The sequence below is a fragment of the Pseudomonas sp. MBLB4123 genome (genome assembly GCF_051904775.1).
Taxonomy (GTDB): Bacteria; Pseudomonadota; Gammaproteobacteria; order Pseudomonadales; family Pseudomonadaceae; genus Aquipseudomonas; species Aquipseudomonas benzenivorans_B.
The window spans coordinates 847501-903945 of the sequence record NZ_CP196711.1; the positions used below are offsets into that span (position 1 = coordinate 847501).

The following is a 56445-nucleotide window of genomic DNA, read 5'->3' on the forward strand; positions in this document are numbered from 1 at the left end:
GGTCTTAGTGATCCGGTGGTTCTGTATGGAAGGGCCATCGCTCAACGGATAAAAGGTACTCCGGGGATAACAGGCTGATACCGCCCAAGAGTTCATATCGACGGCGGTGTTTGGCACCTCGATGTCGGCTCATCACATCCTGGGGCTGAAGCCGGTCCCAAGGGTATGGCTGTTCGCCATTTAAAGTGGTACGCGAGCTGGGTTTAGAACGTCGTGAGACAGTTCGGTCCCTATCTGCCGTGGACGTTTGAGATTTGAGAGGGGCTGCTCCTAGTACGAGAGGACCGGAGTGGACGAACCTCTGGTGTTCCGGTTGTCACGCCAGTGGCATTGCCGGGTAGCTATGTTCGGAAGAGATAACCGCTGAAAGCATCTAAGCGGGAAACTTGCCTCAAGATGAGATCTCACTGGAGCCTTGAGCTCCCTGAAGGGCCGTCGAAGACTACGACGTTGATAGGTGGGGTGTGTAAGCGCTGTGAGGCGTTGAGCTAACCCATACTAATTGCCCGTGAGGCTTGACCATATAACACCCAAACAATTTGCTGTTTGTGTGCTCGATGGTTGAAGTCGACAACAAACCGAAAATTTGCCAGAACACGCAAAACCAGACATCACATACCCAATATGGAGAGGCGACTCAACACCGACTCTCCAACCGAATTGCTTGACGACCATAGAGCGTTGGAACCACCTGATCCCATCCCGAACTCAGTAGTGAAACGATGCATCGCCGATGGTAGTGTGGGGCTTCCCCATGTGAGAGTAGGTCATCGTCAAGCACCTATCCCAAACCCCCGACCCGCATATGCAGGTCGGGGGTTTGCTTTTGCGCGGCGGAAATTCAGAGCCTGCCCCGAGTGGCCATATTGTCGGCATGCCCTCGCCAGTTCGCCACGGGGCTCGTCTAGAATAAGCATTCTTCACCGAGAGCTCGTTTATGTACGATTCGGGCGACGGATGTCGACGAGAATCGCCTGATCCTCGGCTACACCCTGGCGCTCTGGTAAGGCTCGAAGCTCTGCTGCGGGCTGACTCAGGCGTTCCTAGGCTTTGGGAGTCCTGTTAGCGGGTGTACCGCGGCTGTTCAACGCTAAGGACTAAGCTACAGCCAATGCCATCTGCCGAGGGCATCGCCTTGCGCTCGTTGCTCCTTTGCTGCTTGTCGGTTCTGCTACTGGGGTTGTGGCTGCCGTTGTCCTTGTCGGCCGAAGCGTTGCGTCTGTTTTCCCAGGAATACCCGCCGGTGAACTTCAGTAGCGATGGAGAGCCGGTCGGCATGGCCGTGGACGTGGTGCGCGAACTGGCTCGGCGCAGCAGCCAGCCGATCACCCTGGAGGTGGTACCTTGGGCGCGTGCCTATCGGGAAGCGCGAACTCAGCCCAATGCGGGACTCTTTGTCGCGATGCGCACGGCAGAGCGCGAGCCCTTGTTCCAGTGGGTGGGGCCGATCACCGTGAACATCACCGGCTTCTACGGGTTGACCCGTTCGGCGCCGCGCATCGACAGCCTCGACGATGCGCGGCACCACGGCGAGATCGCGGTCCCGCGCGAGTGGTATAGCCATCAGCTGCTGCTCGCCGAGGGGTTCACCAATCTGCACCCGGTTCCCGGACCGGACATGGTCGTACAGATGCTCAAGCACGGGCGGGTGAGGCTGATGGTGATGGATAACCTTGGACTGTCGGCGTACCTGGCTCGCGGTGGGCTACGCGAAGACGAGGTGAAACTGCTGTTCAGCTTCCTGCGCAGCTACAGCTACATTGCCTTCTCATCCGAGACCGACCCTTCACTGGTCGCCCGTTGGCAGGAGGAGCTGGATGGCATGAAGCGCGACGGCAGCTTTGCGGCGATCCATCACAAATGGCTGCCGGATCAGGAGATGCCCGGCCTGCGGGCACAACCCTGAGCCGCCTGCGGCCGCGTCAGGTCATGGTTGATCTGGGTGTAGGGGCTAACGGTGCGAGTATCGGCGCCGACTGGCCGGTTACATGTCCCGCCAGGGCGCCACGCTTTCTCGGATAATGCCGATAAGTAGTGGCGCGTCCCCGCTCCTGAGCAACATTCGACCAGGGCGGGGGGCGCTCCTACCTGTGCCGGGGCGTGGACCGGCTGGAGGAAATGATTCCGCTTCGTGGGCAGAACCATGCCCAGTCCGTGGCAGGTACCTGACCGTAGCGGTCGCAGACTGGGCGCAGGCAAGGTTATCAGGTGGAACTGCGAGGTCAATTGCGATTATCGAACTATGGTTCGATAATCGCTCCGAGATCAATTGTGTCCGCTATCGGAGACTGTATGAGCGAACCACGACCGCCCCAGCCGCCCTTGGCGCCGCCGCCCTATGTGTCGCCGGCCCAGCGCATCGCCGAGTTCGCCGGCGATCCGAACTTCATGGCCTCCCTGGCCCGGGGCCTGGCGGTGATCAATGCCTTTCAGGAACGCAAGCGCCACCTGACCATCGCCCAGATCAGCCACCGCACGGATATTCCCCGCGCCGCCGTGCGCCGCTGCCTGTACACCCTGATGCAACTGGGTTACGCCACCACCGATGGGCGCACCTATTCGCTGCTGCCCAAGGTGCTGACCCTGGGCCACGCCTACCTGTCGTCCACGCCTCTGGCAGTGTCGGCGCAGTCCTATCTGGACCGCATCAGCGAGCAGCTGCACGAGGCCTGCAACCTGGCCACCCTGGAGGGCGAGCAGGTGCTGTATATCGCTCGCTCGGCGATTCCCCAGCGCTTGATCTCGGTGGACCTCAGCGTCGGCAGTCGCCTGCCGGCCTACTGCACCTCCATGGGCCGCATCCTACTGGCCGCCCTGGACGACGACAGCCTGCACGACTACCTCAACCATGCCGAGCTGCAGCCCAAGACCAGCCGTACCCTGCACACTCCGGAGGACCTCTGGGCCTGCCTGCAGCAGGTCCGCCAGCAGGGTTGGTGCATAGTCGACCAGGAGCTCGAGCAGGGGCTGCGTTCGTTGGCCGTGCCGGTACAGGACTCGGCAGGCCATGTGCTGGCGGCGATGAATGTCAGCACCCATGCCGGGCGGGTGTCGGTGAGCGAGCTGGAAAAGCGCTACCTGCCGATCATGCTCGAGGCCAGTCGCGAGCTGAGCAGCCAGCTGTTTCCGCCGCTCTGAGCGGGGTCTGGGACAGGCGTTAATCGCACGCTTTTCGCGCCGCTCGATTGACGGGGCGCGGGGCCGCTTCTTATGGTGGCGGTCTGCCGATAGCCTGGACGAGCCGTTCGTCCGTTGGCCGAGTCGCCGCCCGGTTGCCGGGTAGACTCGGAGAGACATGAGTCGCTGCAACGTCCGGAATGCCGGGCGCCACCATAAGAACAAAATGGTACTGCGTGCATGCTGCTTCTGAGTGATAAAAGCATGGTGTTCGATCATGCCGACCCCTATGCCGTGTCGGGTTACGTCAACCAGCACGTGGGCCACCATTGCATCAAGCTGCCTAGCAAGGGTGGCCTGTCAGCCAGTCTTAACCACCGCAAGTTCGCCGACCTGGACCTGTGTAGGATCAGCTATGGCGGCAGTGCGCGGGTTACCTCCGAGGCCCTGGAGACCATCTACCACCTGCAGATCTTGCTCAAGGGCCACTGCCTGTGGCGCCAGCGCCACGACGAGCACTTTCTGGCTCCCGGCGAATTGCTGCTGATCAACCCCGACGACCCGGTCGACCTGACGTATTCCGAGGATTGCGAAAAGTTCATCGTCAAGCTGCCAGTCAGTCTGCTGCGGGCTGTGTGCGAGGAGCAGCGCTGGCGAATCCCGGAGCAGGGTATCCACTTCGCCCGCAACCTCTACAGCCTGCAGGAGCTGGAGAGTCTGACCCGTCTGCTCGGTCTGGTGTGTCTGGAGGCCGAGGCGGACGACAACGCCCTGCAGACCCGGGAGCACTACAGCCGTATCATCGCCGGCAAGCTGCTGACCCAACTCGGCAGCAACCTCTGTCGCGAGCAGCCGCTGCCCCAGGCCGCACCCTTCGAACACCTGATCGAGTACATCGAGGCCAACCTCAAGCAGGACATCAGCGCCGAGCACTTGGCGGCCTGTGCGCAGATCAGCCTGCGCTCGCTCTATGCGTTGTTCGAGCGCCACTCCGGCAGCACCCCCAAGCAGTACGTGCGCGAGCGCAAGCTGGCGCGCATCCACAGTTGTCTGAGCGACCCGAGCTGCCACGTGCGCAGCGTCACCGAGATCGCCCTGGACTACGGCTTCACCCACCTCGGGCGCTTCTCCGAGTGCTACAGAAACAGCTTCGGCGAACTGCCTTCGGACACCCTGCGCCGCCGCGGCTGATGCTCGGCCTGGCGCGTGCTCGCGCCATGCCTGTGATCGCCTCCCGAGCCACCTGATACGACCTTGAGCGGCCAGTCGCGTGCGCCGGCGGCGGCTCGCGTGTGGCTGCTCGACTGCGGTTCTAGCCATTTCCTGCAGTCTGCAGAAAATGGATAACGGTCGTGCACAAAGCGGATATTGTCCGACAAGCCGGGCTCGTAGCCTTAACCCCGTTGAAACAATAACAACGGAGCCACGGCCATGACCCTGGGATTCGATTACCTCGATAGCCTGCTTGAAGAAGACAAGGACAAGGGCCTCTACCGCTGCAAGCGGGAGATGTTCACCGATCCCCGGTTGTTCGACCTGGAGATGAAGCACATCTTCGAAGGCAACTGGCTGTATCTGGCCCACGAGAGCCAGATCCCCAACGTCAACGACTACCTCACCACCACCATGGGGCGCCAGTCGATCTTCATCGCGCGCAACAAGGACGGTGAGCTGAACGCCTTCCTCAACGCCTGCAGCCACCGTGGCGCCATGCTCTGCCGGCACAAGACCGGCAACAAGAGTTCCTATACCTGCCCGTTCCACGGCTGGACCTTCAACAACTCCGGCAAGCTGCTCAAGGTCAAGGACCCGAAGGAGGCCGGCTATCCGTCGAGCTTCAATTGCGACGGCTCCCACGACCTGACCAGGGTCGCGCGCTTCGAGTCCTATCGCGGCTTCCTGTTCGGCAGCCTCAACCCCGACGTGCCGCCGCTGGTCGAGCATCTCGGCGAGTCGGCGAAGATCATCGACATGATCGTCGATCAATCGCCGGACGGCCTGGAAGTGCTGCGCGGCTCCTCCAGCTACATCTACGAGGGCAACTGGAAGCTGACCGCCGAGAACGGCGCCGACGGCTACCACGTCAGCTCGGTGCACTGGAACTACGCGGCCACCCAGCAGCAGCGCAAGCAGCGCGAGGCCGGCGAAGAGATCAAGACCATGAGCGCCGGCAGCTGGGCCAAGAACGGCGGCGGCTTCTACTCCTTCGACAAGGGCCACCTGCTGCTCTGGACCCGTTGGGCCAACCCCGAGGATCGCCCGCTGTACGAGCGCCGCGACGAGCTGGCCGGCGAGTTCGGCCAGGCCCGGGCCAACTGGATGATCGAGAACTCGCGCAACCTGTGCCTGTACCCGAACGTCTACCTGATGGACCAGTTCAGCTCGCAGATCCGCATCGCTCGGCCGATCTCCGTGGACAAGACCGAGATCACCATCTACTGCATCGCCCCCAAGGGCGAGAGCGCCGATGCCCGCAGTCGCCGCATCCGCCAGTACGAGGACTTCTTCAACGTCAGCGGCATGGCCACCCCGGACGACCTGGAGGAGTTCCGCTCCTGCCAGCTGGGCTACCAGGGCAGCCGCGGCTGGAACGACATGTCGCGCGGCGCCGAACACTGGATCGAGGGCGCCGATCAGGCCGCCGAGGAGATCCAGCTCAAGCCGCTGCTTTCCGGGGTGCGCACCGAGGACGAGGGCCTGTTCGTGCTGCAGCACCAGTACTGGCAGCGGACCATGATCGAGGCGCTGGGCAAGGAACAAGAGCAACTGATCCATGTGGAGGGTGCGTGATGAGCATTTCCTACGACGTCGTGCGCGACTTCCTCTACCGCGAAGCGCGCTACCTGGACGACAAGGAGTGGGACAGCTGGCTGGAGCTGTATGCGGCCGACGCCAGCTTCTGGATGCCGTCCTGGGATGACAACGACGAGCTGACCGAGGACCCGCAGAGCGAAATCTCGCTGATCTGGTACGGCAACCGCGGCGGTCTGGAGGACCGGGTCTTCCGCATCAAGACCGAGCGCTCCAGCGCCACCATCCCGGACACCCGCACCTCGCACAACATCAGCAACATCGAGATCCTCGAGCAGGCGGACGGGCTGTGCAAGCTGCGCTTCAACTGGCACACCCTGAGCTTCCGCTACAAGACCGTGGACAGCTACTTCGGCACGAGCTTCTACACCCTCGACGTACGCGGCGACAGCCCGCTGATCAAGGCCAAGAAAGTGGTGCTGAAGAACGACTACGTGCGTCAGGTCATCGACGTCTACCACATCTGATTACCCGTTCGGAGCCGGCGCAGGCGCGAATCTGAGGCAGGGAAGCCGGTTGCCTTCCCATCAGGATCAGGGACGCGCTCGCGCCAAAAACGCCCGAAACCGTGTGTAACCACTGCCAAGCGAGGTGTGCCATGAGCCACAAGATCGCACTGAATTTCGAAGACGGGGTCACCCGCTTCATCGATGCCGACGCCAGCGAAACCGTCGCCGACGCCGCCTACCGCCAGGGCATCAATATTCCCCTGGACTGCCGCGACGGTGCCTGTGGCACCTGCAAGTGCTTCGCCGAGGCCGGCCGCTACGAGCTGGGCGAGGACTACGTCGAGGACGCCCTGAGCGAGGAAGAGGCCGAGCAGGGCTACGTGCTGACCTGCCAGATGCGTGCGCAGAGCGACTGCGTCGTTCGCGTTCCGGCGTCGTCGGAGCTGTGCAAGACCCAGCAGGCCAGCTTCTCGGCGGCGATCAGCGCGGTGCGCCAGCTCTCCGACAGCACCATCGCGCTGTCGATCAAGGGCGAGTCGCTGGCCAAGCTGAGCTTCCTGCCGGGCCAGTACGTCAACCTGCAGGTGCCGGGCAGCGAGCAGACCCGCGCCTACTCCTTCAGCACCCTGCAGAAGGATGGCGAGGTCAGCTTCCTGATCCGCAACGTACCGGGTGGTCTGATGAGCAGCTTCCTCACCGGCCTGGCCAAGGCGGGCGACAGCATGACCCTGGCCGGCCCCCTGGGCAGTTTCTACCTGCGCGAGATCAAGCGACCGCTGCTGTTGCTGGCCGGCGGCACGGGCCTGGCGCCCTTCACCGCGATGCTCGAGAAGATCGCCGAGCAGGGCAGCGCCCATCCGCTGCACCTGATCTACGGGGTGACCAACGACTTCGACCTGGTGGAAATGGACAGGCTCGAGGCCTTCGCCGCGCGCATCCCCAACTTCAGCTTCAGCGCCTGTGTGGCCAATCCGGACAGCAGCTACCCCCAGAAGGGCTATGTGACCCAGCACATCGAGCCCAAGCACCTCAACGACGGTGAGGTGGACGTGTACCTGTGCGGTCCGCCGCCGATGGTCGAGGCGGTCAGTCACTACATCCGCGAGCAGGGCATTCAGCCCGCGAACTTCTACTACGAGAAGTTCGCCGCCAGCGCCTGAGAGCTCCTTTGGTCCGCCTACTCCGGTAAGCGGGCCTGTTTTATTCGAGAGGGCGGCCGGCCCGGAGCGCATCCGGGCGAAGCCGCCAGCGCAGTCCCGGATTTCATCCGGGCTACGGGACTTGAAGCGTCGGGGGGGCAGTCCATTGCCCCGGGGGCTTCGTTGAGTGAGGTCGGGACTATGAGCAAGCGTTTTCAAGACAAGGTGGCGGTGATCACCGGCGCCGCCCAGGGCATAGGTCGGCGGGTGGCCGAACGCATGGCCGAGGAGGGCGCGCGCCTGGTGCTGGTCGACCGCTCCGCGCTGGTGGATGAACTGGCCCAGGAGCTCGAAGGCGTCAGCCAGGTGCTGTGCCTGACCGCCGACCTCGAGCAGTTCGCCGATTGCCAGCGGGTCATGAAAGCCGCGCTCGAGCATTTCGGCCGCCTGGACATCCTGGTCAACAACGTCGGCGGCACCATCTGGGCCAAGCCGTTCGAGCACTACCGGGCCGAGGAGATCGAGGCCGAGGTGCGCCGCTCGCTGTTCCCCACCCTGTGGTGCTGCCACGCCGCCCTGCCGCACATGCTCGAGCAGGGTAGCGGCGCCATCGTCAACGTTTCCTCCATCGCCACCCGTGGAGTCAATCGCGTGCCCTACGGCGCGGCGAAGGGCGGCGTCAATGCGCTGACCGCCTGCCTGGCGTTCGAAACCGCCGAGCGTGGCATCCGTGTCAACGCCACCGCGCCGGGCGGCACCGAGGCGCCGCCGCGTCGTATTCCGCGCAACGCCGCCGAACCGAGCGAGCAGGAGAAGCGCTGGTACCAGCAGATCGTCGACCAGACCGTGCAGAGCAGCCTGATGAAGCGCTACGGCACCATCGACGAGCAGGTCGGCGCGATCCTCTTCCTGGCTTCCGACGAAGCCGCCTACATCACCGGTGTGACCCTGCCGGTGGGTGGTGGCGATCTGGGCTGAGCCCGCTCGCCACCGCCGAGGGATAGACCCGCCAGGACGCACTCGTAGTACAACAACAAAAGAGTCCCGAGCCATGAGCAAGATCGACGTCCACGACATCATCGACAACGCAGGATTCAACCCTTTTCACTGGCGGGTCATGGCGCTGTGCGCGCTGCTGCTGATCTTCGACGGATATGACCTGTTCATCTACGGCGTGGTGCTGCCGGCGCTCATGCAGGAGTGGGGCCTGACCCCGCTGGAAGCCGGCGCCCTGGGCAGCTATGCGCTGTTCGGCATGATGTTCGGCGCCCTGGCCTTCGGCACCCTGGCCGACAAGATCGGCCGCAAGATGGGCATCGCCATCTGCTTCGCGCTGTTCTCCACTGCGACCATCATCAACGGCTTCGCCGGCAACCCGACCGAGTTCGGCATCTGCCGCTTTCTCGCCGGCCTCGGCTGCGGCGGCCTGATGCCCAATGCCGTGGCGCTGATGAACGAGTACGCCCCCAAGCGCCTGCGCAGCACCCTGGTGGCGGTGATGTTCAGCGGCTACTCGCTGGGCGGCATGCTTGCGGCGGGTGTGGGGATCTACATGCTGCCGCGTTTCGGCTGGGAATCGATGTTCTTCGCCGCCGCCATTCCGTTACTGCTGCTGCCGCTGATCTTCTGGCTGCTGCCTGAGTCGGTCGGCTTCCTCGTTCGTCAGGGGCGCAGCGCCCAGGCCCGCGCCATCCTCAAGCGAGTCGCGCCGGACAAGTCGCTGGCCGACGGCGCCGAGCTGGTGATGAGTGACAGCAAGGGCAAGGGCGTGGCCGTGTTCGAGCTGTTCCGCGAGGGCCGCGCACTGCGCACCCTGTGCCTGTGGCTGGCGTTCTTCTGCTGCCTGCTGATGGTCTACGCGCTGAGTTCCTGGTTGCCGAAACTGATGGCCAGCGCTGGCTACAGCCTGGGCTCGAGCCTGTCGTTCCTGCTGGCGCTGAACTTCGGCGGCATGGCCGGCGCCATCCTCGGCGGCTGGCTGGGCGACCGCTTCAACCTGGGCAAGGTGATGGTGGCCTTCTTCGTCGCCGCCGCCGTCTCCATCAGCCTGCTCGGCTTCAAGAGCGCGCCCGCGCTGCTCTATCTGCTGATCTTCGTCGCCGGCGCCACCACCATCGGCACGCAGATCCTGCTGTACGCCGGCGCCGCGCAGTTCTATGGCCTGTCGATCCGCTCCACGGGCCTGGGCTGGGCTTCGGGCATCGGCCGCAACGGCGCCATCGTCGGTCCGCTGCTGGGCGGTGCACTGATGGCCATCAACCTGCCGCTGCAGCTCAACTTCATGGCCTTCGCCGTGCCCGGCGCTGTGGCGGCCGTCGCCATGACCCTGTTCGTCCTCAGCAGCCAGCGCAGTCAACGTACCGCGCCGGGTGCTGCGGTGGCGGCTTCCTGATTACTACCCTGCGGAACCTGAAATGAACCCTGTCCTGATCGAAAGCATCGAGGCGATCATCGTCGATCTGCCGACCATCCGCCCGCACAAGCTGGCGATGCACACCATGCAGCAGCAGACCCTGGTGGTGATCCGCCTGCGCTGCGCCGACGGTATCGAAGGCCTGGGCGAGTCCACCACCATCGGTGGCCTGGCCTACGGCAACGAGAGCCCGGAGAGCATCAAGCAGAACATCGACAGCCACCTCGGCCCGCTGCTGCTCGGCCAGGACGCGGCCAACATCAACGCCGCCATGCAGCGGTTGGACAAGGCGGCCAAGGGCAACACCTTCGCCAAGTCCGGCATCGAAAGCGCGCTGCTCGACGCCCAGGGCAAGCGCCTCGGCCTGCCGGTCAGCGAGCTGCTCGGCGGCCGCGTGCGCGACAGCCTGGAAGTGGCCTGGACCCTGGCGTCGGGCGACACCGCCAAGGACATCGCCGAGGCCGAGCAGATGCTCGAGGCGCGCCGCCACCGCATCTTCAAGCTGAAGATCGGCGCCGGCGAGGTCAACCGCGACCTCAAGCATGTGATCGCCATCAAGCAGGCCCTGGGCGACTCGGCCAGCGTGCGGGTCGACGTCAACCAGGCCTGGGACGAATCGGTGGCCCTGCGCGCCTGCCGCATCCTCGGCGACAACGGCATCGACCTGATCGAGCAGCCCATCGCACGGATCAACCGTGGCGGGCAGATCCGCCTGAACCAGCGCAGCCCGGCGCCGATCATGGCCGACGAGTCGATCGAGAGCGTCGAGGACGCCTTCAGCCTGGCGGCCGACGGCGCGGCGAGCATCTTCGCCCTGAAGATCGCCAAGAACGGCGGCCCGCGTGCCGTGCTGCGTACCGCGCAGATCGCCGAAAGCGCCGGCATCGCCCTGTACGGCGGGACCATGCTCGAGGGCGCCATCGGCACCCTGGCCTCGGCCCATGCCTTCCTCACCCTGCGTCAGCTGACCTGGCACACCGAGCTGTTCGGCCCGCTGCTGCTGACCGAGGAGATCGTCACCGAGGCGCCGCAGTACCGCGACTTCCACCTGCAGGTGCCGGCGACCCCGGGCCTGGGTCTGACCCTGGACGAAGAGCGCCTGGCGTTCTTCCGCCGTCCCTAACGAGGAGATCGATCCCATGCTGTTCCACGTGAAGATGACCGTAAGACTGCCGGCGGACATGGACCCGGCCCGCGCCACCCAGCTCAAGGCCGATGAGAAGGAACTGGCCCAGCGGCTGCAGCGCGAGGGCACCTGGCGCCACCTGTGGCGCATCGCCGGGCACTACGCCAACTACAGCGTGTTCGACCTGGAGAGCGTCGAGGCGCTGCACGACACCCTGATGCAGCTGCCGCTGTTTCCCTACATGGATATCGAGATCGACGGCCTGTGCCGCCATCCCTCGTCGATCCATTCCGACGACCGCTAAGCCCGGCGCCATAACAACAACGCGAGGTTAACCGTCATGACTATCAAGATTTCCCACACTGCCGAGATCCAGAAGTTCTTCGAAGAGGCCGCCGGCCTCACTAACGACCAGGGCAGCCCGCGGGTCAAGCAGATCATGCTGCGCATCATCAACGACGCGGCGAAGATCATCGAAGACCTGCAGGTAAGCGACGACGAGTTTTGGACCGCCGTCGACTACCTCAACCGCCTGGGCGCACGCAGCGAGTTCGGCCTGCTGGTGCCGGGCCTGGGCCTGGAGCACTTCCTCGACCTGCTGCAGGATGCCAAGGACGCCGAAGCCGGCCTCACCGGCGGTACCCCGCGGACCATCGAGGGCCCGCTGTACGTGGCCGGCGCGCCGATCTGCGAGGGCGAGGCACGGATGGACGACGGCAGCGAACTGGCCGAGGCCACGGTGATGTTCCTCGAGGGCGTGGTGCGCGACATCGACGGCCAGCCCGTGGCCGGCGCGGTGGTCGACCTGTGGCACGCCAACACCAAGGGCAATTACTCCTTCTTCGACAAGAGCCAGAGCGAGTACAACCTGCGCCGGCGCATCGTCACCGACGCCGAAGGCCGCTATCGCGCGCGCAGCATCGTGCCGAGCGGCTACGGCTGCGCCCCGGACGGCCCGACCCAGGAATGCCTGGACCTGCTCGGCCGCCACGGCCAGCGTCCGGCGCATATCCACTTCTTCGTCTCGGCGCCGGGCCACCGCCACCTGACCACCCAGATCAACCTGGATGGCGATAAGTACCTGTGGGACGACTTCGCCTACGCCACCCGCGAGGGCCTGGTCGGCAAGCTGCGCTTCGTCGAGGACGCCGCCGCGGCCGAGGCCCGTGGCGTGCAGGGTCGCTTCGCCGAACTGGTGTTCGACTTCGAGGTGCAGAAGGCGCCGGCGCCGGCCGCCGAGCTGCGCAGCCAGCGTCCGCGGGCCCTGCAGGACGCCTGAAGGGCAGGGTGGATGACGCGGTTTTCATCTACCCACGCCTATCGCCAAGGTCCGCCGGTGGATGGCTAGCGCGTCATCCACCCGAGGGCTCCCCGCTTCACCCACAACAACAGCGATCCGGGCTTCTGGCCACGGATGGCGAGCTGCACCCTGACGACGAGGTCTTATGAAAACCTTGTTCCACGATTTCTCGCTGTCTGCCCTGGTGGCAGGCTGCATCGCCACGCTGATTTCCTACGCCGGGCCCCTGGTGATCATCTTCCAGGCGGCCGACAGCGCCGGCCTGTCCCATGCCGTGTTGTCGTCCTGGGTCTGGGCCATCTCCATCGGCAGCGCCGTGCTCGGCATCGGCCTGAGCCTGCGCTACCGGGTGCCGCTGGTCATCGCCTGGTCGGCGCCGGGCTCGGCGCTGCTGGTCACACTGCTGCCGCAGATCAGCCTGAACGAGGCGATCGGCGCCTACCTGGTGGCCAACCTGATCATCCTCCTGGTCGGCCTGTCCGGCGCCTTCGACCGCATCATCGGCCGCCTGCCGGCGGCGATCTCCGCGGCCATGCTGGCCGGCATCCTGTTCAGCTTCGGCACCGGCCTGTTCGTCTCGCTGAAGAGCCAGCCCGTGCTGGTGCTGGCGATGTTCGCTACCTACCTGATCTGCAAGCGCCTGCTGCCACGCTACGCGGTGATGGCGGTGCTGCTGGTCGGCGGTCTGGTCGCCTTCGCCAATGGCGAACTGCATGGCGAAGCGCTGGTGATCGGCCTGGCCGTGCCGGTGTGGATCACCCCGGAGTTCAGCCTGGCGGCGACCCTGAATATCGCCTTGCCGCTGGTGATGGTGGCGCTGACCGGGCAGTTCGTGCCCGGCATGGCGGTGCTGCGCAACGCCGGCTACCAGACCCCGGCCAGCCCGATCATCAGCGCCAGCGCCTTGGGCAGTCTGCTGCTGGCGCCATTCGGCTGCCACGGCCTGAACCTGGCGGCCATCACCGCGGCCATCTGCACCGGCCGCGAGGCCCATGAAGACCCGCGCAAACGCTACGTGGCCGGCGTCGTCGGCGGCCTGTGCTACCTGCTGCTGGGCCTGTTCGGCGCGACCCTGGTGTCGCTGTTCAGCGCCTTGCCCAAGGAGCTGATCGCCGCGCTGGCCGGATTGGCGCTGTTCGGCGCCATCGCCGGTGCCCTGGCCGGCGCCATGTCGGTGCCGGAGGACCGCGAAGCGGCGCTGATCACCTTCCTGGTGACGGCCTCGGGCATGTCCCTGCTCGGTCTGTCGGCCGCCTTCTGGGGCCTGATCTTCGGTATCGCCGCCCATCTGCTGCTCGGCGCGCGACGTATCGACCAGGCGCCCCGGGCCGAGGCGCTGGGTGAACGGGAGGTGGCGCGCTAGGCCGGCCGTTCCAGCGGTTATTGCCGCCTTGCCTGGGGGATACCGGGGCAGGGCGGGGTAAGACCACCCGCTTGCGTTGCCGCGCCGCATGGCCGGCAAGGGTGGAAGTCAACACCACGACAACAACTACAAAGAGTGAAACGATGATGCAATCGATCCGTGCACCCCGCGTATTGCGGGCCCCCTTGTCCCTGGCCGTCGCCCTGGCCTTGCCCGCTAGTCTGATGGCGGCCGAAGACGGCTTCGTCGCCGGCAGCAGCGCCACCCTCACGGCGCGCAACTACTACTTCAGTCGCGACTACTCCGATATCGTCGGGCCTAACCAGCAGTCCAAGGCCGAGGAGTGGGCCCAGGGCTTCATCCTCAACTTCAAGTCCGGCTATACCCAGGGCACCGTCGGTTTTGGCGTCGATGCCGTGGGCCTGCTCGGCCTCAAGCTCGACAGCAGCCCGGACCGGGTCAATACCGGCCTGCTGCCGGTGACTGACGAGGGCAGGGCGGCCGACGAGTACAGCCGCCTGGGCGCGGCGCTGAAGGTCAAGGTATCGAAGACCGAGCTGAAGGTCGGCGAGCAGCAGTTGATGCTGCCGGTGCTCTACTTCGGCGATATCCGCCTGCTGCCGCCGACCTACCAGGGCGCCAGCCTGGTCTCCAACGAGATCGCCGGGCTGACCCTGCAGGCCGGCCAGCTGCGTTCCACCAGCCTGCGCAACGAAGCGGGTGACGGCGAGCTCGGCGCCATGGTGGGTTTCGTCCCGCGGCGCCAGGCCGGTCAGTTGATCACCAGCGACCGTTTCAACTACGGCGGCGCCGATTACGCCTTCAACCAAGGCCGCACCGCGGTCGGCGCCTGGTACTCGCAGCTGCAGGACCTCTACAACCAGCGCTACTTCAGCCTCAAGCACAGCGAGCCGGTGGGCGACTGGGTATTGGGTGCCAACCTCGGCTACTTCGACTCGGCCGAGGACGGCGAACAGTTGCTGGGCCAGCTGGACAACCAGGCGGCGTATTCGCTGCTGTCGGCCAAGTACGGCGCCCACACCTTCTACCTGGGCTACCAGGCGATGTTCGGCGACGACGGCCTGCCGCGCGTGTTCGCCAACGTCAGCCCGCTGGGCAACGAGGTACCGACCTACGCCTTCGATTCGGCCGACGAGCGCTCCTGGCAAGTCCGCTACGACTACGACTTCGCCGCCCTGGGCGCGCCGGGCCTGGTGGCCGGGGTGCGCTACATCCAAGGCGACAACGTCGACACCGGCCGCGGCTTCGAGGGCAGGGAGTGGGAGCGCGACCTGGACATCGGCTACGTGGTGCAGAGCGGTTCGCTCAAGGGCCTGAACGTCAAGGTGCGCAACGTCACCGCGCGCTCCAACTACCGCACCGACGTCGACGAGAACCGGCTGATTTTCAATTACACCTGGAACCTGCTCTAAGCCCCTGGCCGCTCTGGCCCGGGGGGCAGAGCGGCGCGGCGGAGATAGGCGACACCTCCCATAAACTCGCGTCAATGGATAACCACGATGAACAACTATAAGAAAATCGGTATCACCCTCAGCTCCGCCGCCCTCACGCTGGCCCTGTTCGGCAATGCGCAGGCCGCCGACCCGGTCAAGGTCGGCTTGTTGCTGCCCTATACCGGCACCTACGCGGCCCTCGGCGAGGCCATCACCAACGGCATGAAGATGGCCATCGAAGAGCAGGGCGGGTCGCTCGGCGGGCGTACCGTGGAATATGTCAGCGTCGACAGCGAGGCCGACCCGGGCAAGGCCGTGCCGAACATGCAGAAACTGGTCGATGGCGCCAAGGTCGACGTGGTGGTGGGCCCGGTGCATTCGGGGGTCGGCATGGGCGCGGTCAAGGTGGCCCGCGACAGCGGCGTGCCGCTGATCATCCCCAACGCCGGCTTCAACGCCGCCACCGGTCCGCTGTGTGCGCCGAACATCTTCCGCACCTCCTTCAGCTCCTGGCAGACCGCCTACCCGATGGGCCACGTAGCCGCCGACAAGGGCTACAAGAACATCGTCACAGTGGCCTGGCGCTACGGCTTCGGCACCGAGTCGGTGGACGGCTTCAAGGAGGGCTTCGAGAAGGCCGGCGGCCGTGTCAGCAAGGAGATCTACGTGCCCTTCCCGGATGTGGAATTCCAGTCGCAGCTGACCGAGATCGCCGCGCTGAAGCCGGATGCGGTATTCGTCTTCTTCGCCGGCGGCGGCGCCGCCAAGTTCGTCCAGGACTACGCCGCCGCCGGGCTGCAGGGCAAGATCCCGCTGCTGGGCTCGGGCTTCCTCACCGAGGGCACCCTGGCGGCCCAGGGCCAGGCGGCCGAAGGCCTGCTGACCACGCTGCACTATGCCGACAGCCTGGACACCGAGCGCAACCGCGGCTTCCGCGACCAGTACCGCCAGCGGTTCGGCAAGGAGGCGGACGTCTACGCGGTGCAGGGCTACGACAGCGGCTTGCTGCTGGTCCAGTCGCTGCAGAAGGTCGCCGGTAACACCACCGATCGTGCGGCCTGGATCGGCGCGATGGGCCAGGCGCGCATCGACAGCCCGCGCGGCGCGTGGACCTTCTCCAAGGCCCACAACCCGGTGCAGAACGTCTACCTGCGCGAGGTGAAGGGCGGCGTCAACCAGGTGGCCGGTATCGCGGCCGCAGACCTGGCCGATCCGGCACCGGGCTGCAAGCTCTAGCCAGCCCTGCGGCACCCGGCCCCGCGCACCCTGGGTGCGCGGGGCCGGCCCACTCGTCTACGCCAGGTATTCCCGATGGATTTTCCTACAGTTCTGATCCAGACCATGAACGGTCTGCAGTACGGCCTGCTGCTGTTTCTCATCGCCAGCGGCCTGACCCTGATCTTCGGCATCATGCACATCATCAATCTGGCCCACGGCGCCCTCTACATGGTCGGCGCCTACCTGGCCTTCTGGTTGACCGCGCTGACCGGCAACCTGTTTCTCGCCATCCTCCTCGGCCTGCCACTGGCGGCCCTGCTCGGGGTGCTGATCGAACGCTTCCTGATCCAGGCGCTGTATAGCCGCGACCACCTCGACCAGGTGCTGATGACCTTCGGCCTGATCCTGGTGATCGACGCGTTGCGCAGCATCGTCTGGGGCAACGATGTCCACAGCGTGGCCATTCCGGCGCTGCTGGAAGGCTCGGTACGGCTCACCGAGACCCTCGAGTACCCGGTATACCGGCTGTTCGTCTCCGTAGTCTGCGGGCTGATCGCCCTGGCCATGTACCTGGTCCTGCAGCGCACCCGCCTGGGCATCGTCATCCGTGGCGGCGCCAGCAATCGCGAGATGGTCCAGGGCCTGGGCATCAATATCCGCGTCGTCTACACCCTGGTATTCGCCGCCGGCACGGCGCTTACCGCGTTCGCCGGGATGATCGCCGCACCGCTGTCCTCGGTGTACCCGGGCATGGGCAACCAGATCCTCATCATCGCCTTCGTGGTGGTGGTGATCGGCGGTCTGGGTTCGATTCGTGGCGCCTTCTTCGCCGCGCTGCTGGTCGGCCTGACCGCCACCTGGGGCGCGGTGCTGGCACCGCAATACGCGGGCATGGCGATCTACCTGCTGATGGCCGTCGTGCTGCTGTTCAAACCTCGCGGGCTGTTCGCCTGACACCTGCCCCTCGGAGGAAACGCCCCATGCGTCCCTTACCCCCAAGCATCCGTTACCTGCTGCTGGTGCTGGTCTTGCTGCTGGCCGGCTTTCCGCTGTTCGGCGAGAGCCTCAGCGGCGAGCAGCATGGCTTCCACCTGCAGCAACTGACCCACATCATGATCCTCGCCCTGGTGGCCCTGAGCCTCGACCTGCTGGTCGGCGTGACCGGCATGGTCAGCCTGGCCCAGGCGGCTTTCTTCGGCATCGCCGGCTACAGCCTGGTGCTGTTCGCCCCGGAGTACGAGGCGGTCAGTTTCTGGCTGGCGCTGCCCCTGTGCCTGGGCGTCAGCGCCGCCGCCGCGCTGCTGATGGGCCTGCTGATCATCCGCACCTCGGGCATCTTCTTCATCATGGCGACCATCGCCTTCTCGCAGATGCTCTATTACCTGTTCCACGATGCCGCCTTCGCCGGCGGCTCGGATGGCATCTACCTGTTCCTCAAGCCCGAAGTGGCGATCGCCGGCGTACAGCTATTGGATCTGGAGAATCCGCGCAGCCTGTTCTACCTAGTGCTGGGTTCGCTGGTGCTGGTCTACCTGCTGCTGCGCACCTTCCTGCGCGCGCCGTTCGGCCGGGTGCTGCTGGGCATCAAGAGCAACGAGGAGCGGGTTCGCTCCATGGGCTACAACCCGCTGTTCTACAAGCTGGTGGCCTTCGTTATCGCCGGCACCATCGCCGGCTACGCCGGCATGCTCTCGGCCACCCAGTACGGCTTCGTCAGCCCCAGCCAGGTCAGCTGGCAGCTCTCGGCCCACGCCCTGGTGATGGTCATCCTCGGCGGCATGGGTAGCCTGTTCGGCCCCATTCTCGGCGCCTTCGCCTTCGAGGGCCTGCATCAGATGTTCGCCGGCCTGACCCCGCACTGGGAGCTGCCCATGGGCCTGGTGATCATCGCCATGGTGCTGTTGCTGCCGCACGGTATCGCCGGTCTGCTGCTGCAGCTCGGCACCCGGCGCCAGGCCGCGGTCGCCCCACCCACCGACGAGACGCTCAAGAAGGAGGCCGGCGTATGACTGTCCCTGTTCTGCAAACCCGCGGACTGAGCAAGGCGTTCGGCGGCCTGCACGCGGTCAACGACATCTCCCTGAGCGTGGCGCCTTGCGAGGTGCACGCGATCATCGGGCCCAACGGCGCCGGCAAGAGCACCATGGTCAACCTGCTGTCCGGCCATCTGCAGCCCAGCGCCGGGCAGATCCTCTTTCACGGTCGCGACATCACGGGCCTGGCGCCCAACCGGGTATCGCACCTGGGCATCGGCCGCAGCTTCCAGCGCACCAATATCTTCCCCGGCTTCACCTGCCTGGAGAACTGCTGGCTGGCGGCGCAGTCGCGGTTGAAGAACTCCTTCCGCTTCTTCCGCCGCTGCGAGGCCTATGCCGAGGTGCGCGAGCGCGCCGAGCGGGCGCTGGAACTGTGCGGCCTGGCCCGGCACCGCGACACCCTGGCCGATGCCCTGAGCTACGGCGAGCAACGCCAGCTGGAGATCGGCATGGTGCTGGCCACCGAACCGAGCTTCCTGCTGCTCGACGAGCCCATGGCCGGCATGGGCAAGGACGAGTCGGCGCGGGTGGTCGAGCTGCTGGCCAGCCTGTCCAAGCAGTACGCCATGGTCCTGGTCGAGCACGACATGGACGCGGTGTTCAGCATCGCCAGCACCCTGACCGTGATGGTCAACGGCGAGATGCTGGCCAGCGGGCCGCTGGAGCAGGTGCGCAACGATCCGGCGGTACAGCAGGCCTATCTGGGCGACGGCGAGGAGCAGTTCTGATGAGCACACAAGCCCTGGTGCAGGCCACCGGCCTGCACACCTACTACGGCAACAGCCATGTCCTGCATGGCGTCGACCTGCATATCCAGCCAGGCGAGACCCTGGCGCTGATGGGGCGCAACGGCATGGGCAAGAGCACCACCATCCGCTCGCTGCTCGGCCTGACCCCGGCACGTCGCGGCGAGGTGCTGATCCGCGGCGAACACTGCAGCGGCCGCCCCACCCACCAGATCATCCGCCGCGGCATCGGCTACGTGCCGGAGGGCAGGGGCATGTTCCCCAACCTGAGCGTGCGCGAGAGCCTGATCATGGCCGCCCGCCCGGGCCTGGACGGGCGCCGCGACTGGGACCTGGAGCGGGTGCTGGAGACCTTCCCGCGTCTGGCCGAGCGCATCAAGCACCTGACCGGCAACCTCTCCGGCGGTGAGCAGCAGATGGTGGCGATCGGTCGCGCGCTGATGACCAACCCCGAGCTGATGATCCTCGACGAGGCCACCGAGGGCCTGGCGCCGCTGATCCGCAAGGAGATCTGGCAGGTCATCCGCCTGATCAAGGCCAGCGGCATCGCCACCCTGGTGGTGGACAAGAACGTCAACGTGCTGCTCGACCTCACCGACCGCAGCATGATCATGGTCAAGGGGCGGGTGGTCTACGACGGCGCCAGCGCCGAGCTGAAGCGCCAGCCGCAGATTCTGCAGGAGCATATCGGCCTATGAGTTCAGTGAATCCATCGATGAGCCGGGTCGACCGCGAGCCCCGCCAGGGGCGGCTCAAGTCCCTGGCGGCGTTGCTGCAGCTGACGGCGGCGCTGGCCGCCGCCGGCCTGTTGCTGGACAGCAACCTGCATGGTCCGCTGGCCGCCTGGGTGCTGGTCAGCCTCGTCTTGGCCGGGCTGCTGTACCACAGGCTGCCGCCGGCCCTGGTCGAAGTGCAGGTGCCGGCGCCACCCGCGCCGGCAGCCGAGCCGCAGGCGCCGCTATTGCCGCCGGCGCCGCTCGCTGCACCGGCGGCCGATCCCGCTCTGTCGTTGCGCCCACCCTTGGCCCAGTTGCTCGACGGCATCCTGCGCACCGAACAGGACATGCAGTACGCCACTGAGCTGGCACGGGCGGGCGGGGAGAAGGTGCAGTTCAGCGCCGCCAGCATCCAGGCGTGCGAGGCGGCGATCCGCGACCTGGCCGGCTACATGGAAAGCATCGACCAGGTGTTCGATGGCCTGTCGCAGCAGTCGCTGCGCATCGGCGCCCTGGTCGGCAGCATCCAGGACATCGCCAAGCAGACCAACCTGCTGGCGCTCAACGCGGCCATCGAGGCGGCGCGGGCCGGCGAACATGGCCGCGGCTTCGCCGTGGTGGCCGACGAGGTGCGCCACCTGGCCCAGCGCGCCAACGAGTCCAGCGAGCAGATCCGCCAGATCGCCGGCGGCCTGCAGCAGTCGGCGCAGGAGGCGCGGGCCGGCGTCGAGCATATCGGCCAGTCCACCCGCACCGGCCTGGAGAAAGCCGCCGCGGCCCTGGGTGCCATGGGCGAGATGCGTGCGGGCGCGACGGCGCGGCTGGAGATAGTCGAGCGCATCGTCCAGCGCCTGCATGAGCAGCGCGCCCTGGCCCAGGGCATGGTCGAAGGGCTGGATCAGACACTGTTCGTTAATCGCACGGATAAGCGATTATCGGATTGTTTGGCCGGCTGACTCGGCTTACCGTTGACTCAGCCGCCACCGCCGCGCGGTGGCACCGTCAACCGAGCGAGAGTAACTCCGATGGCCGAACTCATTTCCCTTGGCGAAGCGGTCAAGCGCTTCGTCAACGACGGCGACACCGTCGCCCTCGAAGGCTTCACCCACCTGATCCCCACCGCCGCCAGCCACGAGCTGATCCGCCAGAACAAGCGCGAGCTGACCCTGGTGCGCATGACCCCTGACCTGGTCTACGACCTGCTGATCGGTGCCGGCTGCGCCAGGAAGCTGGTGTTCTCCTGGGGCGGCAACCCCGGCGTCGGTTCCCTGCACCGTCTGCGCGACGCGGTGGAGAAGGGCTGGCCGCAGCCCCTGGAGATCGAGGAGCACAGCCACGCCGACCTGGCCAACGCCTATGTCGCCGGAGCCTCGGGTCTGCCGTTCGCCGTGCTGCGCGCCTATGCCGGCTCCGACCTGCCCAAGGTCAACCCGCTGATCAAGACGGTCACCTGTCCGTTCACCGGTGAGGTGCTGGCGGCGGTGCCCTCGGTGCGCCCGGACGTCACCGTGATCCACGCGCAGAAGGCCGACCGCAAGGGCAACGTGCTGCTCTGGGGCATCCTCGGCGTGCAGAAGGAAGCGGCCCTGGCGGCCCAGCGCTGCATCGTCACGGTGGAGGAGGTCGTCGACGACCTGAACGCGCCGATGAACGCCTGCGTGCTGCCGAGCTGGGCGCTCAGCGCGGTCTGCCATGTACCGGGCGGCGCCCATCCGTCCTACGCCCTGGGTTACTCCGAGCGCGACAACCGCTTCTACCAGGCCTGGGACCCGATCGCCCGCGATCGCGAGAGCTTCACCGCCTGGATCGACCAGTACATCCGCGGCACCGCCGACTTCTCAGAGTTCCAGGCCAAACTGGCCGCGCAGCAGGAGGCCAAGTAATGAGCGCCTACAGCACCAATGAAATGATGACCGTGGCCGCGGCCCGCCGCCTGAACAACGGCGCGGTATGCTTCGTCGGCATCGGCCTGCCCTCGAAGGCCGCCAACCTGGCGCGCCTGACCTCCTCGCCGGACGTGGTGCTGATCTACGAATCCGGCCCGATCGGCGCCAAGCCCAGCGTGCTGCCGCTGTCGATCGGCGACGGCGAACTGGCCGAGACCGCCGACACCGTGGTGCCGACCGGCGAGATCTTCCGCTACTGGCTGCAGGGCGGGCGCATCGACGTGGGCTTCCTCGGCGCCGCCCAGGTCGACAAGTACGGCAATATCAACACCACCGTCATTGGTGATTACAACTCGCCGAAAGTACGCCTGCCGGGCGCCGGCGGCGCGCCGGAGATCGCCGGATCGGCCAAGCAGGTGCTGATCATCCTCAAGCAGTCGCACCGCACCTTCGTCGACAAGCTGGCCTTCATCACCTCGGTCGGCCATGGCGAGGGCGGCGACCACCGCAAGCAGCTGGGCCTGCCCGGCGCCGGCCCGGTGGGCATCATCACCGACCTGTGCATCATGGAGCCGGAAGCCGGCACCCACGAATTCATCGTCACCTCGCTGCACCCGGGAGTCAGCCGCGAGCAGGTGGTGGCCGCCACCGGTTGGGCCATCCGTTTCGCCGACAGCGTCGCCGAGACCGCGGCGCCGACGGCGCTGGAGCTCGAAGCCCTGCGCGCCCTGGAGGCCCGCACCGCGGCCGCCCACGGCCAGGCCGGAGGTGAGGAATGAGCCGCGACGTCTATATCTGCGATGCCGTGCGCACCCCCATCGGCCGCTTCGGCGGTGGCCTGGCGCCGGTACGTGCGGACGATCTGGCGGCGGTGCCGCTCAAGGCGCTGATCGAGCGCAACCCGCGGCTCGACCCGAGCCAAATCGATGAGGTATTCCTCGGCTGCGCCAATCAGGCCGGCGAGGACAACCGCAACGTCGCGCGCATGGCTTCGCTGCTGGCCGGTCTGCCGGACACGGTGCCGGGGGTGACCCTCAACCGCCTGTGCGCCTCGGGCATGGATGCGATCGGCACGGCGTTCCGCGCCATCGCCAGCGGCGAGATGGAGCTGGCCATCGCCGGCGGCGTCGAGTCCATGTCCCGCGCGCCCTATGTCATGGGCAAGGCCGACAGCGCCTACGGCCGCACCCAGAAGATCGAGGACACCACCATCGGCTGGCGCTTTATCAACCCGCTGATGCAGGCCCAGTACGGCGTGGATGCCATGCCGCAGACCGCCGACAACGTCGCCGACGACTACCGGATCAGTCGCGCCGACCAGGACGCCTTCGCCCTGCGCAGCCAGCAGCGCGCCGCCGCCGCCCAGGCCGCCGGCTTCTTCGCCGAGGAGATAGTCCCGGTGCTGATCAAGGGCCGTAAGGGCGATACCCTCATCGAGCAGGACGAGCACCTGCGCCCCGACACCAGCCTGGAGGTGCTGACCAGGCTCAAGCCGGTCAATGGCCCGGACAAGACGGTCACCGCCGGCAACGCCTCGGGGGTCAACGACGGCGCTGCGGCGCTGATCCTGGCCAGTGCCGAGGCGGTGCAGAAACACGGCCTGACTCCGCGGGCGCGGGTGCTGGGCATGGCCAGTGCCGGGGTGGCGCCACGCATCATGGGCTACGGCCCGGTGCCGGCGGTGCGCAAGCTGTGCGAGCGGCTGGGCGTAGCCGTCGGCGATTTCGACGTGATCGAGCTCAACGAAGCCTTCGCCAGCCAGGGCCTGGCGGTGCTGCGCGACCTCGGCCTGGCCGACGACGCGGCCCAGGTCAACCCGAATGGCGGCGCCATCGCCCTCGGCCATCCCTTGGGCATGAGCGGCGCACGCCTGGTGCTGACCGCCTTGCACCAGCTGGAGAAATCCGCTGGCAAGAAAGGCCTGGCGACCATGTGCGTCGGCGTCGGCCAGGGCCTGGCCCTGGCTATCGAGCGCGTCTGATTCAGCGATACTGAGCACTGCGCCGCCCCGCTGCACAGCCGACAGCAGTCGCGCCTCCGGGGCAGCGTCTTGAAATGAATGATCTAGTGAGGAACTGCGTCATGCCTGTCGTCCGACTCGCCGACGGTGAACTGAATTATCGGCTCGAAGGGCCGGCCGGCGCGCCGGTGCTGGTCCTGTCCAACTCCCTGGGCACCGACCTGCACATGTGGGACGCGCAGATGCCGGCATTCACCGAGCATTTCCGTGTGCTGCGCTACGACACCCGCGGCCATGGCCACTCGCTGGTCAGCGAAGGCTTCTACAGCATCGAGCAGAATGGCCGCGACGTACTGGCGTTGCTCGATGCCCTGGACATCGCCAAGGCGCATTTCTGCGGTCTGTCCATGGGCGGGCTGATCGGCCAATGGCTGGCGATCAACGCCGGCGAGCGCCTGGACAAGCTGGTGCTGTGCAACACCGCGGCGAAGATCGCCGGCCCCGAGGTGTGGAACCCGCGCATCGACACTGTGCTGCGCGACGGCCAGGCCGCCATGCAGGCCTTGCGCGACGCCTCCATCGCGCGCTGGTTCACCGCCGCCTTCGCCGCGGCCGAGCCGGCGAAGGTCGAGCCCGTGGTGGCGATGCTCGCGCAGACCTCGCCCCAGGGCTATGCGGCCAACTGCGCGGCGGTGCGCGATGTCGACTACCGCGAGCGGCTCGGTGCGATCCGCGCGCCAACCCTGATCGTCGCCGGCAGCGCCGATCCGGTGACCACCCTGGCCGATGGCCGCTTCCTGGCCGAGCGCATCGCCGGCGCGCGCCTGATCGAGCTGCCCGCCGCGCACCTGTCCAACGTCGAGGCCGCTGCCGCCTTCACCCGTCAGGTGCTGGACTTCCTGAGCCACTGAAGCGGCTGGCGACCCTCACCGAGTCCGGCTAGCGCCGCTTGCCAAACACGGACTTGGGCGACTTGCCGAAGAAGCTGGAGAACGCGGCGCTGAAGTTGTTCGGATGGCGATAGCCCACCCGGTAAGCCGCCTGGGCGACCTGACAGCCGGTTTCCAGCAGCGCGTAGGCTTTGCGCATGCGCAGCTCGTTGAGCATCTGATGGGGCGTGGTCTTGAAGTGCTGGCGGAAGCCCTGCTTGAACTTGAACTCGTTCAGTCCCACGGTTGCGCTGAGGTAGGGGATCGTCAGCGCCTGGTCCATCTGCTCCAGCATCAGGTCGCGGGCTCGTTCCAGCTTCTCGATATCGGCCAGGCCGAGTTGCGGGCTGTTCCTGGCCGACGGGGCTATGGCGCTCAGCTGCTCGGACAGCAGGGTCAGGGCGTGGATGTGGGCGTCCAGCGTGCCGCTGCCGTTTTGCAGCAGGTGCTGGGCCAGGGCGCCGGCGTGGGCACTGCTGGCTCGGGAGGTCTTGTGAAAGGCCAGCTGGCGGATGCAGTCGGTGGCCAGCAGGGCCGCCGCCCGCTCGGCCCCGAGGTAGCGACAGAGCACGCCTTCGCCGACCAGCAGGCGTAGCTGGGAGACGGTCGCGCCGGCCTCGTAGCATCGTTCGCCATGGCTGCAGCGGAAGGCGGTGATGGTGGTGTAGCCGGCCCGGAAGTCGAGGGAATAGCCATCCGTGCCCGCGTACACCGAGCGCCCCTGGATGCCGTAGGTGATGACCAGCATGCGGCGGTCGTGGGGGTTGACCGTTTCTTCGACCAGATTGCGCGTCGGGTGGTAGCGCGAGCGCACCACCACCAGGCCGTCGTCCAGCGGGAGACGTTCGGAGTAGCACTCGCCATAGACTTCGGGGAGGCGGTGACGCTCCCAGCCGCCCTCTTGGCGTTGGTTCAAGCGGGTCTGGGTCATCTCCAGGCGGTGCGACTGCAGTGCTTTCTGGAATGCGGCCATGCTCTGTTTCCTCCCTTATGGATACAGCTAGATCCTGAAATCATACAAACATACATGATACTCATTCGTATTTATCTCTAAGATTCCCCCTCGTCAATAGCATGAGTCGGATGACAGAAACCCTGCTTGCGGGGTTTCGCATGAGTTCATCTGTGCTTGTTTCTGCGGGGAAACGATGGGTAAGCATGCTTTATCGGGCGTCGGGGTGCTGGTAATCGCCCACATTCTGGCGAGTGCGGCCAGGGCCGAGCAGGTCCTGCCTTCCGTCACGGTGACGGCCAACAAGCTCGCGCAGCGTCAGGAGGAGGTGCCGGGCAGCCTCTCGGTGTTCTATGGCGAGGATCTGCGCGCCGCGGCGGTGGAAGACCTGCAGGGGCTGGCACGGCGCACGCCCAGCTTCGCCTTCCAACCGTTTGGCCAGTCGGGCACCAATCTCCCGGTGATGCGGGGGCTGACCTCCAGCGCCACCGCGTTCTCCTCTTCGATGCTGATGCTGGTCGATGGCGTCCCGACCCTGATGGGGCAAGGGTTCGACAGCAACCTGCTGGGTGTCGAGCGGGTGGAGGTCCTGCGTGGGCCGCAAGCGACGCTGTACGGGCGCAATGCCGAGGCCGGGGTGCTGAGCCTCCATACGCGCCAGCCCGACGACAGTCCCTATGCCCTGGTCGATGCCAGCCTGGGGAGTCGCGACAGGCGTTCGCTGCGTTTCGACCTCAGCCAGGCGCTGGTGGCGGACAGCCTGTATGCCGGGATCGCCGGCGAGTGGCTGGAGCAGGACGGCTTCATCGACAATCGTCATCGCGGCGGCCGTGAGGACGACCGCGCGCGCTACAACGGTCGTGCCGTGCTGCGCTGGACGCCTTCGTCGCGCAGCAGTGCCACCCTGCGTTACAGCCGTCAGGACTACCGGGACGGCGGCTCGCAGTGGGGGGACGTGGCTGCCTCCCGGCGCGAGGTCCGCTCCGGGACCCCGAGCTGGAACCGCTCCAGCGGGCGCACTTTGGCGCTGGATCTGGCCCACGAACTGGGCGCCGGCCTGCGGCTGCGCTCGATCACCGCGAGCAGCGACTTCTACGACCGGGTCCGCCAGGACAGTGATTTTCTCCCCGTCGACCGGCTGCGGCTGGAGCGTGACCATCACCTGAGCAACCTGTCCCAGGAGCTACGCCTCGAGGGGGATGCGGCCAGTGGTCAGTGGCTCTTGGGCTTCTACGCGGATCGTGACGACCACGACCTGGACTTCCGCCAGCACTCACCCATGGGCCAGAGCCGCACCCGGGTGGACCTGGGTGGCAATTCCACCGCGCTGTTCGGCCATTGGACGCTGCCGCTGTCCGCGCGCTGGTCGCTGAGCCTGGGGGCGCGCATGGAGCGGGACAGGGTCAAGCTGTCGGCCCGCAGCGGCACCCGCAAGCGCGACGCCTGGCAACGTCTCACCCCCAAGCTGGCGCTGCAGTACCAGTGGTCGCCGGACGCCCAGCTCTACGCCAGCTACGCCGAAGGCTTTCGCGCCGGGGGCTTCAACGCCTTCGCCGCCGCCTCGAACTTTCCCGGCTACGACCCGGAGCAGGTGCGCGCCTATGAAGTCGGTCTCAAGGGCTGGGGCGCGCAACGCCGCCTGCGCTATGCCGCCGCGCTCTACTGGATGGATATCGACGACATGCAGGTCCAGCAGATCCTCCTGCCAGGCGCCGTCTCCATCAGCAACGCCGCCGAGGCTCGTTCCACCGGTCTGGAGCTGGAGGCCGAGTACCTGTTGGGGCGCGATTGGCGACTACAGGGCGCCCTGGGGATCAATCGCACCCGCTTCGAGCGCTTCCGTGACGGCAGTGCCGATCACCGGGGCAATCACAACCCCTTCGCCCCGGACCTGAACGGCTACCTCGGCCTGCGCTACGACGCCCCCGCCGGCTGGTACGCCCAGGCCGGGCTGAGCGGGGTGGGGCGCACCTATCTGGATTCCGCCAACCGCTTCAGCCGTGGCGGCTACACCCTGCTCGACCTGAGTGCCGGCTACCAGTACGGGCACTACGGCATCGCCCTGTATCTCGACAACGCCACGGACAAGCGCTACGACGCGGTCGGCTTCCTCAATGGCATGGCCCGGGTGTACAGCGAGCCCCGTGAGCTGGGCCTGCGCCTGAGCTACCAGCTATGAGCCGCCACCCGCCAGCGGATGCCCGCCACCCCCTGCAGCCCTTCTGGGACATCTCCCAGGCGGCGGTGCAGGCCGATGCCCTGCGCCTGGCCCTGGAACTGCAGCTGTTCGAGCTGCTCGCCGAGCCGCTGTCGGCGGCCGAGGCGGCCGCGCGCCTGCAGCTGCACCCGGCGAATACCGCGCATCTGCTCGAGCTGCTCTGGAGCATGCGCCTGCTGGAGCGCCAGGGCGCCGATGCCGCGCCGGGCCAGTGGCGCTATGGCACCGGGGCGGTCGCCGGGCAGTACCTGAGTCGCGAATCCCCCCGCTATTGCGGCGATGCCTGGCTGTTCCGCACCCAGGCGCTGCGTCATTTCGGCGACCAGTTGGGTGAGCAGGTGCGCAGCGGCCGGGCCCGCATCGCGCCCAACCTCGCCGGGACCGGGGCCAACTGGCAGGCGGCGGCGCGCCTGCAGATCGCCCAGGAGCAGCGCGCCGCCACGGTCGCGGCGGCGCTGGCGCTGGTCAGGCGTCTGCCCGAATTCACCGGGGCCGAGCGCCTGCTCGATCTGGGCGGCGGCCCCGGGCTGGTCGCCATCGCCCTGGCCGAGGCCAACCCCGCGCTCGGCGGCGAGGTGTTCGACTTGCCGGAGACAGCCAGCGTGGCTCAGGAAAACATCGAGCGGGCCGGGCTGGCCGGACGTCTGCGCGGGCGGGGCGGCGACCTGTCCCGTGACGCCCTGGGCGAAGGCTACGACCTGATCTGGTGTTCCTCGGTACTGCATTTCATCCCCGACCCGCATGCCACCCTGTGCCGGATATTCGCCGCGCTACGGCCGGGCGGGGTGCTGGTCTGCGTCCAGGCGGAGATCCCGCCCAGCCCGGACGCTGCGCTGGCGGTGCTGCCCTACTACCTGTCGATGCGCATGCTCGGCCGCCACGTGACGCGCGCGGGCGAGCTGTACCAGGCCCTGGAACGGGCCGGCTTCGGCGGGTTGGAAACGGTTCGCGAGGTCCCGTTCCCCATGGCCCCGGTCACCGCCGTGATCGGCCGCCGGAGCGCGTCATGAGCCGCGCCGCAGGGTCCCTGCTGGGGCGCCAGGCGCTGTTCGGCTGGCTGAACTTCGCCCTGGCGCTGCCGAGCATCTATCTGCTGCTGGGCTTACCGCTGGTGATGCGCCAGCACGGCTGGTCGGGCACCGATATCGGCCTGTTCCAGCTGGCCGGGTTGCCGGCGGTGTTCAAGTTCCTCCTGGCGCTGCCGGTCGAGCGCTGGCGGTTCTCCGGCGGCCATTACCGGGGCTGGGCCTTGCTGCTGTGCCTGCTGCTGGCGGCGACCCTGGCTCTGATCGGGCGTCAGGAGCTGCTCGGCAACCGTGGGCTGCTGTTCGTCCTGGCGCTGTGCGCCGGCGTCCTGGCGACCTGGGCGGACATTCCGGTGAACGCCCTGGCGATCAAGCTGCTGCCGGAGAGTGAGCGCATGCGCGCCGGCGCGATCCGCTCGGCGGCGCTGTTCCTCGCGGCCATCGCCGGCGGCGGGCTGATGCTGCTGGTGCACGAGCGCTGGGGCTGGCAGGCGCCGTTTCTGCTGATGGCAGCGGCGTTGCTGCTCGGCGCGGCGCTGCTGCCGCTGCTCGGCGAAGCGGCGCCGGCGCCGCCTGCAGCATGCCCGGGGACTGCCCCCGGGGATGGCTGGCGCGGTTATTTCGAGCAGCCGGGCGCGCGCCTGTGGACCTTCCTGCTGCTGCTCAGCTTTCCCTTTGTCGGCGCCTGCTGGCTGTACCTCAAGCCCTTGCTGCTGGACCAGGGTATGCCGGCGGAGCGGGTGGCCTGGCTGGCCGGGGTGGGCGGCGGGGTAATCGGTGCCCTGGCCAGCGTGGCGAGTGCCCGGCTGATTCGCCTCATCGGCGCCGCGCAGGCGATGCCGCTGTTCACCGGCTTCGCCTTGCTCGCCCTGGCCAGCCTGACCGCGGCGGTCTGGCTGGGGGCAGGCACGCTCGGCCTGGTCGTCGGCGCGGCGCTGGTCGCGGCGGCCATGGGCGCCATCTCCGCGCTGGTATTCGGCCTGATGATGTTTTTCACCCGGCAGCAGCGTCAGGCCGCGGACTACGGCCTGCAGGCCAGCCTGTTCGTGGTTTCGCGCCTGGCGGTGCCCGTGCTCGCCGGGGTGGCCCTGGATCGCCTGGGCTACACCGGCATGCTGCTCGGCTTGACGCTGGCCATGCTCGGCGTGGCCGGCCTGGCCCTCGGCAGCCGGCAGACCCTGGCGCAGGTGACGGAACAGGAGGAAGGGAGGCGGCTGGCCGCCATGGAGGCGGACGGGCGCTGCCCTTGAAGGAGCATGATGCGCGTGACGCTGTACAGGCGCGCAAAGGGAGTCGCGGGCGACACCCGCGGCAATTGAGAAACCTGTGCAGAGGATGGATCCATGAAGGGAGTGCTGGGGGTATGCCTGATCACACAGGCGCAATGGCTGTTCGAGGACGTGGCCTTCGTCGTCGAGCAGCTGGGGAGGGGATTGGCCGTCGCATCGGGCGAACCTTGGAACGCCGCCGAGTGCATGGAGGAAATGTGCCGAGCGCTGGGCGGGCAGCCGCGTAGCGAGGCGGTGCTGGAGACCCTGATGGTCCAGGCCGAGGACTATCTGCAGACGAGCACTGCGGCCAACCGCCAGGAGCTGTCGGTGGAGCTGCTGCATTTCCCCTCGCTGGAGGTGGCGTTGACGCAGTTGCCGCGCCACACCGCTGGCCCGCGGGTGGAGCTGTTCATAGTCGACGCCAGCCCGCTAGCGGAAATGGCGGATGACCCCTTCGAGGCGTTGTTCGCCGCCTGTGGCCGCGAGGGCCAGGGGCCCCGCCTGTCGCCCCATTCGGCGCTGCTCTACTGTTCCGCTGCGGCGCTACCGGGCTGGGTGGCGCGGGCCGGCGGCAACCGTCATCTGCGTGTCCCGCTGGAGGACCGAGCGGCGGGGCGTGCCGACCTGCTGCGGATCGCCGTGGACCACCTGGAGCACGGCCACTTTAATCGCATGCTGGCTCGCTCGATCAGCACGGCCTTGCCACCCGTGAGCATCGCCACCGAGGTGGCGCGGTTCATGGGCGAACGCTGGCCGGACCACTGGGACTTCCATTCCTACACCGGCTCCATGGTGGCCGGGCTGATCCAGTCCATGCAGCAGCGCGTGGCCGGCAGCGGCGCCCGCTGCCTGCACGGCTGCAACGAGCACAGCCTGGCGGTCGCCGCCCTGGCCGGCTGGCAGCTCTACGGCCGTGCCTATGTAATCGCGGTCACCTCCGGGATGATCGACGAGTTCCGCGGCACCCTGGCCAACCTCAAGCGTGCCGGCGCCCCGGGGCTGATCATCTGCGCGGACAGCCCGGACAACGCCTGGTTCGCCTTCCAGGGCACGATGGACGCCGATCACGATGGCCGCCAGGTGATCGCCGCGCGCGGCCTGCGCCACGTGTTCATCCGCAAGGTGGACGAGGTGGCGGCGAAGCTGGCGGAGGCCTTCGCCCTGCTTGCCGAGCGCGCCGAGCCGGTGTTCGTGCTGGCCACCCAGGCCGCGCTGGAGTCGCGTCCGCAGCAGCCCCTGGACGTCGGCCTGCCACCGCTGGGCACGCCGGCGTCACCGCGCCTGAGCGAGGCGCAGCAGGTGGCGCTCGACGAGGCGCTGAGTCTGATCAACCAGGCGCCGCTGCACATGCTCTGGCAGTGCGGCAGGCTGTCGGACGAGCAGCGCGAGCGGGTCTACCGGATCGCCGCGGCGGCCGGTATCGCCCTGGCCGACAGCATCACCCAGCCGGGCAGCGTCGGCCCCTATCACCAGGGGCAGACGGTGCCTAACTACCTGGGACCGCTGTCGCTGTATGGCTTCAGCCGCAGGGTCTATCGCTTCCTGCACGACCGGCATGAAGTCGTCGGGCCGGACGCGCAGTGCCTGTTCTTCCTCAAGGGCAAGGTGGACCAGGCCGCCACGCCGTTCTCCGAGGGCAAGCTGAAACGCCAGCTCCGCGTGGTGCAGGTCAACCACGAACCCCGCCACCTGTCGCCCTTCACCGACTTGGCGCTGGACATGCCGCTGGACCTGTTCCTCGACCAGGTCCAGGCCCGCTTGGCGGTAGCACCCGAGGTGCTGGCCCTGCGCCGGGCCAGGCTGGCCGCCGTGGCCGCGATCAGCGAAGCGGTGCCGGTGGATCACATCGCCACCTTGCCGATGACTGCCAACTACTTCTTCCTCCGCCTGGGCAGTCTGGTGCGCGAGCTGATCGAGTGCGACGGCTACCGCTATACCGGCATCTACGACGTCGGCCGCTGTGGCATTTCTGCGCTGCGCAACATACCGCGCACCGATCCGGGCTTCTCCGGCTGGTACGGCCGGGCGTTGATGGGCGACGCGCTGATGGCATTGCCGTACATCGCCTGCAGCGCCGCGGGCAACGTGCTGGCCTTCGTCGGTGACGGCGCGCGGGCACTGGTGCCGGACATCGAGGCACGCCTGCTGGCCGGCCTGGCGCAGGACCCGCGCGGCGCGGCGAAGAACGTCACGCTGTTCTATCTGAGCAACGGCGTGCTGTCGATGATCCAGAGCTACCTGGACAAGCGCTACGCACACAACGGCGCGCGTCAGGTGGCGGTGACCGCACCGGCGCCGGGGCCGGCCGTGGAGCGTGTCGGGCCGATCAGCCTGTGCCGCAGGCGGATGCTGCAGTTCGACGCCGACAGCCTGCGCAGCGCCCTGACCAGCCCAGGGCAGCTCAACATCATCGACGTGACGCTGGCCCACAACTCCGACGGAGACGGCCTCAGCCTGGTCTCCGAAACCGCCTGGAACCGCCAGTGAAGCTGGCCACAAGGACACTCGAACCATGAAATTCGGATTCATCGCGCACCCGACCTCGGTGGCACTCAAGCGTCACGTGAAGATCCTCGACCTGCTCGATCGCAACCTCGCCGAGCAGGACCGCGGTTACCGTCCCGACCTCTGGCAGCGGCGCAACCTGGTGCCCTTCGCCGACTTCGGCCGCATCGTCAGCGCCCGCGGCGCGGTCTGCGAAGGCATAGTCCATTACCTGCCGCTGACCGCCGAGGAGATGCTCGCCCAGCCGCGCGCCATCGCCCGGCGCGTGATCGAGGGGGTGGACAGCCTCAAGGAGCAGGGCGCCCAGCTGGTCGGCCTCGGCGGCTTCACCGCGATAGTCGGCAACCGCGGCCTGCAGACCCTGGAGCGCACCGGGGTACCGGTGACCACCGGCAATTCGCTGACCGCCTACGCGGCCTATCGCAATGTGCTGGAGGCCATGCAGTACCTGGAAGTGGACCCGCTCGACACCGAGGTGGCGGTGGTCGGCTATCCGGGCTCCATCGCCCTGGCGATCGCCAGGCTGCTCGGCCGCGAGGGCTGCCGCCTGTGCCTGGTGCACCGGGGCGGCGCGGAGCAGGCCCGCCAGGGCCTCGAGTACCTGCCTGCGGAGCTGCGCGGGCGGGTACGCCTGAGCAACGACATGCAGAGCTGCTATGGCGGTGTGCGCTTCTTCGTCGCCGCCACCTCCAGCGGCGGGGTCATCGACCCCTATCGCCTGGCGCCCGGCTCGGTGGTGGTGGACGCCGCGCTGCCGCGGGACGTGATGCCCTATCGCCAGGACCGCAACGACATCCTGATCATCGACGGCGGGCTGGTCTCGGCCGCTGCGACGCTGCGTTTCGGTGGGGAAAGCCTGGGCATGGCGCCGAAGAAGTTCCTCAACGGCTGCCTGGCGGAGACCCTGGTGCTGGGCCTGGAGGGGCGCGCCGAGGCCTTCTCCATCGGTCGCGAGCTGCCGGAGGACAAGGTGCTGGAGATCGGCCGCCTGGCCGAAGGCCACGGCCTGCTGCCGACGCCCATGGCCTCCTACGGCGAGCGCCTGGGCGAGGCGGATTTCCAGGGCCTGCGTCGTTTTCACCAGAAGCCCGGCCAGGCCCCGGTCCCGTTCGAGGGCCCACAGCTGCGCGCCGAGGCCCTGCGTTGTTTCGGCGAGCACATCAACCCGATCCTCCGCGAGTTCTACGCCTTCAACCACATCGAGCGGGTGTTCGGCCATGGCAGCGGCTGCTGGTTGACCGACCTGGACGGCAGTCGCTACCTGGACTTCGTCGCCGGATACGGCTGCCTGAACACCGGGCACAACCACCCGCGGATCAACGCCGCGCTGCAGCGCTACCTGCAGCAGGAGCAGCCGACCTTCGTCCAGTACGTCTCCGTGCCGCTGCAGACCAGCCTGCTGGCGCAGCGCCTGAGTGCGTTGGCGCCGGGCAAGCTGGAGCGGGTGTTCTTCAGCAACTCGGGGACCGAGGCGGTGGAGGCGGCGTTGAAGCTGGCGATCGCCGCCATGGATCGCAGCTGGGCCTCGCGGGTGCTCTACTGCGACAACGGCTACCACGGCAAGACCCTGGGTGCGCTGTCGGTCACCGGCCGCGACAAGCACCGGCAGCCGTTCAAGCCACTGTTGCCGCGCTGCGACGCGATCCCCTTCGGCGATACTGCCGCGCTGGAACAGGCCCTGCTGCAAGGCGACGTGGGCGCCTTCATCCTCGAGCCGATCCAGGGTGAAGGCGGCGTGCTGCTGCCGCCTCCGGGTTACCTGGCGCGGGTCCGCGAGCTGTGCAGCGAGCATGACTGCATCCTCATCCTCGACGAGATCCAGACCGGGCTGGGGCGCACCGGCAGGCTGTTCGCCTGCGAATGGGACGGGGTGGCGCCGGACATCCTGGTGCTGTCCAAGTCCCTCTCCGGTGGCGCGGTGCCCATAGGCGCCACGCTCTCGCGGGCGGACCTGTGGGACCGCGCCTACGGCAGCATCGACAGTTTCGCCCTGCACACCTCGACCTTCGGCGGCGGCAACCTGGCGGCCGCATCGGCCCTGGCCACGCTGGACGTCATCGAGGCAGAGGACCTGGCGGGCAATGCGCAACGGGTCGGCGGGCTGCTGTTGCAGGCACTGCGCGAGGCGGTGGCCGACTACCCCTTCATCCGCGAGGTGCGCGGGCGCGGTCTGATGATCGCCATCGAGTTCCACAACAGCTTCGCCGGCGGCGTGGAGGCCTTCGTGCGCGAATTCGCCAGCCGCATGCCGGGCAACGCGATGGGCACCTACCGGATGATGTCCGGCAAGGCCAAACAGCTGATCCGCGAGGCCGTCGACGAGCTGGAGAAGAACTTCGAGGAGATGTTCGTGCTGCGCTTCGTCAGCAAGCTCTCCCAGGAGCACGGCATCCTCACCTTCGTCACCGCCAACAACAACCGGGTCATGCGCATCCAGCCGCCGTTGCTGCTCGACGAGGCCCAGGCCCGCGCCTTCGTCGAGGCCTTCGCCACGGTCTGTCAGGACATGTCGACCTTCCTCGAGTGAGGGGAGCCCCAGGGGCGGCGCGCTGTCCCTGGCCCCCGGGCCTGCGCCAAGGTGGCCAACAGGCCGTTTTGTGCGCAGGTCGCTCGCGTCTTCGCGGCGTGCTCCGCCTCGCATAGGAATGGGTCCCGAAGGCATACGAAATCCGCCGGCCGGGCGATTGCCGGGTGGGGGGATATTCGAGACTCTTTCTCAACCAATCATTCAGGGACCCGATGATGAAACTTAACGCTTTGGTCGAACCCGTCGCCGAGCTGAGCCGGGACGAGGTCTCCCGCTACAGCCGCCATCTGCTGATTCCCGATGTGGGCGTCGAAGGTCAGCGCCGCCTCAAGAGCAGCAAGGTGCTGGTCATCGGCGCCGGCGGCCTGGGCTCCCCGGCATTGCTCTACCTGGCAGCGGCCGGGGTCGGCACGCTGGGGATCATCGACTTCGACGTGGTCGACGAGTCCAATCTGCAGCGCCAGGTGATTCACAAGCTGTCCATGGTCGGCCGGCTGAAGGTCGACAGCGCCGAGGCGGCCCTGCGCGAGTTGAACCCGCATGTCGAGCTGCGTCTCTACCGCGAGCGCCTGGAGCCGGAGATGGCCGTGCAGCTGTTCGCCGAGTACGACCTGATCGTCGATGGCACCGACAACTTCGCCACGCGCTACCTGGTCAACGATGCCTGCGTGCTGGCCGGCAAGCCCTATGTGTGGGGTTCGATCTTCCGTTTCGAGGGCCAGGCCTCGGTGTTCTGGGAGGATGCCCCGGGCGGCGTCGGCCTCAACTACCGCGACCTGTATCCGGAGCCGCCTCCGCCGGAGATGGCGCCGTCCTGTTCGGAGGGCGGGGTGCTGGGCATCCTCTGCGCGTCCATCGGCGCCATCATGGCCACCGAGGCGGTCAAGCTGATCACCGGTATCGGCGAGTCGCTGCTGGGGCGGCTGATGGTCTACGACGCGCTGGACATGAACTACCGGCAGATCCCCCTGCGCCGGGCGCCCGGCCGTCAGCCGATCACCGCACTGAGCGACTACCAGAGCTTCTGCGGCCTCAAGCGCCCAGTCGGGGTGCAGGACTCGGACATTCCCTCGATCAGTGCCGGCGAACTCGCCGCGCTGCGCCGGCGCGGCGAGCGCCATGAGCTGATCGATGTCCGCGAACGCACCGAGTGGGACATCGTGCATATCGAGGGTGCCCACCTGATCAGCAAGGGGCCGGCGGCGGTCAGCGAGATCGCCGCGCGTTTCGCCAAGGACACGCCGTTGATCCTGCACTGCAAGAGCGGCTTGCGTTCCAGGGCGGTGCTGCTCGAGCTGCAGCGCCAGGGCTTCGGCGACGTGCGCAACCTCGAAGGCGGCATCCTCGCCTGGGTCCGTGACGTGGATAGCGCGCTGCCGACCTACTGAACCGGCAACGCCCCCTAGGGACTCTGGAGCAAGGACGCCATGCTGATCATCCTTTCCGAACTGCTCGACGCCATGCTCGCCATGGCGCGCGAGGACCATCCGCTGGAAACCTGCGGCGTGATAGTCGCGCCAGTGGGGTCGCCGCTGCCGACGCGGCTGATCCCGATGCGCAACGCCGCCCAGTCGCAATCCTTCTTCCAGTTCGACCCGCAGGAACAGCTGCGCGTCTGGCGAGAGATGGAGAGCCGCAACGAGGAGCCGCGGGTGATCTACCACTCCCACACCCACTCGGCCGGCTATCCCAGCCGCGACGACATAAGGCTCGCCGGCGAACCCCAGGCGCACTACGTGATCCTCTGCACCGCGCAGAACTGCGGTCCGCCGGTGCGCAGCTTCCGCATCGTCAATGGCCAGGTGACCGAGGAAAGCATCCAGGTGGTGGCGCAGTATCCCGCCGCGACCGTTTCCCCCTGAGCCTGGCCGGCCGTTCCAGTTCATCAACGCTTCATCACCAAGACCAAGGAGTCAGGCATGCCCGTTTCCGTTTCCATTCCCACCCTGTTGCGCCCGTACACCGAGGAGCAGAAGCGCGTCGAGGCCGAAGGCGCCAACGTGCGCGAGCTCATCGAGGGCCTGGAAGAGCGCTACCCGGGGATCAAGGAGCGTCTGCTCGACGCCGGCCAGATGCATCGCTTCGTCAACCTCTACGTCAACGACAACGACATCCGCTTCGCCGACAACCTGGATACGGCGCTGCAGGACGGCGATAGCGTGACCATCCTGCCCGCCGTAGCCGGAGGCTGAGTCCCGGGTTTTCCGCAATTACGCGTCCGTGCCGCCAGTGTCGAGGCGCTGGCGCGCGGGTTTTCATGGATCGATCGCGGCGTTCAACTCTATGTCCTTTCCCCTGGCCGGATGCACCCTTGCCGGCGCTTTTGCCTCTGTCCCGCCGGCCTTCGCCCCTGTGGCGACGGCCGTTCTCAGCCAAGCCCGCGCCCTGGGCATAGCACTCGGCCCCGCCACGGCTGCCGGCGCGCAGGGCTTGGATTTCCGTTTCGAAGTCCCAGGTCTCACGCCTATCGCCGCCAGTCTCTGCGGCTGGGCCGACGGCTGCAGTCACGGCGCCAGCGAGCTGACGGTACAGGCCGCGTCGGGCCTGATGGCCGTGCATGGCCGCGCCAGCGGCGCAGCGGGGCCCCTGGGCCTGGACTACGTCTCGACCCTGGCCGCCTGCCTGGCCATGCAGGGCGTCTTCGCCGCCGCCGTCGGCCAGCTGCGCGGCGCCGGGCAGACGCGGGTCGAGCTGTCCCTGGCCGCCGCGGCGGCGCTGAGCGTCGGCCAGTATCTGGCCGGCGCCACTGCCCCGGAAGGCGCCGAGCGCATGTTGCCGGGCTGCAGTTCGCCCCGGCAGCGGCCGCCGTTCACCTCTGCCGACGGCGTGGTGTTCGAGCTGGAGACCCTGGATGCCGGACCCTGGCGGCGCTTCTGGACGTCCCTGGGCGTGTCGGACGAGTTGGCCGGCAAGGGCTGGAGCGCGTTCCTCATGCGTTACGCCAAGGCGATGTCGCCGCTGCCGGCAGAACTGATGGCGGCCCTGGCGCGCCAGCCCTACGGCTGGATCGCCGAACGCTGCCGGGACAGCGGGCTGTCCATCTGCCCGCTGCGCAGCCTCGCCGAGCGACTGGCGGACGCCGACCTGCCGCCCCTGTTGGAGCGCGGACCGTGGGCGTTCGGGCCGGGCCGGGCCGCGGCGGCGCCGTCAACCGGCGTTGCCCGGGGCGCGTTGCCGCTGCACGGACTCACCGTCATCGAGTCGTGCCGGCGCATCCAGGGGCCGCTGGCCGGCCACCTGCTGGCGCTGCTCGGCGCCGAGGTGGTGCGTATCGAGCTGCCCGGCGGCGATCCGCTGCGCGGCATGCCGCCACTGGCGAACGGTTGCTCGGTGCGTTTCGACGCGCTCAACCGCCACAAGCAGGTGCGCGAAGTGGATATCAAGTCGCGCCAGGGCCGCGCCGAGCTGCTGGAGATGGCCAATCAGGCCGACGTGTTCCTGCACAACTGGGCGCCCGGCAAGGCAGCCGAGCTGGGGCTGGAGGCAGACGACCTGGCGCGGATCAACCCGGCTTTGGTCTACGCCTACGCCGGTGGCTGGGGGGATGACCCCGGTCTGCAGCGGATGCCGGGCACCGACTTCATGGTGCAGGCCTATTCGGGAGTGGCGCAACGGATCGCCCAGGCCTCGGCCGGCGTCGGTGGTTCGCTGTTCACCGTGCTGGACGTGTTGGGCGGCGTGGTCGCGGCTCAGGGCATCGGCGCGGCCCTGCTCAAGCGTGCGCTGGATGGCGAGGCGGGGCGGGTCGACAGCTCGTTGCTCGGCGCCGCGACCCTGCTGTGCCACGGCGAGCTGCAGGCGCTGCGCGAGGGCAGGGCGCCTGCCCAGCCGCTGCTCGCCGGGGTCTATCCCACCGCCCGGGGGCTGCTGGCCCTCGAGTGCCACGAGGCGGCGGACCTGCAGCGACTGTGCCGCGCCCTGGATTGCCAGCTGGCTGCCGAGCCGGCCCTGCGCGACGAGCAGCTCGCTCGCTGCCTGGCGGCGCGCGATGCCCTGGCCTGGCAAGAACTATTGCGGGAGTTCGGCCTGGCCGCTTCCGCCGTTCAAGAAGACCTGTCGGCGGTGCACGAAGACGGGCGGATGCAGCCGTGTTTGCGTACGGATACCTACACCCTGGTCACGTCTCCCTGGAGTTTCACATGAACAACTCAGGCATTATCGATCTGGTTCCCCTGGCCGCGCGGCGCGAGTGGGCGCGGGAAGGGCTCTATCCGAATGAGTCGGTGTTCCAGCTGTTCCGGCAGCATGCCGAGCGCTCCCCCGAGAAGCTCGCGGTGCTCTCGCCGGAGGGCAGCATCGGTTATGGCGAGTTGCTCGAGCAGGCCCTGCGCCTGGCCGCGAGCCTGCGGGCGCGGGGCATAGTGCCCGGCGATGTGGTCGCCTACCAGCTCACCAACAGCTGGCGCTGCTGCGCCATCGACCTGGCGGCCGCGGCCCTGGGGGCGGTGGTCGCACCTTTCCCGCCGGGACGTGGGCGCCTCGACATCGAATCCCTGCTGCGCCGCTGCGACGCCCGGGCGGTGATAGTGCCGGCCGAGTTCGGCGGCATCGACCTGTGTGAGCTGGTCGATTCGCTGCGTCCGACCCTGTTGTCGCTGCGCGTGCCGATAGTCGAGGGCAGGGCACAGCGTGGTTGGGCGTCCCTGGAGCAGTTGCTGCAGGCCGAGCCGCTGGGGCTCGAGGCGCTGCCGAAGGTCTGCCCCAACTCGCCGGTGCGTCTGCTGGTGTCCTCCGGCACCGAATCGGAGCCCAAGTTGGTGGCCTATTCGCACAACGCCCTGGTCGGCGGGCGTGGACGCTTCCTGCAGCGCCTGCATGCGCAGGGCGAGAGTTTTCGCGGCATGTACCTGGTGCCGCTGGGCTCCTCGTTCGGCTCCTCCGCCACCTTCGGCTGCCTGTCCTGGTTGGGGGGCTCCATCGTGGTGTTGCCGAAGTTCGACGTGGCGGCGGCGATCCAGGCCATCGAGGCCCTGCGGCCCACCCATATCCTCGGGGTGCCGACCATGCTCCAGCGCATCGCCGCCGAACCGCGGTTGGCGGAAGTCGACAAGTCCAGCCTGCTGGGCCTGATCAGCGGCGGCTCGTTGATCGACGAGGCCAGCGTGCGCCGCTGCGTCGAAGCCTTCGGCTGTGGCTTCATCAGCCTGTACGGCTCGGCCGACGGGGTGAACTGCCATAACACCCTCGACGACCCGCTCGAGGTGGTACTGCGCAGCGTCGGCCGGCCCAACCCGAGCGTCTGCGAGATCCGCATCGTCGACGATCAGGGCGCCGAGCTGCCCCGGGGGGAAGTCGGCGAGATCAAGGCGCGCGGCCCCTTGAGCCCGATGCAGTACGTCAATGCGCCGGAGCTCGATGCCCGCTATCGCGATGCCGAGGGCTGGGTGTGCACAGGCGACCTGGGCTATATCGACCGCGACGGCTACCTGGTGCTGGCCGGGCGCAAGAAGGACATCATCATCCGCGGTGGGGTGAACATCAGCCCGGTGCAGATCGAGATGCTCGCCACCGGTCATCCCGATGTGGTCAGCGCCGCCTGCGTCGCCGTGGCGGACGCCGACCTGGGGCAGCGCGTGTGCATCTGCGTGACGCTGCGCCAGGGCGCGCCGCGCTTCGCCCTCGGCGAGCTGACCGACTACCTGCGTGCCCAGGGGCTGGAGGTCAACAAGCTGCCGGAGTATCTGCGCTTCTACCGGCAACTGCCGCTGAGCCCGGCCGGCAAGGTCGACAAGAAGCTGCTCGCCGCCGAGGTCGCGTTCCTCGAACGCGGCATCGGCATCGCCTGTTGAGGAGGCGCCCATGAACCAGTCACAGCAGACAATTCCGGAGCAGGATGCCCAGGGCTTGGCGCGCCGGGTCAGAGCCTTCGTCGAGGCGCATATCCTACCCCGCGAGGCCGAACTGGCCGGCCCCCGCGACAGCGCCCAGGCCTGCCATGCCGAACTGGCCGCCCTGGCCCGGCAAGAAGGGCTGTGGGGCTCCTTCTACCCGGGCCGCCTGGCCAGCCTGCAGGCCTATCTGGCGGTGGCCGAGCAGGAGGGACGCTCGGAGTACGGCCCGGCCGTCTTCGGCGCGGATGCCACCCTGGATGCCCACATGCTGACGCGGCATGGCGGTCCGGAGGTGCGAGCCGCCTTCCTCGCGCCGCTATTGAGCGGGGAGGCGGTGTCCGCCTACGGGATGTCAGAGCCCCAGAGCATCGGCTCGATTCCGGCGACCCTGACCACCCGCGCCAGGCTGGAGGGTGAGCAGTGGCGGCTGGAAGGGCGCAAGTGGTTCATCTGCCGCGCCGACCGCGCCAGTTTCGTCACCGTGGTGGCGCGTACCGACGAGGGGCCGCTGGGTGCGGCGTTGTCTATGATCCTGGTGCCCACCGACGCCCCAGGTTTCGCCATCGTCCGTGAGTTGGATATCCTCGGCCGCTTCCAGGGACAGTGCGAGATCGTTTTCGATGGCGTCCGGGTGCCGCGGCACCATGTGCTGGGCCAGGTCGGCAGCGGCCTGGCGCTGATGCAGGAGCGCCTCGGGCTGGGCCGCATCCTGCGTTCGGTGCACTGGCTGGGGCTGGCGCAGCGCTGTTTCGACCTGCTCTGCGCGCGGGTCGTTTCGACGCGCGGCGAGCAGGCGCGTCTGGCGGACAAGCAACTGGTGCGCCTGCGGATCTTCGAGGCTTACCAGGCCATCGCCGGCGCCCGTGGACTGCTGCAGGACGCCGCGCGCAAGTTCGACGCCGGGCTGGACAACGCCATAGAAGTCAACGTGGCGAAGGTCGCCGCCTCCCGGGCACTCAGCCTGGTGGCAGACTCGGCGATTCAGATCTACGGCGCCGAGGGCCTCAGCGAGCTGTCGCCGCTCTCCGGCATCTACCGGGCGGCGCGCGCCACCCACATCCTCGACGGCACCGACGACGCCCTGATCAGCGCGGTCGGCCGCCGCCTGCTGGATGCCTACCGCGGCGAAGCCAGTCTGGACTTCGACTGGCCGACGCTGTCCGCGACGCGGGCCGACGCGGCTACCTCCGGGGCGAGCCAGGGGGAAGCCCGGTGACCCGCGAGACGCCACCCCAGGCTGCCACCGGCGCGCTGGAGGCGCTGTGTCTGCGCACCGTGCTGACCGGCGCCATGGCGCTGCCGATGCTGATCTTCTATGCCATCGGCACCCTCGGCCCCTTCCTCGTCGCCGACCTGGGCATAGCGCCGGGCTGGCTGGGCTACCTGACCATGAGCGCCTTCGGCTTCGCCGCTCTGTTGTCCCTGTGGGCCGGGGCGCTGGTCAACCTGTTGGGCTCGCGTCGCTCGCTGGTGCTGCTGGCCCTGTCCGCGGCTCTGGCCTATGGGTTGATCGCTGTGCTGCCCGGCTTCGTCGGGGTGGTGCTGGCCGTGGCGTTCTGCGGCGTCGCCCAGGCGCTGTCCAATCCGGCGACCAACTTGCTGATCGCCGAGCGGGTGCCGATGCAGCAGAAGGCCGCGGTGGTGGGCCTGAAGCAGGCCGGCGTGCAGGTCGCCGCCTTGTTCGCCGGGCTGGTCCTGCCGCCGGTCGCCCAGGCGTTCGGCTGGCGTGCGGCGTTGCTCTTGCTGGTGCCGCTGGGGCTGTTGCTGGCGTGGGGGGCGCCGCGGGTCGCGCCCGGGGGAGTGACGCAACGGCCTCCGCGCTTCGGCCTGGTGCGGCCAAGTCGTGAGCTCGCGCTGCTGATGGCGATCCAGCTGTGCGCAGGCATCGCCCTCTCGGCCTACATCACCTTTCTCGGCGTGTTCGCCCAGCAGCAGGGCCTGTCTGCGGTGCTGGCGGGCAGCCTGGTGGCGATGTTCGGCGTCACCGGTATCCTCGCGCGGGTGCTGCTGACGCCGCTCGGTGGACGGATGCGGGACGAGTCCTGGCTACTGTTGGTGTTGCTGGCCCTGGCGGCAGGGGCCATCGGCATGACCATGCAGGCCACGCCCGGGCGTCTTTGGGCGATCTGGCTGGGCACCCTGGGTGTCGGCCTGACGGCGGTCGCCACCAATGCCATCGCCATGAGCATGCTCTTGCGCGACCGGGCCTTCGGCTCCCCGGCAACCTCGGCGGGCCTGTTATCGGTGGGTTTCTTCGGCGGTTTCACGGTTGGCCCGCCGAGCTTCGGCGCGCTGTCGGCCACGGCCTATGGCTTCACCGGAGCCTGGAGCGCGTTGATCCTGGTGCTGGTCGTCGGCTGCCTGCTGGCGGTAGTTCTGGCCGGCGTGCGACGCGCCAGGGCGCGAGTCGAAGGCCCCGGCGCCCTATCCTCCAGTCCGGCGAGGGCAGAATGAACGAGTTGTTTCATCAACAACCGGCAGAGACCTTGAGCCCGGCGGAGCGGCGCTGGGCCATCGATTCGTTGCTGCAGCGTCTGGAGCGGGTCGAGCGCAGCTGTCAGGGCGGTTTCCCGCTGTACTCCCCGGGGCTGACGGACCGCTGGGTCGTATCTTCCGGCGGCTCCTGGCTGGGAGGCTTCTGGGCCGGGCTCTGGTGGTTGCGGGCGCGTGTCACCGGCGTCGCCACCGACCGCGCCAAGGCGGCCGCGTTCGGCCCGCGGCTGGCGGCCAAGCTGGAGAGCCAGAGCCTGAACCGCAGCATGATCTTCTGGTACGGCGCCGCGCCAGGGGCTCTGTGGTTCGGCGACGAGCAGGCGCAGCGGCTGCTGGAGCAGGCGGCGGCCGCCTTGGCGAGGGCGTTCGATCGCGAGGTGGGCTGGATACCCCTGGGCACCGAGATGGGCGGTGGGGCGGACGGCGACCGGCGGATCGCCATCGACACCTTGGCGCCGACCCTGCGGCTGCTGGCGCAGAGCCCGCGGTGCGACATCCGCGAGCTGGCCGGTCAGCATCTGCAGGCGACCCTGGCCGCCTGCGGCACCTGGCAGGGGGCCTACTGCGGCAGCAGCCATCACGAGCAGGGGCGCATCGTCCGGCACGAGCCGGCCGGGCAGTGGTCGCGGGGCCAGGCCTGGGCGATGCTGGGTCTGGTGCAGGCGGCCGGGCTGTATGGCGAGCCCTACCTGGACCTGGCGCGCCGGGCCTGCGACTACTGGCTCCGCTCACGCCCAGATCCGTTGCCGGCGAACCGGCTGGAGCGGCCCGAGGAGGGCGAGGATCCCTCGGCGGCGGTCATCGCCGCACTGGCCATGCTCGGTCTGTCGTCTCTGCTCGGGGGCGACGGACCCTGGCGCGAGCAGGCCGAGTGCCTGACGGCCGCGTTGCTGCGCAGCCGCCATTTCGGCTCGACAGGCGTGACCTCTGGAATCTTCGGCGGCATGTGCTACCGAACCCGGATGGGGGAGGAACTGGTCGAGTCCGCCTGTTCCAGCTTCTTCCTGCTGAAACTGCTGCTGGTGCTGGACGGCCGAGTCGACCCCTTGGCGTGTTAGTCGGGGGGAGCCGAGAGGCCGCAGCGATAGCAGCTGCGCGGGGATTGTCTATGCTCATTGGTAGCCTTTACGCACCGTACTGGTTCGGGGCATGACCGGCTTGGGAGATGATCGCTATGGGCAAGAATTCTCTGTTTCGTCGTTTGGCCGCCGCCTTGGCGGTGTTTCACCTGCTGCTGGTGGCCCAGGTGCCGCTGGCCAACGCGGCCATGATAGGGACCGCCGAGGTCCTGGCCGCGCAACAACAGCAGGTCGACCGCCAGCAATTGCTGGGCATGCTGGAGGACCAGGGCGTGCAGAAGAAGCTCGAAGCCATGGGCGTCGAGCGTACGCAGGTCGAGGCGCGCATCAATAGCCTGACCAATGCCGAGCTGGCGCAGTTCAATCAACAGCTGCAGGAGTCCCCGGCGGGAAGTGGCGTGGTCGGAATCATCGTGCTGTTCTTGGTGATCTTCATCATCACGGATATGCTCTGCGCGACCAATATCTTCAGTTTCGTCAAATGCATAAATCGTTGAGTGGCTGGCGTTTCCTTCCTTTCTTGTTGCTTCTGCTGCTGGGTGCATGCGCGAGGTCTCCGGTGTTGTCGCCGGAGGGCTCGCGCCTTCCCGAGCGGGTGGAACTCAGCAGCGTGCCGTTCTTCCCGCAGAGCGCCTATCAGTGTGGTCCGGCGGCTCTGGCGACCATGCTCAACCAGCGCGGCGTGATGACCAGTCCGGGGTTGCTCAAGGAGCGGGTCTTCATTCCGGGGCGTGAGGGCAGTCTGCAGGTCGAGATGGTGGCGGCCGCGCGGGCGCACGATCTGCTGGTGTATCCGCTGGAGCCGCGTCTCGAGGCGCTGTTGGCGGAGGTCGCCGCGGGACATCCGGTATTGGTCCTGCAGAACCTGGGGTTCGACTGGTATCCAAACTGGCACTTCGCCGTGGTGGTGGGCTATGACCGGCGCGAGCGCATGCTGGTTCTGCGCTCGGGCACCGAGCGTCGTCGCCTGACCGCTTTCGCCAGCTTCGACAGCACCTGGGCGCGGGGTGGGCGCTGGGCGGTGTTGACCCTGCCGGCCGGCGAACTGCCGGCGCGGCCGGCGCTACGGCCCTGGCTCAAGGCCGCCAGCGACCTGGAGGAGACCGGTCACGGCGCGGCGGCGCAACGTGCCTATCGCACCGCTACCCAGCAGTGGCCGGAGGAGTCGCTGGGCTGGTTCGCCCTGGCCAACAGCTACTACGCCAGTGGCGACAAGGCGAGGGCGGAGGAGGCCATGCGCACCAGCCTGGCCCGCCAGCCGGATTTCGCCGCGGGTTGGTTCAACCTCTCCCAACTGTTGGGCGAGCGCGGCTGTCGGCAGGCGGCCGTGCAGGCGCAGAGCTGTGCCCGGCGCCTAGAGCCCGGTGAGCCGCGTTTTGCGCTGCTGGCCGAGTCGGTGTCCGGTGCGATGGGGCAATGCGCTGCGCCGCCGGCTTGTCCGCTGACGGAGTGACGGAGCGGATATGAAGAAAGACGGCGCCCGTGGGCGCCGTTTCGCTGTCTGCGGTTTTATACGCCGAGCCGGTCGCGCAGGCTGTAGTACCAGGCGCCCATGGCGGTGAAGGGGACGCGCAGCAGTTGGCCGCCGGGGAAGGGGTAGTGGGGGAGTTCGGCGAAGGCGTCGAAGCGCTCGGCCTGGCCGCGCAGCGCCTCGGCCAGGACCTTGCCGGCCACATGGGTGTAGGTCACGCCGTGGCCGCTGCAGCCCTGGGAGTAGTAGATGTTGTTGCCGAGACGGCCGACCTGGGGCAGGCGCGACAGGGTCAGCAGGAAGTTGCCGGTCCAGGCGTAATCGATCTTCACATCCTTCAGCTGCGGGAAGGTCTTGAGCATCTTCGGCCGGATGATCGCCTCGATGTTGGACGGATCGCGTGCGCCATAGACCACGCCGCCGCCGAAGATCAGGCGCTTGTCGCCGGACAGGCGATAGTAGTCGAGCAGATAATTGCAGTCTTCCACGCAGTAATCCTGCGGCAGCAGGCTCTTGGCCAGCTCGTCCGACAGGGGTTCGGTGGTGATCACCTGGGTGCCGCAGGGCATCGACTTGGCCGCTAGCTCGGGGATCAGGTTGCCCAGGTAGGCGTTGCCGGCGACCACCACGAACTTGGCCTTGATTCGCCCGTTGGGGGTGTGCACCACCGGGTTCTCGCCGCGCTCGATGCGCGTGGCCGGGGACTGTTCGTAGATCACTCCGCCGAGGGACTCCACCGCCGCGGCCTCGCCCAGGGCCAGGTTGAGCGGGTGGATATGCCCGCCGCTCATGTCGAGCATGCCGCCGATATAGTTGTCGGTAGCCACCACCTCGCGGATGCGTTTGGCGTCCATCAACTCCAGTTGGGTATGGCCGTAGCGCTCCCACAGCTTCTTCTGCGCCTCCAGGTGGCCCATCTGCTTGCCGGTGAGCGCAGCGAACACGCCGCCGTCCTTGAGGTCGCACTGGATGTCGTACTTGGCCACACGCTCGCGAATGATGCGCCCACCCTCGAAGGCCATCTGCCCCAGCAGTTGGGCCTGCTTGGGGCCGACCGTACGCTCGATGACATCGATGTCGCGGCTGTAGCTGTTGACGATCTGCCCGCCGTTGCGCCCCGAGGCGCCAAAGCCGACCTTGGCGGCCTCGACGATGCTCACCTTGAAGCCGCTCTCGAGCAGGAACAGAGCGGTGGACAGCCCGGTGTAGCCTGCGCCGACGATGCACACGTCGGTTTCGACGTCGCCATTCAGTTCGGGGCGTGCAGGGACGGGGTTCGCCGATGCGGCGTAATAGGATTGTGGGTATGCCGTGTGCGCCATTTTGCAACCTCTGTTCTTTATTTTTTACGAATGAATCGATGCTACCCGAGTTGCAAATGCTCGGCTAGTGGCCTGTGTGAAATATTAAACGTCCGCCTGGACGGTAAAAAATTCATTTATTCAGTCAGTTAGCGAAAAAATGTGTTGACTCCCTCGAACCGATCCGTAGAATGCGCACCCATCGAAGGCACATAGCTCAGTTGGTTAGAGCACCACCTTGACATGGTGGGGGTCGTTGGTTCGAATCCAATTGTGCCTACCAAATTCGATAGAAAGGGTCGCTTAGGCGACCCTTTTTTATTGGGCGGCTTGCCAGTTTTCCGGCTTTCTGGAAGCATCCCGGCTTTGTTCGTTGCACAGACCTCCAGTGACTCTGGTTCGGTTTCGGTTGGCTCGCAAGCTCCTGTCACCGTAAGGCAGGCATACCGCCGGATCGCTTACTGGCTCATCCCAACCCATGTGGCCTTTGGTAGAGGTCACCACTAGGAGAGGAGGCGCCATGCCCATCATTACTCTTCCCGACGGCAGTCAGCGTTCGTTCGATCACCCGGTCACCGTGGCCGAGGTGGCGCAGTCCATTGGTGCAGGCCTGGCCAAGGCCACCGTCGCCGGCAAGGTCAACGGCAAGCTGGTCGATGCCTGTGACCCGATCGCCAGTGACGCGACCCTGCAGATCATCACGCCGAAGGACGAGGAGGGCCTGGAGATCATCCGCCACTCCTGTGCGCACCTGATCGGTCACGCGGTCAAGCAGCTGTTCCCGACGGCGAAGATGGTGATCGGTCCGGTCATCGAGGAAGGCTTCTACTACGACATCGCCTACGAGCGCCCCTTCACGCCTGATGATGTCGCGGCCATCGAGCAGCGCATGCAGCAGCTGATCGAGAAGGACTACGACGTCATCAAGAAGGTGACGCCGCGCGCCGAGGTCATCGAGGTCTTCAAGTCCCGCGGCGAGGATTACAAGCTGCGACTGGTCGAGGATATGCCGGAGGAGCAGGCCATGGGCCTGTACTACCACGAGGAATACGTCGACATGTGCCGCGGGCCGCATGTGCCGAACACCCGCTTCCTCAAGTCCTTCAAGCTGACCAAGTTGTCCGGCGCCTATTGGCGCGGCGACGCCAAGAACGAGCAGCTGCAGCGCGTCTATGGCACGGCCTGGGCGGACAAGAAGCAGTTGGCCGCCTATATCCAGCGTATCGAAGAGGCCGAGAAGCGCGATCACCGCAAGATCGGCAAGCGCCTGAATCTGTTCCATACCCAGGAAGAAGCGCCGGGCATGGTGTTCTGGCACCCGAACGGTTGGACCCTGTACCAGGTGCTCGAGCAGTACATGCGCAAGGTGCAGCGTGAGCATGGCTATCTGGAAATCAAGACGCCGCAGGTGGTCGACCGCTCCCTCTGGGAGAAGTCCGGGCACTGGGCCAACTACGCCGAGAACATGTTTACCACCGAGTCGGAGAGTCGCGACTACGCGATCAAGCCGATGAACTGTCCGTGCCATGTGCAGGTGTTCAACCAGGGGTTGAAGAGCTACCGCGAGCTGCCGATGCGCCTGGCCGAGTTCGGTGCCTGTCACCGTAACGAGCCGTCCGGCGCCCTGCACGGCATCATGCGCGTGCGCGGCTTCACCCAGGACGATGCGCACATCTTCTGCACCGAAGAGCAGATGCAGGCCGAGTCAGCGGACTTCATCAAGCTGACCCAGGCGGTCTATGCCGATTTCGGCTTCTCGGATATCCAGCTCAAGCTCTCGACCCGTCCGGAAAAACGCGTCGGTTCGGACGAACTCTGGGATCGTGCCGAGGCGGCCCTGGCTGCTGCGCTGGAGAGCGCCGGCCTACCCTATGATCTACAGCCGGGCGAGGGGGCCTTCTATGGGCCGAAGATCGAGTTTTCGTTGAAGGATTGCCTCGGTCGGGTCTGGCAGTGTGGTACCCTGCAGCTCGATTTCAACCTGCCGGTGCGCCTGGGGGCGGAGTTCGTCAGCGAGGATAACAGTCGCAAGCATCCGGTGATGCTGCACCGTGCCATCCTCGGTTCCTTCGAGCGCTTTATCGGTATCCTGATCGAGCACTACGAGGGGGCATTCCCGGCCTGGCTGGCGCCGACCCAGGCGGTGGTGCTGAATATCACCGACAAGCAGGCCGAATTCGCCCTCGAGGTCGAAAAAACACTGGCTCAAAGCGGTTTTCGTGCCAAGTCCGACTTGAGAAACGAAAAAATCGGCTTTAAAATTCGCGAGCATACTTTGCTCAAGGTTCCCTATCTCTTGGTTATCGGAGATCGGGAGGTTGAGACGCAAACTGTCGCCGTGCGTACCCGTGAAGGTGCTGATCTGGGCTCCATGCCCGTCGCCCAATTCGCCGATTTCCTCGCGCAGGCGGTTTCCCGGCGTGGTCGCCAAGATTTGGAGTAATCATTATTAAGCGTGAAATGAGACAAGATAAACGAACTGCACCGAAAGCCCCGATCAACGAGAATATCTCGGCACGCGAGGTTCGGTTAATTGGCGCGGATGGCGAGCAGATTGGCATCGTCTCTATTGATGAAGCGCTTAGCGCGGCTGAAGAAGCCAAGCTAGATCTGGTGGAGATTTCCGCCGATGCCGTGCCTCCGGTTTGCCGGATCATGGACTACGGCAAGCACCTGTTCGAGAAGAAGAAGCAGGTCGCGGCGGCGAAGAAGAATCAGAAGCAAGTCCAGATCAAAGAAATCAAGTTTCGTCCAGGGACGGAGGAAGGGGATTACCAGGTAAAACTACGCAACCTGGTACGTTTCCTTAGTGAGGGGGACAGGGCCAAGATATCCTTGCGATTTCGTGGCCGTGAGATGGCCCATCAGGAGCTGGGCATGGAGTTGTTGAAGCGGGTCGAAAACGACCTCGCCGAATACGGCTCGGTTGAACAGCATCCAAAGATGGAAGGACGCCAGCTGATCATGGTCATCGCCCCCAAAAAGAAGAAGTAACCTCCAGGGCACGGCAGGCCTTGCGGTTATGTTTATCCACTGAATGCGGAGTATCCGAACATGCCAAAGATGAAAACCAAGAGTGGTGCAGCGAAGCGTTTTTTGAAAACCGCTTCCGGCTTCAAGCACAAGCACGCTTTCAAGAGCCACATCCTGACCAAAATGTCCACCAAGCGTAAGCGTCAACTGCGCGGTAGCAGCCTGCTGCACCCGTCTGACGTGGCAAAAGTGGAGCGCATGCTGCGCGTTCGTTGATTCGGTCAAGATTTAGAGGAAATTACTCATGGCTCGTGTAAAGCGCGGCGTTATCGCTCGTAAGCGTCACAAAAAAATTCTGAAACTCGCTAAAGGCTACTACGGTGCGCGTTCGCGCGTATTCCGCGTCGCCAAGCAGGCAGTGATCAAGGCAGGCCAATACGCCTACCGCGACCGCCGTCAGCGCAAGCGTCAGTTCCGTGCCCTGTGGATCGCTCGTATCAACGCTGGTGCGCGTGTCAACGGTCTGTCCTACAGCCGTCTGATCGCTGGCCTGAAAAAAGCGTCCATCGAGATCGACCGTAAGGTTCTGGCTGATCTGGCAGTGAACGAAAAAGCGGCGTTTGCTGCGATTGTCGAGAAAGCGAAAGCCGTACTGGCTTAAGTCCCCGACAATCACCGGGCTCGCCCGGTGCTAAACGTCACCAATAGGGGAAGAGCCTTCAAGCTCTTCCCCTATTTCGTATCTGGAGTCTGTAAATGGAAAATCTGGATGTGCTGGTCTCGCAAGCGCTCGAGGCCGTTAGCCACACCGACGACATAAGCGCCCTGGAGCAACTCCGGGTTCACTACCTGGGCAAGAAGGGCGAGTTGACCCAGGTGATGAAGACCCTGGGCAACCTGTCGGCCGAGGAGCGTCCGCAAGCCGGTGCGCTGATCAATGCAGCCAAGGACAAGGTCCAAGACGCGCTGAACACCCGCAAGACGGCGCTCGAGCAGGCCGCGCTGGGTGCCAAGCTGGCCGCCGAGCGCATCGACGTGACCCTGCCGGGCCGCGGTCAGACTTCAGGTGGCCTGCATCCCGTGACCCGGACTCTGGAGCGCGTCGAGCAGTTCTTCACCCGGATAGGCTATGGCATCGCCGAAGGCCCCGAAGTGGAGAACGACTACCATAACTTCGAGGCGCTCAACATTCCCGGCCATCATCCGGCGCGGGCGATGCACGACACCTTCTACTTCAATGCGAACATGCTGTTGCGCACCCATACCTCGCCGGTGCAGGTGCGCACCATGGAGTCGCACCAGCCGCCGATCCGCATCGTCTGCCCCGGGCGCGTGTACCGCTGCGATTCCGATATCACCCACTCGCCGATGTTCCACCAGGTCGAAGGCCTGTTGGTCGACGAAGGCGTGAGCTTCGCCGACCTCAAGGGCACCATCGAGGAATTCCTCCGGGTGTTCTTCGAGAAGCCGCTGGGCGTGCGCTTCCGCCCGTCCTTCTTCCCCTTCACCGAGCCTTCGGCGGAAGTCGACATGCAGTGCGTGATGTGCAGCGGCAAGGGCTGCCGCGTGTGTAAGCAGACTGGCTGGCTGGAGGTGATGGGGTGCGGCATGGTTCATCCGAACGTGCTGCGCATGTCCGGCATCGACCCGGAGAAGTACCAGGGCTTCGCCTTCGGCATGGGCGTGGAGCGCCTGGCCATGCTGCGTTACGGCGTCAATGACTTGCGCCTGTTCTTCGATAACGACCTGCGATTCCTGGCGCAATTTCGCTAGAGCCGCACGACCGTAACCGAACAGTTTTAGGAGAGCAGGATGAAATTCAGCGAACAATGGCTGCGCACCTGGGTGAACCCGCAGGTTTCCCGCGATGAACTGGTGGCGCGCCTTTCCATGGCAGGCCTGGAGGTCGACAGCGTCACCCCGGCGGCCGGAGTATTCAGTGGCATCGTGGTGGGCGAGGTGCTGAGCACCGAGCAGCATCCGGATGCCGACAAGCTGCGCGTGTGTCAGGTCAGCAATGGCGCGGAGACCTTTCAGGTGGTGTGCGGCGCGCCGAACGTGCGCCCGGGCCTGAAGATCCCCTTCGCCATGATCGGTGCCGAGCTGCCGGGCGACTTCAAGATCAAGAAGGCCAAGCTGCGCGGCGTCGAGTCCAATGGCATGCTCTGCTCGGCCTCCGAGCTGCAGATCAGCGAAGACAACGACGGTCTGATGGAGCTGCCGGTCGAAGCGCCCGTGGGGCAGGATATCCGCGCCTATCTGTCGCTGGACGATGCCAGCATCGAGGTCGACCTGACCCCGAACCGCGGCGACTGCCTGTCACTGGCCGGTCTGGCTCGCGAAGTCAGCGCCCTGTACGGCGCGCCGGTCACCCGTCCGACGATCGCAATCGTGCCCGCCGCCCATGACGAGGTGCGTCCGGTCGAGGTTCTCGCCGCGCATGCCTGTCCGCGCTACCTGGGGCGCGTGGTGCGCAATGTCGACCTGTCCCGGCCGACGCCGCTGTGGATGGTCGAGCGTCTGCGCCGTGCCGACGTGCGCAGCATCGATGCGGCCGTCGATGTCACCAACTACGTGATGCTCGAACTCGGCCAGCCGATGCATGCCTTCGACCTGGCGGAGATCAACGGCGGCATTCGTGTGCGCATGGCCGAGGAGGGCGAGAAGCTGGTGCTTCTCGATGGCCAGGAGGTCAATCTGCGTGCCGATACCCTGGTCATTGCCGACCATCAGCGCGCTCTGGCGATTGCCGGCGTGATGGGTGGCGAGCACAGCGGTGTGGGCGAGCGGACCCGTGATCTGTTCCTCGAAAGTGCCTTCTTCGACACCATCGCGATTGCCGGCAAGGCGCGCTCCTATGGCCTGCACACCGACTCCTCGCACCGCTTCGAGCGGGGCGTGGACTGGCAGTTGGCGCGCGATGCAATGGAGCGTGTGACGGCGTTGTTGCTGGAAATCGTCGGTGGCGAAGCGGGACCGATCATCGAGCAGGTGGCCCCGACTCAATTGCCGAGCGTGGCGCCTATCACCCTGCGGGCCGAGCGTGTCGAACAGATGCTCGGCCTGAAGATGGATGAAGCGGAAATCGAACGCCTGCTGGTGGCTCTGGGGCTGGGTGTCAGCACCAGTGGTGCAGGGCAGTGGCAGGTCGAGGTGCCTAGCCATCGATTCGATCTCAGTCTGGAGGTCGACCTGATCGAAGAGCTGGGACGCCTGTACGGTTACAATCGCTTGCCAGTGCGCTATCCCCAGGCACGATTGGCGCCTCAACCGAAGGCTGAGGCCGCGGTCGAGTTGCCCGCTTTGCGTCGTCTGCTGGTCGCCCGCGGCTACCAGGAAGCCATCACCTACAGCTTCATCGACCCCAAGCTGTTCGAGTTGTTCAGTCCTGGCGTCGAGCCCCTGATGCTGGCCAACCCGATTTCCGCCGACATGGCAGCTATGCGCTCCTCGCTGTGGCCGGGCCTGGTCAAGGCACTGGAGCACAACCTCAATCGCCAGCAGTCGCGCGTGCGCCTGTTCGAGAGTGGTCTGCGTTTCGTTGGTCAGTTGGAAGGCTTGAAGCAGGAAGCCATGCTGGCCGGGGTGGTCGCGGGCAGCCGCATGCCGGAAGGCTGGGCGCATGGTCGCGACGGCGTCGACTTCTATGATGTCAAGGCCGATGTCGAGGCGCTGTTGGCCAGTGCGGGCGCGGCTGACGGCTTCAGCTTCGTGGTTGGCGAGCATCCGGCCTTGCACCCGGGGCAAACCGCGCGTATCGAGCGAGAAGGGCGTTTGGTCGGCTTCCTCGGCGCGATTCATCCCGAGTTGGCCAAGACGCTGGGCCTCGATCAGCCGGTCTATCTGTTCGAACTCTTGTTGAGCGAGTTGGCCGAAGGGCGTCTGCCGGCGTTCCGTGAGCTGTCGCGTTTCCCTGAGGTGCGTCGCGACCTGGCTCTACTGGTCGACCGTGAGGTGCCGGCCGCGGCATTGCTGGAGTGCATTCGCACCTCCGCGGGCGAATGGCTGACCGACCTCAGGCTATTTGACGTGTATCACGGTAAAGGCATTGATCCACATAGAAAAAGCCTCGCCGTCGGCTTGACCTGGCAGCATCCATCGCGCACTCTTAATGATGACGAGGTGGGTATGGCAACGGAGAATATCCTCACCTCCCTGGAACAAAGGTTCAACGCCACGTTAAGGAAGTAGCGTATGGGGGCTCTGACGAAAGCTGAAATGGCGGAACGTCTTTATGAAGAGCTAGGCCTGAATAAACGGGAAGCCAAGGAGTTGGTCGAACTGTTCTTCGAAGAGATCCGCCAAGCGCTGGAACTCAACGAGCAGGTCAAGCTCTCGGGGTTCGGCAACTTCGATCTGCGCGATAAGCGTCAGCGCCCCGGTCGTAATCCAAAAACAGGGGAGGAGATTCCGATCACGGCCCGCCGTGTGGTGACTTTCCGCCCAGGCCAGAAACTTAAAGCCAGGGTTGAGGCTTATGCTGGAACCAAGTCATAACGACGAGTTACCCGCCATACCCGGCAAGCGGTATTTCACGATTGGCGAGGTTAGCGAGCTCTGCGCGGTCAAGCCGCACGTCCTGCGTTATTGGGAGCAGGAGTTTCCTCAGCTTAGCCCGGTCAAGCGCCGTGGAAACCGGCGATATTATCAGCGACAGGATGTGCTGATGATTCGTCAGATCCGTGCGTTGTTGTATGACCAGGGATTCACCATCGGAGGGGCGCGGCAGCGTCTGTCCGGGGACGAGGCGAGGGAGGACACCACGCAGTACAGGCAGCTGATCAAACAGATGATTGCCGAGCTGGAAGATGTGCTGGTGGTGCTCAGGAAGTAAGCTTTCGAATGAAAAAGTTTCCATATTTCAGAAGCTTATAGTATAGTGCTCAAAGTTTCAGCGATGTCGGAAACGGTGTCACATCAGTCGGGGCGTAGCGCAGTCCGGTAGCGCACTTGCATGGGGTGCAAGGGGTCGAGTGTTCGAATCACTCCGTCCCGACCAAAAAACCTAGAAAATCCAGTCACTTAGTGGTGACTGGATTTTTTTATGCCTGAAAGATTTTGGCTGCTTCAGATTTTTGCCCCACTTTTTGCCCCACCAAGAAATTCTCAGCTGGAACATTGAGACTATTGTAGGTGTGCCAGGGGCTGCCGTGCCAATTGAGCCGTACCGGGCGCTGAGGAGGGTGCATGGTGCGGTGATGGAGGGCAGCATAGTGTTCAGCGCAGGCTAAGAGTTTGACCTATGAGCAGAGTGCGAAATGGCTCAGCGCGCCGCGGTTGTCCGAAGGACTGAAGTAGCCGCACAATCTTCTTGGCTGCGCGGCAGCGGCGAGTACACATCGGCCAGGTCAGCCAGTACGCGTCCTAAGGCGCAGGTCTGTCTGTCCGCAGTTAGGGGTAGTTGGATGCGATTGCCTCATCGTTTTCGGTTGTTTGGGGGCACGGGCACGATATTGTCCCGGTTTATTTTCCACTGTGGCCGGTTGTCGATAGGTTGTTCTTTCTCCCCTGACTGCGTGGTGGTATCGATAGTTTCCAGCCGCCAGTGGCGCTCAGGGTTGGCTGCTGATGTCTGCTGGACTGTCAGGAGTTGTTCGGACGCTATCATTGTGGCGGATATGGGCTCGTTTCCAGACTCCTTAGCCTTCACTGGGATGAGGTCTTCTGCGGCCTTCTCTTCGTCCAATACCGCGGGAGCCACAGTTTGAGGGTGTGGGCATTTCATGCTCTCGGCGATTGGTGGCGCTATTGCTATCTCTACCGGCGTGGCGTTGGCCTCGACTAGATTGCTTATGTCCACTGGCGGGGGCGCCTGTGTGCTCGCGCCTTGCACACTAGCATCTGTGGCGTTTCTAACTCTGGCTGATGGCTCCTGGTATGTCGGTGCAATGCCCCTTCCATCTTGAGGGGGCGTCATAGCACTGACTGGTTCGGAGCTGGTAATGCTGCTTGCTTTGAGCGAGCTTTCGTCCGGCGAGATCCCTTGTATTACCGGCGAGTCGTTGTGCTTCTCCTTGCTCGTGGTCACTTCTTCGCTCGGCGTGCTGGAAGGCGGGGCATCAATATCGATTTGAACTGAAGCGTGCTCATTGCTGCCTGTCAGTGGTGTGGCAGGCATGGAAGAGGTGGTGCTGCC

At 66.3% G+C, this 56445-nt stretch carries 49 protein-coding genes, 2 tRNA genes and 2 rRNA genes (2 of these 53 cut by a window edge); 50 read left to right on the plus strand and 3 right to left on the minus strand.

The genetic code is table 11. The annotated features are described in order from the left end of the window. The 25 genes from ACSX1C_RS04230 to pcaD form a co-directional block, all read left to right on the plus strand. Positions 1-523: ribosomal RNA gene (locus ACSX1C_RS04230) — 23S ribosomal RNA — on the plus strand (it extends 2367 nt beyond the left edge of the window). A gap of 140 nt (positions 524-663) precedes the next feature. After that, a 5S ribosomal RNA gene (rrf, locus tag ACSX1C_RS04235) occupies positions 664-779 on the plus strand. 332 nt (positions 780-1111) lie between these two features. Beyond that, positions 1112-1906 carry a substrate-binding periplasmic protein gene (locus ACSX1C_RS04240; RefSeq protein WP_439888379.1) on the plus strand — a complete coding sequence of 265 codons (795 nt, stop codon included), beginning with the start codon at positions 1112-1114 and terminating at the stop codon, positions 1904-1906. Positions 1907-2292: 386 nt separating this feature from the next. Further along, positions 2293-3138 carry an IclR family transcriptional regulator gene (locus tag ACSX1C_RS04245; RefSeq protein WP_439888380.1) on the plus strand — a complete coding sequence of 282 codons (846 nt, stop codon included), beginning with the start codon at positions 2293-2295 and terminating at the stop codon, positions 3136-3138. Positions 3139-3357: 219 nt separating this feature from the next. Then, positions 3358-4308 carry an AraC family transcriptional regulator gene (locus ACSX1C_RS04250; protein ID WP_439888381.1) on the plus strand — a complete coding sequence of 317 codons (951 nt, stop codon included), beginning with the start codon at positions 3358-3360 and terminating at the stop codon, positions 4306-4308. Between the two features lie 240 nt (positions 4309-4548). Further along, positions 4549-5907: a benzoate 1,2-dioxygenase large subunit gene (gene benA / locus ACSX1C_RS04255; protein WP_439888382.1), complete on the plus strand. Its 1359-nt coding sequence runs from the start codon at positions 4549-4551 to the stop codon at positions 5905-5907. Beyond that, positions 5907-6395: a benzoate 1,2-dioxygenase small subunit gene (gene benB / locus ACSX1C_RS04260; RefSeq protein WP_439888383.1), complete on the plus strand. Its 489-nt coding sequence runs from the start codon at positions 5907-5909 to the stop codon at positions 6393-6395. The genes benA and benB overlap by 1 nt, the downstream gene beginning before the upstream one ends. A gap of 131 nt (positions 6396-6526) precedes the next feature. Further along, positions 6527-7537 (plus strand): benzoate 1,2-dioxygenase electron transfer component BenC, encoded by a 1011-nt coding sequence (gene benC / locus ACSX1C_RS04265; protein WP_439888384.1) that lies wholly within the window; start codon positions 6527-6529, stop codon positions 7535-7537. A gap of 180 nt (positions 7538-7717) precedes the next feature. After that, on the plus strand, positions 7718-8494 hold the full coding sequence (locus ACSX1C_RS04270) for a 1,6-dihydroxycyclohexa-2,4-diene-1-carboxylate dehydrogenase (protein WP_439888385.1): 777 nt from the start codon (positions 7718-7720) through the stop codon (positions 8492-8494). A gap of 73 nt (positions 8495-8567) precedes the next feature. Beyond that, entirely contained in the window at positions 8568-9908 is a 1341-nt protein-coding gene (locus tag ACSX1C_RS04275; protein WP_439888386.1) for an MFS transporter, read from the plus strand. A 22-nt stretch (positions 9909-9930) separates the two neighbouring features. After that, positions 9931-11052, plus strand: a complete 1122-nt coding sequence (locus ACSX1C_RS04280) for a muconate cycloisomerase family protein (RefSeq protein WP_439888387.1) — start codon at positions 9931-9933, stop codon at positions 11050-11052. Positions 11053-11068: 16 nt separating this feature from the next. After that, entirely contained in the window at positions 11069-11359 is a 291-nt protein-coding gene (gene catC, locus ACSX1C_RS04285) for a muconolactone Delta-isomerase (RefSeq protein WP_439888388.1), read from the plus strand. 36 nt (positions 11360-11395) lie between these two features. Beyond that, positions 11396-12334 (plus strand): catechol 1,2-dioxygenase, encoded by a 939-nt coding sequence (gene catA / locus ACSX1C_RS04290; RefSeq protein ID WP_439888389.1) that lies wholly within the window; start codon positions 11396-11398, stop codon positions 12332-12334. A gap of 166 nt (positions 12335-12500) precedes the next feature. Continuing rightward, positions 12501-13718: a benzoate/H(+) symporter BenE family transporter gene (locus tag ACSX1C_RS04295; protein ID WP_439888390.1), complete on the plus strand. Its 1218-nt coding sequence runs from the start codon at positions 12501-12503 to the stop codon at positions 13716-13718. 143 nt (positions 13719-13861) lie between these two features. Continuing rightward, a complete protein-coding gene (locus tag ACSX1C_RS04300) occupies positions 13862-15151 on the plus strand; it encodes an OprD family porin (protein ID WP_439888391.1) in 1290 nt (429 codons plus the stop codon). 87 nt (positions 15152-15238) lie between these two features. Next, the gene (locus ACSX1C_RS04305) at positions 15239-16408 is read left to right on the plus strand and encodes an ABC transporter substrate-binding protein (protein ID WP_439888392.1); all 1170 of its coding nucleotides are present in this window, start codon (positions 15239-15241) and stop codon (positions 16406-16408) included. Positions 16409-16483: 75 nt separating this feature from the next. Next, the gene (locus ACSX1C_RS04310; RefSeq protein ID WP_439888393.1) at positions 16484-17344 is read left to right on the plus strand and encodes a branched-chain amino acid ABC transporter permease; all 861 of its coding nucleotides are present in this window, start codon (positions 16484-16486) and stop codon (positions 17342-17344) included. Between the two features lie 26 nt (positions 17345-17370). After that, positions 17371-18399, plus strand: a complete 1029-nt coding sequence (locus tag ACSX1C_RS04315; RefSeq protein ID WP_439888394.1) for a branched-chain amino acid ABC transporter permease — start codon at positions 17371-17373, stop codon at positions 18397-18399. Beyond that, positions 18396-19154 carry an ABC transporter ATP-binding protein gene (locus tag ACSX1C_RS04320; RefSeq protein WP_439888395.1) on the plus strand — a complete coding sequence of 253 codons (759 nt, stop codon included), beginning with the start codon at positions 18396-18398 and terminating at the stop codon, positions 19152-19154. Before ACSX1C_RS04315 ends, ACSX1C_RS04320 begins: the two co-directional genes overlap by 4 nt. After that, positions 19154-19870, plus strand: coding sequence for an ABC transporter ATP-binding protein (locus ACSX1C_RS04325; protein WP_439888396.1), 717 nt, complete (start codon positions 19154-19156; stop codon positions 19868-19870). Before ACSX1C_RS04320 ends, ACSX1C_RS04325 begins: the two co-directional genes overlap by 1 nt. Before the next feature lie 365 nt (positions 19871-20235). Then, a complete protein-coding gene (locus tag ACSX1C_RS04330) occupies positions 20236-20844 on the plus strand; it encodes a methyl-accepting chemotaxis protein (RefSeq protein WP_439889366.1) in 609 nt (202 codons plus the stop codon). A 69-nt stretch (positions 20845-20913) separates the two neighbouring features. Beyond that, on the plus strand, positions 20914-21771 hold the full coding sequence (locus tag ACSX1C_RS04335) for a CoA transferase subunit A (protein ID WP_439888397.1): 858 nt from the start codon (positions 20914-20916) through the stop codon (positions 21769-21771). Continuing rightward, positions 21771-22553, plus strand: a complete 783-nt coding sequence (locus tag ACSX1C_RS04340; RefSeq protein ID WP_439888398.1) for a CoA-transferase subunit beta — start codon at positions 21771-21773, stop codon at positions 22551-22553. Before ACSX1C_RS04335 ends, ACSX1C_RS04340 begins: the two co-directional genes overlap by 1 nt. Further along, positions 22550-23755, plus strand: coding sequence for a 3-oxoadipyl-CoA thiolase (pcaF, locus tag ACSX1C_RS04345; RefSeq protein ID WP_439888399.1), 1206 nt, complete (start codon positions 22550-22552; stop codon positions 23753-23755). The genes ACSX1C_RS04340 and pcaF overlap by 4 nt, the downstream gene beginning before the upstream one ends. A gap of 101 nt (positions 23756-23856) precedes the next feature. Further along, complete coding sequence (gene pcaD, locus ACSX1C_RS04350; protein ID WP_439888400.1) at positions 23857-24645, plus strand: 3-oxoadipate enol-lactonase; 789 nt, start codon at positions 23857-23859, stop codon at positions 24643-24645. A 28-nt stretch (positions 24646-24673) separates the two neighbouring features. On the opposite strand, the gene ACSX1C_RS04355 is transcribed toward pcaD, so the two are convergent. Beyond that, positions 24674-25636, minus strand: a complete 963-nt coding sequence (locus tag ACSX1C_RS04355; RefSeq protein WP_439888401.1) for a helix-turn-helix domain-containing protein — start codon at positions 25634-25636, stop codon at positions 24674-24676. A 175-nt stretch (positions 25637-25811) separates the two neighbouring features. Between ACSX1C_RS04355 and ACSX1C_RS04360 the strand changes: the two genes are divergently transcribed. The 15 genes from ACSX1C_RS04360 (at position 25812) to ACSX1C_RS04430 (ending at position 46017) form a co-directional block, all read left to right on the plus strand. Beyond that, positions 25812-27794 carry a TonB-dependent receptor gene (locus ACSX1C_RS04360; protein WP_439888402.1) on the plus strand — a complete coding sequence of 661 codons (1983 nt, stop codon included), beginning with the start codon at positions 25812-25814 and terminating at the stop codon, positions 27792-27794. Beyond that, entirely contained in the window at positions 27791-28843 is a 1053-nt protein-coding gene (locus ACSX1C_RS04365; protein WP_439888403.1) for a methyltransferase, read from the plus strand. The genes ACSX1C_RS04360 and ACSX1C_RS04365 overlap by 4 nt, the downstream gene beginning before the upstream one ends. Further along, positions 28840-30108: an MFS transporter gene (locus ACSX1C_RS04370; protein ID WP_439888404.1), complete on the plus strand. Its 1269-nt coding sequence runs from the start codon at positions 28840-28842 to the stop codon at positions 30106-30108. The genes ACSX1C_RS04365 and ACSX1C_RS04370 overlap by 4 nt, the downstream gene beginning before the upstream one ends. Positions 30109-30201: 93 nt before the next feature. Then, positions 30202-32616, plus strand: coding sequence for a decarboxylase (locus ACSX1C_RS04375; protein ID WP_439888405.1), 2415 nt, complete (start codon positions 30202-30204; stop codon positions 32614-32616). 25 nt (positions 32617-32641) lie between these two features. Continuing rightward, positions 32642-35161 carry an aminotransferase class III-fold pyridoxal phosphate-dependent enzyme gene (locus ACSX1C_RS04380; RefSeq protein WP_439888406.1) on the plus strand — a complete coding sequence of 840 codons (2520 nt, stop codon included), beginning with the start codon at positions 32642-32644 and terminating at the stop codon, positions 35159-35161. Between the two features lie 215 nt (positions 35162-35376). Then, positions 35377-36549 carry a molybdopterin-synthase adenylyltransferase MoeB gene (moeB, locus tag ACSX1C_RS04385; RefSeq protein ID WP_439888407.1) on the plus strand — a complete coding sequence of 391 codons (1173 nt, stop codon included), beginning with the start codon at positions 35377-35379 and terminating at the stop codon, positions 36547-36549. Positions 36550-36588: 39 nt separating this feature from the next. Then, entirely contained in the window at positions 36589-37023 is a 435-nt protein-coding gene (locus ACSX1C_RS04390; protein WP_439888408.1) for a Mov34/MPN/PAD-1 family protein, read from the plus strand. Positions 37024-37080: 57 nt separating this feature from the next. Then, positions 37081-37353 carry a MoaD/ThiS family protein gene (locus ACSX1C_RS04395; protein WP_439888409.1) on the plus strand — a complete coding sequence of 91 codons (273 nt, stop codon included), beginning with the start codon at positions 37081-37083 and terminating at the stop codon, positions 37351-37353. Positions 37354-37591: 238 nt separating this feature from the next. Then, positions 37592-39304, plus strand: coding sequence for a CoA transferase (locus ACSX1C_RS04400; protein WP_439888410.1), 1713 nt, complete (start codon positions 37592-37594; stop codon positions 39302-39304). Continuing rightward, complete coding sequence (locus ACSX1C_RS04405) at positions 39301-40950, plus strand: AMP-binding protein (RefSeq protein ID WP_439888411.1); 1650 nt, start codon at positions 39301-39303, stop codon at positions 40948-40950. Before ACSX1C_RS04400 ends, ACSX1C_RS04405 begins: the two co-directional genes overlap by 4 nt. A 10-nt stretch (positions 40951-40960) precedes the next feature. Further along, positions 40961-42208, plus strand: a complete 1248-nt coding sequence (locus ACSX1C_RS04410) for an acyl-CoA dehydrogenase family protein (protein WP_439888412.1) — start codon at positions 40961-40963, stop codon at positions 42206-42208. A gap of 74 nt (positions 42209-42282) precedes the next feature. Beyond that, positions 42283-43446, plus strand: a complete 1164-nt coding sequence (locus ACSX1C_RS04415) for an MFS transporter (protein ID WP_439889367.1) — start codon at positions 42283-42285, stop codon at positions 43444-43446. Continuing rightward, on the plus strand, positions 43443-44543 hold the full coding sequence (locus ACSX1C_RS04420; RefSeq protein WP_439888413.1) for a glucuronyl hydrolase: 1101 nt from the start codon (positions 43443-43445) through the stop codon (positions 44541-44543). Before ACSX1C_RS04415 ends, ACSX1C_RS04420 begins: the two co-directional genes overlap by 4 nt. A gap of 116 nt (positions 44544-44659) precedes the next feature. Beyond that, positions 44660-45061 (plus strand): PA2779 family protein, encoded by a 402-nt coding sequence (locus ACSX1C_RS04425; RefSeq protein ID WP_439888414.1) that lies wholly within the window; start codon positions 44660-44662, stop codon positions 45059-45061. Beyond that, positions 45046-46017 (plus strand): PA2778 family cysteine peptidase, encoded by a 972-nt coding sequence (locus ACSX1C_RS04430; RefSeq protein WP_439888415.1) that lies wholly within the window; start codon positions 45046-45048, stop codon positions 46015-46017. The genes ACSX1C_RS04425 and ACSX1C_RS04430 overlap by 16 nt, the downstream gene beginning before the upstream one ends. A gap of 56 nt (positions 46018-46073) precedes the next feature. Here ACSX1C_RS04430 and ACSX1C_RS04435 read toward each other — a convergent pair whose 3' ends face one another. Then, on the minus strand, positions 46074-47357 hold the full coding sequence (locus ACSX1C_RS04435; protein ID WP_439888416.1) for an NAD(P)/FAD-dependent oxidoreductase: 1284 nt from the start codon (positions 47355-47357) through the stop codon (positions 46074-46076). Between the two features lie 185 nt (positions 47358-47542). Between ACSX1C_RS04435 and ACSX1C_RS04440 the strand changes: the two genes are divergently transcribed. The 10 genes from ACSX1C_RS04440 (at position 47543) to ACSX1C_RS04485 (ending at position 55308) form a co-directional block, all read left to right on the plus strand. After that, positions 47543-47619: transfer RNA gene (locus ACSX1C_RS04440), tRNA-Val, on the plus strand. Between the two features lie 237 nt (positions 47620-47856). Beyond that, a complete protein-coding gene (gene thrS / locus ACSX1C_RS04445; protein ID WP_439888417.1) occupies positions 47857-49779 on the plus strand; it encodes a threonine--tRNA ligase in 1923 nt (640 codons plus the stop codon). After that, complete coding sequence (gene infC, locus ACSX1C_RS04450; protein ID WP_318646333.1) at positions 49779-50330, plus strand: translation initiation factor IF-3; 552 nt, start codon at positions 49779-49781, stop codon at positions 50328-50330. The genes thrS and infC overlap by 1 nt, the downstream gene beginning before the upstream one ends. A 60-nt stretch (positions 50331-50390) precedes the next feature. Then, positions 50391-50585, plus strand: a complete 195-nt coding sequence (gene rpmI / locus ACSX1C_RS04455; RefSeq protein WP_009394045.1) for a 50S ribosomal protein L35 — start codon at positions 50391-50393, stop codon at positions 50583-50585. A gap of 28 nt (positions 50586-50613) precedes the next feature. After that, positions 50614-50970 carry a 50S ribosomal protein L20 gene (rplT, locus tag ACSX1C_RS04460; protein WP_058069470.1) on the plus strand — a complete coding sequence of 119 codons (357 nt, stop codon included), beginning with the start codon at positions 50614-50616 and terminating at the stop codon, positions 50968-50970. 95 nt (positions 50971-51065) lie between these two features. Next, on the plus strand, positions 51066-52082 hold the full coding sequence (gene pheS / locus ACSX1C_RS04465; RefSeq protein ID WP_439888418.1) for a phenylalanine--tRNA ligase subunit alpha: 1017 nt from the start codon (positions 51066-51068) through the stop codon (positions 52080-52082). 39 nt (positions 52083-52121) lie between these two features. Continuing rightward, the gene (pheT, locus tag ACSX1C_RS04470; protein ID WP_439888419.1) at positions 52122-54500 is read left to right on the plus strand and encodes a phenylalanine--tRNA ligase subunit beta; all 2379 of its coding nucleotides are present in this window, start codon (positions 52122-52124) and stop codon (positions 54498-54500) included. Positions 54501-54503: 3 nt separating this feature from the next. Then, on the plus strand, positions 54504-54806 hold the full coding sequence (gene ihfA, locus ACSX1C_RS04475) for an integration host factor subunit alpha (RefSeq protein ID WP_003243414.1): 303 nt from the start codon (positions 54504-54506) through the stop codon (positions 54804-54806). Continuing rightward, positions 54787-55143 (plus strand): MerR family transcriptional regulator, encoded by a 357-nt coding sequence (locus ACSX1C_RS04480; RefSeq protein WP_439888420.1) that lies wholly within the window; start codon positions 54787-54789, stop codon positions 55141-55143. The genes ihfA and ACSX1C_RS04480 overlap by 20 nt, the downstream gene beginning before the upstream one ends. Before the next feature lie 88 nt (positions 55144-55231). Beyond that, positions 55232-55308: transfer RNA gene (locus ACSX1C_RS04485), tRNA-Pro, on the plus strand. Between the two features lie 417 nt (positions 55309-55725). On the opposite strand, the gene ACSX1C_RS04490 is transcribed toward ACSX1C_RS04485, so the two are convergent. Further along, positions 55726-56445, minus strand: partial view of a hypothetical protein gene (locus ACSX1C_RS04490; RefSeq protein WP_439888421.1) — the 3' portion only. The gene runs 237 nt beyond the window's last position; only the last 720 of its 957 coding nucleotides appear in the window; the start codon falls outside the window, past its right edge; it ends in the stop codon at positions 55726-55728.

What these genes read in the sequence shown, in the direction of transcription:
- ACSX1C_RS04240 (WP_439888379.1), top strand. Translation starts at nt 1,112, where the DNA reads ATGCCATCTGCCGAGGGCATCGCCTTGCGCTCGTTGCTCCTTTGCTGC.
- ACSX1C_RS04245 (WP_439888380.1), top strand. Translation starts at nt 2,293, where the DNA reads ATGAGCGAACCACGACCGCCCCAGCCGCCCTTGGCGCCGCCGCCCTAT.
- ACSX1C_RS04250 (WP_439888381.1), top strand. Translation starts at nt 3,358, where the DNA reads ATGCTGCTTCTGAGTGATAAAAGCATGGTGTTCGATCATGCCGACCCC.
- benA (WP_439888382.1), top strand. Translation starts at nt 4,549, where the DNA reads ATGACCCTGGGATTCGATTACCTCGATAGCCTGCTTGAAGAAGACAAG.
- benB (WP_439888383.1), top strand. Translation starts at nt 5,907, where the DNA reads ATGAGCATTTCCTACGACGTCGTGCGCGACTTCCTCTACCGCGAAGCG.
- benC (WP_439888384.1), top strand. Translation starts at nt 6,527, where the DNA reads ATGAGCCACAAGATCGCACTGAATTTCGAAGACGGGGTCACCCGCTTC.
- ACSX1C_RS04270 (WP_439888385.1), top strand. Translation starts at nt 7,718, where the DNA reads ATGAGCAAGCGTTTTCAAGACAAGGTGGCGGTGATCACCGGCGCCGCC.
- ACSX1C_RS04275 (WP_439888386.1), top strand. Translation starts at nt 8,568, where the DNA reads ATGAGCAAGATCGACGTCCACGACATCATCGACAACGCAGGATTCAAC.
- ACSX1C_RS04280 (WP_439888387.1), top strand. Translation starts at nt 9,931, where the DNA reads ATGAACCCTGTCCTGATCGAAAGCATCGAGGCGATCATCGTCGATCTG.
- catC (WP_439888388.1), top strand. Translation starts at nt 11,069, where the DNA reads ATGCTGTTCCACGTGAAGATGACCGTAAGACTGCCGGCGGACATGGAC.
- catA (WP_439888389.1), top strand. Translation starts at nt 11,396, where the DNA reads ATGACTATCAAGATTTCCCACACTGCCGAGATCCAGAAGTTCTTCGAA.
- ACSX1C_RS04295 (WP_439888390.1), top strand. Translation starts at nt 12,501, where the DNA reads ATGAAAACCTTGTTCCACGATTTCTCGCTGTCTGCCCTGGTGGCAGGC.
- ACSX1C_RS04300 (WP_439888391.1), top strand. Translation starts at nt 13,862, where the DNA reads ATGATGCAATCGATCCGTGCACCCCGCGTATTGCGGGCCCCCTTGTCC.
- ACSX1C_RS04305 (WP_439888392.1), top strand. Translation starts at nt 15,239, where the DNA reads ATGAACAACTATAAGAAAATCGGTATCACCCTCAGCTCCGCCGCCCTC.
- ACSX1C_RS04310 (WP_439888393.1), top strand. Translation starts at nt 16,484, where the DNA reads ATGGATTTTCCTACAGTTCTGATCCAGACCATGAACGGTCTGCAGTAC.
- ACSX1C_RS04315 (WP_439888394.1), top strand. Translation starts at nt 17,371, where the DNA reads ATGCGTCCCTTACCCCCAAGCATCCGTTACCTGCTGCTGGTGCTGGTC.
- ACSX1C_RS04320 (WP_439888395.1), top strand. Translation starts at nt 18,396, where the DNA reads ATGACTGTCCCTGTTCTGCAAACCCGCGGACTGAGCAAGGCGTTCGGC.
- ACSX1C_RS04325 (WP_439888396.1), top strand. Translation starts at nt 19,154, where the DNA reads ATGAGCACACAAGCCCTGGTGCAGGCCACCGGCCTGCACACCTACTAC.
- ACSX1C_RS04330 (WP_439889366.1), top strand. Translation starts at nt 20,236, where the DNA reads ATGCAGTACGCCACTGAGCTGGCACGGGCGGGCGGGGAGAAGGTGCAG.
- ACSX1C_RS04335 (WP_439888397.1), top strand. Translation starts at nt 20,914, where the DNA reads ATGGCCGAACTCATTTCCCTTGGCGAAGCGGTCAAGCGCTTCGTCAAC.
- ACSX1C_RS04340 (WP_439888398.1), top strand. Translation starts at nt 21,771, where the DNA reads ATGAGCGCCTACAGCACCAATGAAATGATGACCGTGGCCGCGGCCCGC.
- pcaF (WP_439888399.1), top strand. Translation starts at nt 22,550, where the DNA reads ATGAGCCGCGACGTCTATATCTGCGATGCCGTGCGCACCCCCATCGGC.
- pcaD (WP_439888400.1), top strand. Translation starts at nt 23,857, where the DNA reads ATGCCTGTCGTCCGACTCGCCGACGGTGAACTGAATTATCGGCTCGAA.
- ACSX1C_RS04355 (WP_439888401.1), bottom strand. Translation starts at nt 25,636, where the DNA reads ATGGCCGCATTCCAGAAAGCACTGCAGTCGCACCGCCTGGAGATGACC.
- ACSX1C_RS04360 (WP_439888402.1), top strand. Translation starts at nt 25,812, where the DNA reads ATGGGTAAGCATGCTTTATCGGGCGTCGGGGTGCTGGTAATCGCCCAC.
- ACSX1C_RS04365 (WP_439888403.1), top strand. Translation starts at nt 27,791, where the DNA reads ATGAGCCGCCACCCGCCAGCGGATGCCCGCCACCCCCTGCAGCCCTTC.
- ACSX1C_RS04370 (WP_439888404.1), top strand. Translation starts at nt 28,840, where the DNA reads ATGAGCCGCGCCGCAGGGTCCCTGCTGGGGCGCCAGGCGCTGTTCGGC.
- ACSX1C_RS04375 (WP_439888405.1), top strand. Translation starts at nt 30,202, where the DNA reads ATGAAGGGAGTGCTGGGGGTATGCCTGATCACACAGGCGCAATGGCTG.
- ACSX1C_RS04380 (WP_439888406.1), top strand. Translation starts at nt 32,642, where the DNA reads ATGAAATTCGGATTCATCGCGCACCCGACCTCGGTGGCACTCAAGCGT.
- moeB (WP_439888407.1), top strand. Translation starts at nt 35,377, where the DNA reads ATGAAACTTAACGCTTTGGTCGAACCCGTCGCCGAGCTGAGCCGGGAC.
- ACSX1C_RS04390 (WP_439888408.1), top strand. Translation starts at nt 36,589, where the DNA reads ATGCTGATCATCCTTTCCGAACTGCTCGACGCCATGCTCGCCATGGCG.
- ACSX1C_RS04395 (WP_439888409.1), top strand. Translation starts at nt 37,081, where the DNA reads ATGCCCGTTTCCGTTTCCATTCCCACCCTGTTGCGCCCGTACACCGAG.
- ACSX1C_RS04405 (WP_439888411.1), top strand. Translation starts at nt 39,301, where the DNA reads ATGAACAACTCAGGCATTATCGATCTGGTTCCCCTGGCCGCGCGGCGC.
- ACSX1C_RS04410 (WP_439888412.1), top strand. Translation starts at nt 40,961, where the DNA reads ATGAACCAGTCACAGCAGACAATTCCGGAGCAGGATGCCCAGGGCTTG.
- ACSX1C_RS04415 (WP_439889367.1), top strand. Translation starts at nt 42,283, where the DNA reads ATGGCGCTGCCGATGCTGATCTTCTATGCCATCGGCACCCTCGGCCCC.
- ACSX1C_RS04420 (WP_439888413.1), top strand. Translation starts at nt 43,443, where the DNA reads ATGAACGAGTTGTTTCATCAACAACCGGCAGAGACCTTGAGCCCGGCG.
- ACSX1C_RS04425 (WP_439888414.1), top strand. Translation starts at nt 44,660, where the DNA reads ATGGGCAAGAATTCTCTGTTTCGTCGTTTGGCCGCCGCCTTGGCGGTG.
- ACSX1C_RS04430 (WP_439888415.1), top strand. Translation starts at nt 45,046, where the DNA reads ATGCATAAATCGTTGAGTGGCTGGCGTTTCCTTCCTTTCTTGTTGCTT.
- ACSX1C_RS04435 (WP_439888416.1), bottom strand. Translation starts at nt 47,357, where the DNA reads ATGGCGCACACGGCATACCCACAATCCTATTACGCCGCATCGGCGAAC.
- thrS (WP_439888417.1), top strand. Translation starts at nt 47,857, where the DNA reads ATGCCCATCATTACTCTTCCCGACGGCAGTCAGCGTTCGTTCGATCAC.
- rpmI (WP_009394045.1), top strand. Translation starts at nt 50,391, where the DNA reads ATGCCAAAGATGAAAACCAAGAGTGGTGCAGCGAAGCGTTTTTTGAAA.
- rplT (WP_058069470.1), top strand. Translation starts at nt 50,614, where the DNA reads ATGGCTCGTGTAAAGCGCGGCGTTATCGCTCGTAAGCGTCACAAAAAA.
- pheS (WP_439888418.1), top strand. Translation starts at nt 51,066, where the DNA reads ATGGAAAATCTGGATGTGCTGGTCTCGCAAGCGCTCGAGGCCGTTAGC.
- pheT (WP_439888419.1), top strand. Translation starts at nt 52,122, where the DNA reads ATGAAATTCAGCGAACAATGGCTGCGCACCTGGGTGAACCCGCAGGTT.
- ihfA (WP_003243414.1), top strand. Translation starts at nt 54,504, where the DNA reads ATGGGGGCTCTGACGAAAGCTGAAATGGCGGAACGTCTTTATGAAGAG.
- ACSX1C_RS04480 (WP_439888420.1), top strand. Translation starts at nt 54,787, where the DNA reads ATGCTGGAACCAAGTCATAACGACGAGTTACCCGCCATACCCGGCAAG.